The 55,008-nt window shown below is 40.0% G+C and carries 43 protein-coding genes; 28 read left to right on the forward strand and 15 right to left on the reverse strand.

Going from position 1 to position 55,008, the window contains the following annotated elements; genetic code table 11:
- Nucleotides 1-29: 29 nt before the first annotated feature.
- The 4 genes from ORQ98_RS21590 to ORQ98_RS21605 are packed head-to-tail and all read right to left on the reverse strand — an operon-like array spanning nucleotide 30 to nucleotide 4,161.
- Complete coding sequence (locus ORQ98_RS21590; RefSeq protein ID WP_274690902.1) at nucleotides 30-497, reverse strand: DUF2878 domain-containing protein; 468 nt, start codon at nucleotides 495-497, stop codon at nucleotides 30-32.
- A gap of 16 nt (nucleotides 498-513) precedes the next feature.
- A complete protein-coding gene (locus tag ORQ98_RS21595) occupies nucleotides 514-957 on the reverse strand; it encodes a nuclear transport factor 2 family protein (protein ID WP_274690903.1) in 444 nt (147 codons plus the stop codon).
- Nucleotides 945-2,396 (reverse strand): deoxyribodipyrimidine photo-lyase, encoded by a 1,452-nt coding sequence (gene phrB, locus ORQ98_RS21600; RefSeq protein ID WP_274690904.1) that lies wholly within the window; start codon nucleotides 2,394-2,396, stop codon nucleotides 945-947. Before phrB ends, ORQ98_RS21595 begins: the two co-directional genes overlap by 13 nt.
- A complete protein-coding gene (locus tag ORQ98_RS21605; RefSeq protein WP_274690905.1) occupies nucleotides 2,386-4,161 on the reverse strand; it encodes an acyl-CoA dehydrogenase C-terminal domain-containing protein in 1,776 nt (591 codons plus the stop codon). Before ORQ98_RS21605 ends, phrB begins: the two co-directional genes overlap by 11 nt.
- A gap of 203 nt (nucleotides 4,162-4,364) precedes the next feature.
- On the opposite strand from ORQ98_RS21605, the gene ORQ98_RS21610 reads away from it, so the two are divergent.
- Nucleotides 4,365-5,267 carry a TIGR01777 family oxidoreductase gene (locus tag ORQ98_RS21610; protein ID WP_274690906.1) on the forward strand — a complete coding sequence of 301 codons (903 nt, stop codon included), beginning with the start codon at nucleotides 4,365-4,367 and terminating at the stop codon, nucleotides 5,265-5,267.
- 52 nt (nucleotides 5,268-5,319) lie between these two features.
- Here the strand turns inward: ORQ98_RS21610 and ORQ98_RS21615 are convergent, their stop codons facing one another.
- Nucleotides 5,320-5,751 carry a phasin family protein gene (locus tag ORQ98_RS21615; protein WP_274690907.1) on the reverse strand — a complete coding sequence of 144 codons (432 nt, stop codon included), beginning with the start codon at nucleotides 5,749-5,751 and terminating at the stop codon, nucleotides 5,320-5,322.
- Between the two features lie 330 nt (nucleotides 5,752-6,081).
- On the opposite strand from ORQ98_RS21615, the gene ORQ98_RS21620 reads away from it, so the two are divergent.
- Together ORQ98_RS21620 and ORQ98_RS21625 are read left to right on the forward strand one after the other, a co-directional pair.
- The gene (locus ORQ98_RS21620; protein WP_274690908.1) at nucleotides 6,082-7,884 is read left to right on the forward strand and encodes an alpha/beta fold hydrolase; all 1,803 of its coding nucleotides are present in this window, start codon (nucleotides 6,082-6,084) and stop codon (nucleotides 7,882-7,884) included.
- A 27-nt stretch (nucleotides 7,885-7,911) separates the two neighbouring features.
- The gene (locus ORQ98_RS21625; RefSeq protein WP_274690909.1) at nucleotides 7,912-8,742 is read left to right on the forward strand and encodes an alpha/beta fold hydrolase; all 831 of its coding nucleotides are present in this window, start codon (nucleotides 7,912-7,914) and stop codon (nucleotides 8,740-8,742) included.
- 49 nt (nucleotides 8,743-8,791) lie between these two features.
- On the opposite strand, the gene ORQ98_RS21630 is transcribed toward ORQ98_RS21625, so the two are convergent.
- Nucleotides 8,792-9,196: a PA2817 family protein gene (locus ORQ98_RS21630; protein ID WP_274690910.1), complete on the reverse strand. Its 405-nt coding sequence runs from the start codon at nucleotides 9,194-9,196 to the stop codon at nucleotides 8,792-8,794.
- A gap of 239 nt (nucleotides 9,197-9,435) precedes the next feature.
- Between ORQ98_RS21630 and ORQ98_RS21635 the strand changes: the two genes are divergently transcribed.
- Nucleotides 9,436-10,371 (forward strand): ABC transporter ATP-binding protein, encoded by a 936-nt coding sequence (locus tag ORQ98_RS21635; protein ID WP_274690911.1) that lies wholly within the window; start codon nucleotides 9,436-9,438, stop codon nucleotides 10,369-10,371.
- Nucleotides 10,372-10,384: 13 nt separating this feature from the next.
- Nucleotides 10,385-11,161, forward strand: coding sequence for an ABC transporter permease (locus ORQ98_RS21640; RefSeq protein WP_274690912.1), 777 nt, complete (start codon nucleotides 10,385-10,387; stop codon nucleotides 11,159-11,161).
- Between the two features lie 56 nt (nucleotides 11,162-11,217).
- Here ORQ98_RS21640 and ORQ98_RS21645 read toward each other — a convergent pair whose 3' ends face one another.
- Both ORQ98_RS21645 and ORQ98_RS21650 read right to left on the reverse strand, forming a co-directional pair.
- Entirely contained in the window at nucleotides 11,218-12,585 is a 1,368-nt protein-coding gene (locus ORQ98_RS21645; protein ID WP_274690913.1) for an adenylate/guanylate cyclase domain-containing protein, read from the reverse strand.
- A gap of 365 nt (nucleotides 12,586-12,950) precedes the next feature.
- On the reverse strand, nucleotides 12,951-13,691 hold the full coding sequence (locus ORQ98_RS21650; RefSeq protein ID WP_274690914.1) for an endonuclease V: 741 nt from the start codon (nucleotides 13,689-13,691) through the stop codon (nucleotides 12,951-12,953).
- A 143-nt stretch (nucleotides 13,692-13,834) separates the two neighbouring features.
- Between ORQ98_RS21650 and ORQ98_RS21655 the strand changes: the two genes are divergently transcribed.
- The 4 genes from ORQ98_RS21655 to prsT all read left to right on the forward strand — a co-directional run bounded on the left by ORQ98_RS21655 (nucleotide 13,835) and on the right by prsT (nucleotide 21,137).
- Complete coding sequence (locus ORQ98_RS21655; protein WP_274690915.1) at nucleotides 13,835-14,404, forward strand: nitroreductase family protein; 570 nt, start codon at nucleotides 13,835-13,837, stop codon at nucleotides 14,402-14,404.
- Nucleotides 14,405-14,882: 478 nt separating this feature from the next.
- Nucleotides 14,883-16,988: an XrtA/PEP-CTERM system histidine kinase PrsK gene (gene prsK, locus ORQ98_RS21660; protein WP_274690916.1), complete on the forward strand. Its 2,106-nt coding sequence runs from the start codon at nucleotides 14,883-14,885 to the stop codon at nucleotides 16,986-16,988.
- The gene (gene prsR, locus ORQ98_RS21665) at nucleotides 16,976-18,331 is read left to right on the forward strand and encodes a PEP-CTERM-box response regulator transcription factor (protein ID WP_274690917.1); all 1,356 of its coding nucleotides are present in this window, start codon (nucleotides 16,976-16,978) and stop codon (nucleotides 18,329-18,331) included. The genes prsK and prsR overlap by 13 nt, the downstream gene beginning before the upstream one ends.
- A gap of 4 nt (nucleotides 18,332-18,335) precedes the next feature.
- Nucleotides 18,336-21,137: an XrtA/PEP-CTERM system TPR-repeat protein PrsT gene (prsT, locus tag ORQ98_RS21670; protein WP_274690918.1), complete on the forward strand. Its 2,802-nt coding sequence runs from the start codon at nucleotides 18,336-18,338 to the stop codon at nucleotides 21,135-21,137.
- Between the two features lie 94 nt (nucleotides 21,138-21,231).
- Here prsT and ORQ98_RS21675 read toward each other — a convergent pair whose 3' ends face one another.
- Nucleotides 21,232-22,110 carry a ThiF family adenylyltransferase gene (locus ORQ98_RS21675; RefSeq protein ID WP_274690919.1) on the reverse strand — a complete coding sequence of 293 codons (879 nt, stop codon included), beginning with the start codon at nucleotides 22,108-22,110 and terminating at the stop codon, nucleotides 21,232-21,234.
- A gap of 1 nt (nucleotide 22,111) precedes the next feature.
- Nucleotides 22,112-22,903, reverse strand: a complete 792-nt coding sequence (locus ORQ98_RS21680) for a PEP-CTERM/exosortase system-associated acyltransferase (RefSeq protein ID WP_274690920.1) — start codon at nucleotides 22,901-22,903, stop codon at nucleotides 22,112-22,114.
- A gap of 298 nt (nucleotides 22,904-23,201) precedes the next feature.
- Here ORQ98_RS21680 and ORQ98_RS21685 point away from each other — a divergent pair, with 298 nt between their 5' ends.
- The 17 genes from ORQ98_RS21685 (at nucleotide 23,202) to ORQ98_RS21765 (ending at nucleotide 45,005) form a co-directional block, all read left to right on the forward strand.
- On the forward strand, nucleotides 23,202-24,023 hold the full coding sequence (locus ORQ98_RS21685) for an outer membrane lipoprotein-sorting protein (protein WP_274690921.1): 822 nt from the start codon (nucleotides 23,202-23,204) through the stop codon (nucleotides 24,021-24,023).
- Between the two features lie 68 nt (nucleotides 24,024-24,091).
- Nucleotides 24,092-25,546: a hypothetical protein gene (locus tag ORQ98_RS21690; RefSeq protein ID WP_274690922.1), complete on the forward strand. Its 1,455-nt coding sequence runs from the start codon at nucleotides 24,092-24,094 to the stop codon at nucleotides 25,544-25,546.
- The gene (locus ORQ98_RS21695) at nucleotides 25,546-27,783 is read left to right on the forward strand and encodes an efflux RND transporter permease subunit (RefSeq protein WP_274690923.1); all 2,238 of its coding nucleotides are present in this window, start codon (nucleotides 25,546-25,548) and stop codon (nucleotides 27,781-27,783) included. The genes ORQ98_RS21690 and ORQ98_RS21695 overlap by 1 nt, the downstream gene beginning before the upstream one ends.
- A gap of 174 nt (nucleotides 27,784-27,957) precedes the next feature.
- Complete coding sequence (locus ORQ98_RS21700; RefSeq protein WP_274690924.1) at nucleotides 27,958-28,590, forward strand: XrtA/PEP-CTERM system exopolysaccharide export protein; 633 nt, start codon at nucleotides 27,958-27,960, stop codon at nucleotides 28,588-28,590.
- Between the two features lie 24 nt (nucleotides 28,591-28,614).
- Nucleotides 28,615-30,153, forward strand: a complete 1,539-nt coding sequence (locus tag ORQ98_RS21705) for an XrtA system polysaccharide chain length determinant (RefSeq protein ID WP_274690925.1) — start codon at nucleotides 28,615-28,617, stop codon at nucleotides 30,151-30,153.
- Between the two features lie 10 nt (nucleotides 30,154-30,163).
- Nucleotides 30,164-31,075: an XrtA-associated tyrosine autokinase gene (locus ORQ98_RS21710; protein WP_274690926.1), complete on the forward strand. Its 912-nt coding sequence runs from the start codon at nucleotides 30,164-30,166 to the stop codon at nucleotides 31,073-31,075.
- Complete coding sequence (locus ORQ98_RS21715; protein WP_274690927.1) at nucleotides 31,047-32,561, forward strand: TIGR03016 family PEP-CTERM system-associated outer membrane protein; 1,515 nt, start codon at nucleotides 31,047-31,049, stop codon at nucleotides 32,559-32,561. The genes ORQ98_RS21710 and ORQ98_RS21715 overlap by 29 nt, the downstream gene beginning before the upstream one ends.
- 15 nt (nucleotides 32,562-32,576) lie before the next feature.
- The gene (locus ORQ98_RS21720) at nucleotides 32,577-33,656 is read left to right on the forward strand and encodes an XrtA/PEP-CTERM system-associated ATPase (protein ID WP_274690928.1); all 1,080 of its coding nucleotides are present in this window, start codon (nucleotides 32,577-32,579) and stop codon (nucleotides 33,654-33,656) included.
- A gap of 7 nt (nucleotides 33,657-33,663) precedes the next feature.
- Nucleotides 33,664-34,779 (forward strand): non-hydrolyzing UDP-N-acetylglucosamine 2-epimerase, encoded by a 1,116-nt coding sequence (gene wecB, locus ORQ98_RS21725; RefSeq protein ID WP_274690929.1) that lies wholly within the window; start codon nucleotides 33,664-33,666, stop codon nucleotides 34,777-34,779.
- Nucleotides 34,780-34,799: 20 nt separating this feature from the next.
- Nucleotides 34,800-35,657, forward strand: coding sequence for an XrtA system polysaccharide deacetylase (locus ORQ98_RS21730; protein WP_274690930.1), 858 nt, complete (start codon nucleotides 34,800-34,802; stop codon nucleotides 35,655-35,657).
- Nucleotides 35,650-36,690 carry a FemAB family XrtA/PEP-CTERM system-associated protein gene (locus ORQ98_RS21735; RefSeq protein ID WP_274690931.1) on the forward strand — a complete coding sequence of 347 codons (1,041 nt, stop codon included), beginning with the start codon at nucleotides 35,650-35,652 and terminating at the stop codon, nucleotides 36,688-36,690. Before ORQ98_RS21730 ends, ORQ98_RS21735 begins: the two co-directional genes overlap by 8 nt.
- A complete protein-coding gene (locus ORQ98_RS21740) occupies nucleotides 36,691-37,890 on the forward strand; it encodes a TIGR03087 family PEP-CTERM/XrtA system glycosyltransferase (protein ID WP_274690932.1) in 1,200 nt (399 codons plus the stop codon).
- 15 nt (nucleotides 37,891-37,905) lie between these two features.
- The gene (gene xrtA / locus ORQ98_RS21745; RefSeq protein ID WP_274690933.1) at nucleotides 37,906-39,411 is read left to right on the forward strand and encodes an exosortase A; all 1,506 of its coding nucleotides are present in this window, start codon (nucleotides 37,906-37,908) and stop codon (nucleotides 39,409-39,411) included.
- 23 nt (nucleotides 39,412-39,434) lie between these two features.
- The gene (locus tag ORQ98_RS21750; RefSeq protein ID WP_274690934.1) at nucleotides 39,435-40,574 is read left to right on the forward strand and encodes a TIGR03088 family PEP-CTERM/XrtA system glycosyltransferase; all 1,140 of its coding nucleotides are present in this window, start codon (nucleotides 39,435-39,437) and stop codon (nucleotides 40,572-40,574) included.
- 17 nt (nucleotides 40,575-40,591) lie between these two features.
- A complete protein-coding gene (locus ORQ98_RS21755; protein WP_274690935.1) occupies nucleotides 40,592-42,514 on the forward strand; it encodes an XrtA/PEP-CTERM system amidotransferase in 1,923 nt (640 codons plus the stop codon).
- Between the two features lie 2 nt (nucleotides 42,515-42,516).
- Nucleotides 42,517-43,731, forward strand: a complete 1,215-nt coding sequence (locus tag ORQ98_RS21760) for a TIGR04063 family PEP-CTERM/XrtA system glycosyltransferase (RefSeq protein WP_274690936.1) — start codon at nucleotides 42,517-42,519, stop codon at nucleotides 43,729-43,731.
- 86 nt (nucleotides 43,732-43,817) lie between these two features.
- Nucleotides 43,818-45,005, forward strand: coding sequence for a glycosyltransferase family 4 protein (locus tag ORQ98_RS21765; protein WP_274690937.1), 1,188 nt, complete (start codon nucleotides 43,818-43,820; stop codon nucleotides 45,003-45,005).
- Here ORQ98_RS21765 and ORQ98_RS21770 read toward each other — a convergent pair whose 3' ends face one another.
- Together ORQ98_RS21770 and ORQ98_RS21775 are read right to left on the reverse strand one after the other, a co-directional pair.
- Nucleotides 45,006-46,094, reverse strand: a complete 1,089-nt coding sequence (locus ORQ98_RS21770) for a polysaccharide deacetylase family protein (protein ID WP_274690938.1) — start codon at nucleotides 46,092-46,094, stop codon at nucleotides 45,006-45,008.
- Nucleotides 46,087-47,826, reverse strand: a complete 1,740-nt coding sequence (locus ORQ98_RS21775; RefSeq protein ID WP_274690939.1) for a GNAT family N-acetyltransferase — start codon at nucleotides 47,824-47,826, stop codon at nucleotides 46,087-46,089. Before ORQ98_RS21775 ends, ORQ98_RS21770 begins: the two co-directional genes overlap by 8 nt.
- Nucleotides 47,827-48,325: 499 nt before the next feature.
- Between ORQ98_RS21775 and ORQ98_RS21780 the strand changes: the two genes are divergently transcribed.
- Together ORQ98_RS21780 and ORQ98_RS21785 are read left to right on the forward strand one after the other, a co-directional pair.
- Nucleotides 48,326-49,675 carry a putative O-glycosylation ligase, exosortase A system-associated gene (locus tag ORQ98_RS21780; protein ID WP_274690940.1) on the forward strand — a complete coding sequence of 450 codons (1,350 nt, stop codon included), beginning with the start codon at nucleotides 48,326-48,328 and terminating at the stop codon, nucleotides 49,673-49,675.
- A gap of 4 nt (nucleotides 49,676-49,679) precedes the next feature.
- Nucleotides 49,680-50,675: a polysaccharide deacetylase family protein gene (locus ORQ98_RS21785; RefSeq protein WP_274690941.1), complete on the forward strand. Its 996-nt coding sequence runs from the start codon at nucleotides 49,680-49,682 to the stop codon at nucleotides 50,673-50,675.
- Between the two features lie 7 nt (nucleotides 50,676-50,682).
- Here ORQ98_RS21785 and ORQ98_RS21790 read toward each other — a convergent pair whose 3' ends face one another.
- The 3 genes from ORQ98_RS21790 to ORQ98_RS21800 form a co-directional block, all read right to left on the reverse strand.
- Nucleotides 50,683-52,515 (reverse strand): asparagine synthetase B family protein, encoded by a 1,833-nt coding sequence (locus ORQ98_RS21790; RefSeq protein ID WP_274690942.1) that lies wholly within the window; start codon nucleotides 52,513-52,515, stop codon nucleotides 50,683-50,685.
- A 109-nt stretch (nucleotides 52,516-52,624) separates the two neighbouring features.
- Nucleotides 52,625-53,233 carry a tetratricopeptide repeat protein gene (locus ORQ98_RS21795; protein WP_274690943.1) on the reverse strand — a complete coding sequence of 203 codons (609 nt, stop codon included), beginning with the start codon at nucleotides 53,231-53,233 and terminating at the stop codon, nucleotides 52,625-52,627.
- A gap of 287 nt (nucleotides 53,234-53,520) precedes the next feature.
- A complete protein-coding gene (locus ORQ98_RS21800) occupies nucleotides 53,521-54,633 on the reverse strand; it encodes a hypothetical protein (RefSeq protein WP_274690944.1) in 1,113 nt (370 codons plus the stop codon).
- Nucleotides 54,634-55,008 lie beyond the last annotated feature (375 nt).

The following is a 55,008-nucleotide window of genomic DNA, read 5'->3' on the forward strand; positions in this document are numbered from 1 at the left end:
AAGGATAAATAACGGTATTCCTAGCCTGTTCACTTATAAAACAGATTGGTTGTTTTATCACCTTGAATGGGCTGGCCATTGGGACTTAAACTAAGCTCAGTCAGTTGTATTCCTGCCGCATAGCAGGCACAACCGGCAATGCCTCCAACAGGTATGGCAATAAGCTTATGGGATTTGAACCAGGCCAGGCTATGATTGAGGGTGGTAGCAAAAATTACCCACAAGCAGGCTAGCCATAATGGAACTAATGCTGTTTGAGTACCTGGTTTGATAATAACCCCTAGCTGTATCCAAAAACTGTCGATACTTGCTCCAACTAATAAAACTGTTGCTAAAAGCTCGCGCTCTTGTTGCCAATTACCAATCCAATAAAAATGAATGGCTAGTATAGTGGCCAGACAAACCACTGCAATGTAATTGCCTCCTAATATACAACTGAACCAGCCCAGTTGAAATAATAGAGCGTTGATAATAAGTGCATGGGTTTTATTTTTCATCTATATAAAACCGTTTTTAGATATTGTGCTTTAGCTTCTTTACTAAATAGCCAAGCACAGGAATATGTTCATAAAGCATGCTACCTAGATCAAAATAATCTTGATGGTAAAAAGCTTTGCCATTTTCTAAAAATTTAACCAGGCTAATGCCATTTAATTGAATGGGTTGGTTGCCGTTCAGCTTTAAATGGCTGTAAGTCAGTTGCCAGGGGATAGTAGCAACACCTTGTGGATTTATATAGGTCTCCTCTTCAAACTTAAATGTACAGGAGGTTAAGTTCTGATATAAGGCTTCAAAATAGTTTTGTAGAGAGGCTACATTGGTAAACTTATTGACCGGGTCAATAAACACAACATTATCGGTATACATAATGCTGAGTTGATTTAAATTGTGCGAATTCAGTGAAAGGTAGCGAGCTTTAAAGGTGGTTAATATTTCTTCATAATTTACTGCAGGCATGACTTGACCTCCTTGAGTTGCTTGAAGGCGGTTAGCACCTGTTCCCTTGCCAAGCTATGGTCTACTATTGGCTCGGGATAAGTCTGGTGGAGCTGGTTTTGCTGTAAATACGCTTGGGGTTGATGAATATACTTTGCAGGGATTGGCTGTAGTTCAGGAACAAACGCTTTAATAAACTGGCCTTGTGGGTCAAATCGCTTTGATTGGCTGGTGGGGTTAAATATTCGAAAATAGGGGGCAGCATCAGTGCCAGTTGATGCTGACCATTGCCAGCCACCATTATTGGCCGCTAAATCACCGTCTATCAAATGTTGCATAAAAAACTTTTCGCCTAGCCGCCAATCTAGCATCAAATCCTTGGTTAAAAACATGGCGACGATCATTCTCAATCGATTATGCATCCAACCAGTTGCTACCAGTTGTCGCATGGCTGCATCGACGATTGGAAATCCAGTTTTGCCTTGCTGCCAAGCTTTTAGCAGATCACTGTCATGAGACCAGGGAATAAGTTGAGTTTCCGCTAAAAAAGGCTGGTGTTTAGATACTTGAGGGAATCCGACTAGAATATGTTTATAAAATTCTCGCCAGATAAGCTCATTTATCCAACAAGTAATTCCAGGATTGCCTGAAGCGAATTCCCCTTGATTGGCGCTCCGTGCTGCATGTAAGCATTGTCGAATGGAAATCATCCCGGCAGTTAAATAGGGTGAAAGCTGGCTAGTCGCTGGTTGAGCGGGAAAGTCACGGTTTTCCTGGTAATCTACCACTTTATGGTTGATAAACTGCTGTAACCGTTGTTGGGCTGTCGCTTCTCCTATAGGCCAATGATCAAACAATTTGGTAATGGCTTTATTGCAAAAATCTATGTCAAGATTGTCTTGAACTAATTTTATATTAAGGCTTTTTTGTTTGACTGGGGTCGGAAGGGGCAACCGATTAATCCCTGCTAATTTTTCATAAAGCTTTCGTTTAAATTGAGAAAAGACTTTATAAAAATTACCCGACTGATTTTTTATAGTGCCAGGAGTAAATAACAGCTGGTCGGTAAAGCTTTGGCAAGTTAATTGCGCCTGATGAAAAGACTGATGAACTTGCCGGTCTCGATTGATTTCATTAACCCCGTATTCTTCATTAAAAAACAAACCACGGCATTGATACTGTTTGGCGGTGCTTATCAGAAAATCTGCAGCTTCATTAAAGTGATTAAGCTTTTTGATCAATAATGGAATATTAAGTTTATTCAGCGCTTGTTGTAAATTACTGATCTGAGCAAGCTGAAACTTGACTTTGTTTGGTGAGTCATCATGTTGTTGCCATTGTTCAGGAAATAGTAAATAAACAGCAATGATTTGGCCTGTGCTACAAGCCTCATATAAAGCGGTATTATCGCTGACGCGTAAGTCGCTACGAAACCACATTAAATAGGTGCTAGAACTCATCTAACTCAAAATCCATTAAACTGGTTTTACCGGAATGAATATCAGTACAAAGAAATTCAACTTCCGGTAAAACTTTACTAAAAAAGAAATGGGCGGATTTAATTTTGGCTTGATAAAAGTCTTTCTGAAAGGTGTCTTGCCGTAATGACTGCTTAGCCAGTGCTGCCATTTTGAGCCATAGGGCGCCTAAGCAGACCAAGGCAACCAGCCTTAAATAAGGGGTAGCCACAGCTGCGGCTTGTTCTGGGTCTTTACTGCCATTGATGGCTAACCACTGAGTTGTTTCTTTTAGCTGGTTGATTGTTTGTTGTTGTTGAGCAAAGTGAGGGCTATCAGTATAGGGCTCAATTAATTGATTTATTTTGGTTAATAATACAGCAAACAAACGTCCCTGGTAGAGCGGCAGTTTTCTACCTACTAAATCTAATGCTTGAATACCATTAGTGCCTTCATAAATACGGGTTATTCTTACATCGCGGACTAGCTGTTCAATCCCCCAGTCTTTGGTATAACCGGCTCCCCCTAACGTTTGTAAAGCAAGGTTGCAGCAGAGGCTGCCTTCATCTGTTAAAAAAGCTTTTACCACGGGTGTCATTAGCTGGATAAAATCGTTTGCTTGTTGACGCTCTGCTTTATCTGGATGATATTCACTGATATCAATTTCTACGCCTACCCAATAGGCTAAGGCTCGGTTACCTTCATTCATCACCTTTTGTCTTAACAGCATCCGTCGTACATCAGGGTGGACAATAATTGGGTCGGCAGGTAATTCAGGAAACTTGGCGCCGGTGATTGCTCGGCTTTGCAGGCGTTCTTTGGCAAAGGTGAGTGCGGTTTGGTAAGCGGTTTCAGCAAGCCCTAACCCTTGCAAACCCACCATCAGTCGTGCGTTATTCATCATGGTAAACATGCAACGCAAGCCGCCATGTGGTGGGCCGACTAACCAGCCAATAGCATCTTCAAAATTCATTACACAGGTGGCGGAGCCATTAAGTCCCATTTTATGCTCCACCCCACCACAAGAAACCCCATTACGGCTGCCGTCGGGTAATTGTTTGGGTACCAGAAATAAGGAAATACCTTTTGTGCTGGCAGGGGCATTGGGCAGTTTAGCAAGCACCAGATGGATAATATTATCGGTTAAATCATGTTCTCCAGAGGTGATCCAGATTTTAGTGCCGGTAATACGAAACTGGTCGCTATCATTAGAGGGAGTCGCTTTGGTTTTGATTAACCCTAAGTCAGTGCCACATTGTGGCTCAGTCAAACACATGGTGCCAGACCATTTACCTTCGGCCATTGGGGGTAAATAATGTTGTTTTAACGTTTCGCTGGCATGGGCACTGATACAGTTAATGGCTCCACCAGTTAAGCCAGGGTAAGCACTAAAGGCTAAATTAGTCGCGCAGGAAAGCTCCTCCATCACAAAACCAACTAGGTGGGGCAGCGCTTGGCCACCATAGGCTTCATCAAGGGTTACGCCATTCCAGCCCGCAGTGACATAGCGCTGGTAAGCCTGCTTAAAGCTGGGTGGTGTTTCAACACTTTTATCGCCGGGGTTATACAAACAGCCAACCTGGTCTCCTTCGGCATAGCATAGGAAAAGCTCTTGTTCACAAAGTTTGGCTCCCTCACTGATCATAGCCATGACAAGATCTGGGGTTACTTCTGCAAAACGAGGGAGTTGGTCTAGTTTGGCGTTATTCAATAACTCACTAAAGATAAACTCAATGTCTTGGAGAGGTGCTTGGTAATGCAAAGTCATAGGTAATATCCTTAACTTATACATGTTTGTTTTATTGTATAAGATATTTATTGTTTTGTATAATTTTTTGATGAACATGATCAATCAAGCTTGATCATCTAAGTATTTGGCATGCCATACTAAGGATCATCCAAGTTATTTCTCAAGCGCTTCAGGGCCCAGACAACAGGCCATACATTACTAAGGGCAACTTAGCAGAAACAATGAAAATTTTAATGACAGGTGGAACAGGGTTTATTGGTCAAGCACTGGTTAAACGATGGCTGAAAAGTGACTATAAACTCACTGTATTAACTCGAAAGCCTGAACAGTGGACAAGTCATTGGAATAACCAAGCGGCTTGTATCAGTCAATTTGACCAGTTGGGACAAGCCGCTGAATTTGATGTTGTCATTAATTTGGCAGGCGAACCTATCGTTGATAAACGCTGGACTGATGATAGAAAACAACGGCTGAGATCCAGTAGAATCGGTTTGACAGAGCAGTTGATTAATTTTTTAAAGCAGTTGGCCACTCCACCAAAAGCATTACTCAATGCATCCGCCATCGGCTTTTATGGGTATCACCCAGCCGATAAATCGATTGATGAGAATTGCCCGGCTGCTGATGATTTTGCTGCAACACTTTGTAACGACTGGGAACAAACAGCAAAAACAGCTGAGCCGCTAGGTATGCGCGTATGTTTGATGCGTTTTGGAGTAGTGCTTGGGCAGGGCGGTGGTGCATTACAAAAAATGTTGCTGCCATTTCGGCTTGGCTTAGGGGGGCGAATTAGTACTGGCGAACAAATGATGTCTTGGGTTTGTCTGGAAGATTTGCTCAATGCCATTGATTTTCTTATAAATCAGGAAGAGTTATCTGGCGCATTTAATATTACCAGCCCAAGCCCAGTGTCAAATGCGCAGTTTAGTAAAACGCTGGCTGCTCAGCTAAGCCGTCCTGCAATATTTCCAGTCCCGGCTTTTGTGTTAAAACTAATGTTAGGTGAAGCAGCAGATTTATTAATTAAAGGGCAGCGAGTGTTGCCTAACCGGTTACTGAAGGGCGGGTTTGCATTTCAGTTTGCTGAGTTACCAGCTGCCTTGGCTGCTATTTTGCCAAAGTGAAGTCATATTGGAGTTGTTATTAAGACTCCCCGTATTGGATATATGCTCACTTTTAGTGACGATTTTTTCTTTTATGATTGGATGAATGAGAAGAGGCCGAGCGGGGTTTGTTTTGTTCTGCGGTTTGACGGTCATTTTGCAATGATTTAACAATAGTGGTTAAATGAGAAAGCTCTGTAGAAAGCTGGTTTAATAGGGTACGAAGGTCTGGCTCTTGATTGGCCGCATCTTCAGAGTGCTTGTGCTTACTCGACAAAGAGTCTGGTACAGATTGTGCCGACTTTTCCTGGTTTGTTTTATCATGTTGCTCGTGAAGGCGCTGTTCTAACTTTTCTCCTTCCTCAACTAAATGATCAAACAAACGATGACTTTCTTGACCAGCTTTTTCCAACTGAACAAATGCACCTAAACCTGCCAGCCAAATCTTATGGGCTGCATTTTTGAGTGGGCCTAATGGGAGGCCATTATCTTTGACAAGTTCCATACAACAGACCAATTGATTAAGAATATATTAAAGTTAAGTGGCAAACGTCACTCATTTAAGTACTATTATTTTAGTCTAGTATTAGTTGGGCTACTGAATAAAAAGCTAGGAATCTTTCAGTGACTTCATTAAACTGACACTTAAAACTGTCATAACCGAAGGGAAATAGATTCAGTTGATTAGTCATGCAGTTAAATTGAGCTTTAAAGGCTGTACTTTTAAGGTTAGTGACGAGTTAACTCATAGATCTGGCTTTATTAATTATTTAGCAATTACTGACTGCTAAGAATTAATTGTCCAGTACAAGCTGCTCGGTATAAAAGGTTATTCATGGAAACAGTTGCTGCTAAGGATATTTCGCAACGAATTAAAGAAATCGGCTTAGCCATTGAACAATTGGAAGAAGAAGATGTAGCAGCCGCACGCCGATGCCGTAAACAGCTGGCAAAGATTATTGGCAGAGATGTGGATGGCACTGCTGATGCCTATATTGATTTTGAAAATATGGCAGGGCCCAATCCCATTATTGGTATTCATACCAAAGATATTACCGATACGTTAATGGTTATGGGTAAACAGGTTGTTAAAAACCCACAACTAGCCTTATATCAAAGTTGGCAATTATTAGGTGATGCTGTACAGGTGTTGCTAGGTAATTCTGACTTAAAGCCAACTAAGCAAGACAAACGTTTTAATGACCCCACCTGGTTTGATAACCCATTTTATAAACGGTATATGCAGCTTTATTTTGCCTGGTGTAATCGACTGTTTGAATGGACTGAGCAAGTTGGATTTGAAGATGCGGAGCAACGTCGCTCTCGATTTATTTTATCATTGATAACAGAGGCGTTGGCACCGACTAATTCGTTATTAAACCCTGCCGCTATTAAACGACTTTTTGAAACAGCTGGAGAGAGTGTGCAACAGGGGCTAGTCAATTTGTTGGACGACTGGTTGCATAATGGTGGGATGCCTGCACAGGTAAACAAACGGGCTTTTAGTGTAGGAGAAAATCTTGCGACTACACCCGGTTCAGTGGTATTTCGTAATGAAGTACTGGAACTAATTCAATATAAGCCTATTACCCCGCAAGTTTATAGCAGACCTTTATTTATTATTCCTCCTCAAATTAACAAATTTTATATTTTTGACTTAACGCCAGATAAAAGCTTTATTCATTATGCGTTGAGTTTAGGTATTCAGGTTTTTGTGTGTAGCTGGCGTAATCCAAATATCGAGCATCGTGACTGGGGATTGGAAACTTATATTATTGCTTTGGAAGATGCCATTGATGCTACCTGCGAAATTACCAGTGCTAACAATGTTAATGTGCTAGGTGCTTGCTCTGGCGGTATTACTGCTGCCACGCTGGTGGGGTATTTACAGGCAGCGGCAAAAACCAAGGTAAATGTATTAACCTTGATGGTTAGTGTGCTGGATATGAATATTGACTCAGATGTCGCTTTATTTGCTACGGAGCGTTCACTGGCACAGGCTAAAAGTTACTCTCATCGAAAAGGGGTTTTAGAAGGGCGAGATTTAGCGAAGGTGTTTGCCTGGATGCGCCCCAATGATTTGGTTTGGAACTACTGGGTCAATAATTACTTATTAGGTTATCCTCCACCAGCCTATGATGTACTTTATTGGAATAATGATACAACCAGGCTTCCTGCAGAACTGCATGGACAGTTTCTTGATATGTATGAAGAAAATCCATTTCATCATCCTGGGCTGTTAAAAATTTGTAATGAGCCGATTGATTTAAGCCAGGTGGAGTGTGATTTATATGCAGTGGCTGGGCTGAATGATCATATTACTGCGTGGGAAGCCTGCTATCGATCAACGTTACTTTTTGAAGGGCATTGTGACTTCATATTAAGTAATAGTGGTCATGTGCAGTGTATTTTAAATCCACCAGGCAACCCCAAATCATTTTATTATACTAACAACAGCCATCCCCAACGGGCTGAAGAGTGGCGTAAAACAGCTTCTAAAAACCGTGGTAGTTGGTGGGACCATTGGGCAGGTTGGATCAAAGCAAGAGCGGGTGAGCAGTTAGAAGCACCCAAAAAAATCGGTAGTAGTTTATACCCTCCAACGGATATTGCTCCCGGCACTTATGTTCATGAATGAAATAAGATGCATGAGTAACCAGGCTTCATGAGTATACAGTTAATGAGTAAAGCAGCTGAAAAAAAATGGGCCAGATATCCTGACTTTGATATTCAATACCAGGAAGTTGCTGGACAACAATTGCGGGTGGCCATTCGCCCTGGCAGCCTTCAAAATAAACCCCCTTTGCTTCTATTAAATGGTATTGGTGGCAGTGTAGAGTTTTTACAGCCTTTAGCTGATGAGTTAACCGGTGTAGAGATTATTGCCTTTGATGTGCCTGGGTCTGGAGGGTCTCCATCTCCACTGGTGCCTTATCGGTTTTCTGGTTTATCAGAGTTAACCGTAAAGCTTCTTAACAAACTTAATTATGGACAAGTCAATGTCATGGGGTACTCATGGGGGGGAGCATTGGCGCAACAGTTTGTTCATGATTTTAGTCGACGTTGTCGTAAACTGGTTTTAGCAGCCACCACGATGGGGGTAGTCGCTGTGCCAGGCCATGTTTCTGAGTTATTGAGAATGGCTTGGCAGCCTAAAAAATATTTTCGCCAGGCAATCAGAGGAGCCTTAATTAATAACTACAGCCGCCATGAGAGTTTGCCTGAAAAGCCTCCTTCACAGGGCCTTCGGGGCTTTTCGTACCAGCTACTGACAGGCTATGGTTGGACCAGTTTTTTATGGTTAAGTAAAGTGAGAAATGACACTTTGTTATTAGCAGGTGACAACGATATGATAGTGCCTGCCATCAATATGAAACTGATGGCAAGGCTAATGGCTAACGCTGACTTAAAATTATTGGCGGGTGACCATTTTTTTCCAATAATTCAGCCAAAGCAGACGGCGGAATTAGTACTTAATTTTTGTGACTATAACTAGCTCTACAGGTTAGTGTATGGGGAAGTCTGCTGATACTGTATATGTCGTACTAATGAAACTGTTTGCTGGTTGTTATTTGGGCACTTAATAGTTGTTTGGTTGTCTGCCAATCAAATCGCTGGTTAGTTGCTTCCGCTGAAGCCTGCTGTTCCTCCAGCTGTTGATAAACAGAGATTTCTTCTTCTGGCATAAAGTGTAAACATTCTCCACCAAGTAGCCATAATAGGTCTCTGGGAATTATCGGTGTCAGCTGTGGCCAGTAACTAATCAGCTGACAAACAGTATCTTGTCCTTGTTGATAGGCGGCCTCATCACCTTGTTTGAAACGCTCAGCCAGTTCTTGGCAGCGGTTTATCCAATTAATCAATGTTTCTTGGTTGACTTCGGAACTGGCTTGTTTAATCCCATTAGCAAGTTGATTAAATAGGGCTTCTAATGATGGTGTTGTTGACATAGGCTTGGATTTCTAATGATGAACCTCAATTAAAAGGGAAAGGGTAGCCGATTTAGAGTTTGTTATCACTATTAAAATTTATCATTTATCAGAACCTCTTACCTATCCTGTTGGTTGGTCAGCTGCTAATAAGTAGTTGATTACGCCTTACTCTGATGTTGATTTTTCTAGGCTCAGTATTCGTGTCTAAGAAAGTATCTACATCAAGTCTAGTCAGACTTACTTATGGGTTACATTGCATGAAGTCATTAGCACTTGAAATAAGCAACTTACATAAAACCTATGACAACGGCCATGAGGCTTTAAAAGGTATTAGTTTAGCGGTTGAGCAAGGTGACTTCTTTGCCTTGTTAGGGCCGAATGGAGCAGGCAAATCCACTACTATCGGTATAATTTCCTCATTGATCAATAAAACGGCAGGTGATGTTTCAATCTTTGGTTACAACTTAGCTCAGCAACGTTTTCTGGCAAAAAAGCAATTAGGCGTTGTACCACAAGAGTTTAACTTTAATCAGTTTGAAAAAACCAAGGATATTTTGGTGACTCAAGGTGGCTACTATGGCATGCGGCCACAACAGGCCAAAGCCCAGGCTGATCACTATTTAAAGCAGCTAGGTATTTGGGATAAACGTGATGTGCCAGCAAGAATGCTATCGGGAGGAATGAAGCGGCGGTTAATGATTGCACGAGCGTTAATCCACGAGCCTAATCTGTTGATTCTGGATGAGCCTACGGCGGGGGTGGATATAGAGTTGCGCCGCTCCATGTGGGAGTTTTTAACGGATATCAATAAGAATAAGGGGATTACTATTATTTTAACCACTCATTACTTAGAAGAGGCAGAACAACTTTGTCGAAATATTGCCATTATTGACAAAGGGAGTCTGGTTGAAAATACCAGTATGAAATCACTATTGAGACAACTTCATTTAGAAACCTTTATTCTGGACACTCGCCAAGCGATTAATGAACCACCAGTGGTTAATGGTTACCTTATGAAATTAGTCGATGATCATACACTGGAAGTGCAGGTTGAAAAAAGCCAGGGGCTTAATCCGTTATTTTCCCAGTTATCTCAGCAGCAAATTGATGTGACCAGTATGCGAAATAAAGCCAACCGGTTAGAAGAATTGTTTGTGTCTCTGGTAGAAGCTGGCAACAACAGCAGTAAATAAGGAATAATGCGTTATGTATTGGCAGCATATTTGGATTGCATTTCAAACTATTTATTATAAAGAGGTACGTCGTTTCCTCCGAATTTGGCCGCAAACTTTATTACCACCAGCGATTACGATGGTGCTGTATTTTGTTATTTTTGGCAGCATTATTGGCTCCCGAGTAGGGGAGATGGGTGGTTTTTCCTATATGGAATATGTTGTGCCAGGTTTAGTGATGATGTCGGTTATTACTAATGCATACAGCAATGTATCTTCATCGTTTTTTAGTAATAAATTTCAAAAAAGTGTTGAGGAAATGTTGGTAGCACCGATTCCAAACTGGGTCATACTAGCTGGCTTTGTTGCAGGGGGTGTGACCAGAAGCTTGTTAGTAGGCTTAGTTGTTACCCTGTTATCACTAGGCTTTGCCGATTTGCATATAGTGAATATTGGAGTGACGGTGATCGCTGTGCTATTAACTGCCATTGTTTTTTCACTCGGCGGCTTTATTAATGCAATTTACGCTGATAAGTTTGATGATATTTCGATTATCCCTACATTTGTGTTAACTCCACTAACTTATTTAGGTGGTGTATTTTATTCGGTGGAGGTGTTGCCTGAACTCTGGCGTCATTTATCTCATGCTAATCCCATACTTTATATGGTAAATACTTTTCGCTATGGCCTATTGGGGTATGCGGATGGCATTAATATCCTGTTTTCCATTGGTATGTTGGTTTTCTTTAGTATACTGCTGACTTTGTATAGCTTAAGACTGCTGAACAAAGGCAAGGGACTGTTACATTAAAGAGAATCCAGCCTGAAGACTGCTGTAGTGTAGAGGGTATCCAGGCTGGCTTGGTACTAAATAATGACTTTATCTCGTAGCTTCTTGGCTGCATCCTGTAAGGCGGCAATAATTTTTTCTTTGTCATAACGCTGAACATTAGCTGTATCCAGATACATTGAGAAACCTTCAAGCTCATGTTCAATAAAGCTTTGGGTAGCTCCTAGATCACGACGAAAATCTACAACCTGATAAATAGCAATAGGCCGGGAAAATCCTTTAACACTAATATTGCCTTTATCTCGGCACATGATGATATCTTTGATTAACGAATAGGTTTCGTAAGAAATTAATATCTCATTAGGCTCAGCGCTGCTTTCTAAACGGCTGGCAAGGTTAACCTCTTTACCAATGATGGTGTAGTCCATTCTAGACTCGGCACCAAAGTTGCCCACTGTACAATAGCCGGTATTAACCCCCATTCTGATTTCCAGTGGTTTGCTAATGCCTTGGCTACGCCACTGCTGACGTAACACTTTCATATGCTTACGCATGGCAATGGCCATTGATACCGCTGACATGGCATCTTTTTTGGCTCCCTGACTGGTTGGGTCGCCAAAAAATACCATGATGCTATCACCCACAAATTTATCAATAGTGCCACCATATTTGAGGGCAATGTTGGACATTTCGGTCAGGTAGTTATTGAGCAAGTCGGTGAGTGCCTCAGCTTCCATTTCTTCCGTCAATTCGGTAAAGCCTTTTATGTCGGAAAAAAATACGGAAAGCTTTTTACGTTGCGTTTCTAGTCTGACCTTATGTCTGCCAGCAAAGATCATCTCATATACTTGAGGTGATACGTATTTACATAAGTTATTGGCCAGTTGTAGTGACTTTTCTTTTTGCAGTTGTATTTCTTTTTTGCTTGTTTTGAGTTGTTCTCCGGTATGATGAAATTGGTAAGCAATATATAAAATATAAACACCACTACTGATACCTGCTGCGACAGCCATGAGTGTTGGTGTTGGCCCTGCCAGTTGGCCCCCGCCTAGTATATAACCCGCCATGGCACTGGCAATGAGAAATAAGTTAGTTGTCGACAATGTCTGCCTACCACTAAATGCAATGGTGCTAAACTCCAGCATTAAAATAAACAAGATGGTGGGGACTGCTGAAAACCCCACAAGCCCAATGACTATGCCAGTATTAATCGTATCTAAATAATGAAGGGTGCGCCGGCTGGCTTTGTTTGCGTATTGGAAAAAGCGCTGGCAAACCAAATATGTAATGTGAGGGTAAAGTAAAGCATAAGGAATTACCCAGAGAATGCTATGAGCTAAGTGCCCGGTGTAGGAGCCAGATGCGATGGTTACAGCACCTGCAAGATAAGCCAGGATGCGAACATTGTAGTCCCTGATCAAGGGGTTATTAGTTACTGCACTCATCTACGTTAATGGCCTGTTCTTCAATATCGACAACAAGCAATGGGTGTGGCTGTTATCAATTATGCTTTTAATTCAAGAGGTTAGGAGTTAATCTTAACCTTTGCCACTACCTTTCTGCAATATACTCTGTGAAATAGGTGATAGTATTTTTTAGTTTTTGCTCAATATTTTATTTTGTGTTGACCCTTCTCGGCTGCATAGCAACATAAGGGGTAACCCTAATTACCCCTGGATTATTACAAGAATAGCGGAAGGCGGCTGGATTATGGATTGTAAGCGTCAGTTATATTAATAAATGTTGAGATCTTTAGCTGGGATAGCTTTAGCACACAATGATTAGGGGGCTGGTCGCTATAGGTTGACCATTATATGATAGTGAGATGCTGCTCGTTATGAATATTAGTAATAACAGGCTTGGGTTTGCGACTGGTTTCATTGGCTAGCTCCCCAAATGGTTCTGGAGAAACCAAACTGAATAACTTTGGATCATTTAAATCACGGGGCAGGGTTAGTAAGGTGTATTTTAAAGCAGTCTCTAAGTTCAGTCTGTGCCCCACTGAGATATAAACGGGTGGGTAATCTTCATGTAAACGTAAAATTGCACTATGAGCCTGTTGGTGAGTTTTTAGAGGTATCCAGGTTCCTCTTTTACGTGAAAGCTTGTGATGCACTGGCATATGAGGGATTGAGCGGATGCCAATAGAAGGGGTATTTGTTAATAGCCCGATATGGCTGGCAAGACCAAATCGGTCGGGGGGAATTAAACCTCGGCCATCACATAGAATCAGGTCTGGGTTCACTTTTAAGCTTGCTAAGGCATTGAGTAACACTGGTGCTTTTCTAAACGAGATTAAGCCATTTTGATTAGGAAAAGTCAGCTTTTCTGTGGCACTGTGTTGCTCAATTACCCTATGATCAGGGAGTCTTAGCAAGGTGATATGAGCAGTGGAATAGTCTTGGTCTAAGTTGATTTCTACTTGTGCTCTGGCCACATACTGGATGTGAGTAAACTGGTCATCAGTAACAATCCAGGCACGCAGACACTTTTGAATAGACTCAGCCTGAGCGGGTGAGATATTCCATGGATGCAGCTGATGTATCTTCATATGTTAATAATTGGTTAAAGATATATGTTCGAACTATTTAATACCAGTCTCTTCTAATCGTAACCTGAGTATAGAACTAATGGAAGCGTGTTTATAAAATTCCTTTCCTGTGAATCTATTTTATTGTTGATAAGTGAATATTAATGGAAATCTTAACTGCATTACATAATCGAGTCTCAAAGCCTAGATTAGTTGAGCCTGGGCCTTCAGACGAACAGTTAGCGGGTATTTTTCAGGCAGCTTTAAGAGCGCCTGATCACGCCATGCTAAAACCATGGCGTTTTTTAACGATAGCGGGGACAGGGCTAGAGAAGTTAGGGCAACTGTTTGCTGAAGCTGCGAAACAAGATCAGCCTGACTTAAGTCAAGAGGCGTTGAACAAATACTTAGGTATGCCATTGCGTGCACCCATGATTATTGTAGTGATTTGCAGCCCAAAGCCACACCTAAAAGTACCCGAAGTGGAACAAATCCTGTCAACTGGTGCAGCCACTCAAAATATGTTGCTGGCTTGTCATGGCATGGAACTGGGTGCTATGTGGCGAACAGGTGCGATGGCATATCATACTCATGTTAAAGCTGGACTGGGTATTGGCACAGATGAGTTGCTCGCGGGCTTTTTATATGTGGGTACACCACAAGGCTCAACTAAACGAATACCTGAATTAAATTTGACAGATTTTGTACAAAACTGGCCTTTAAACAAAAAATAATACAACAATAAGGATTATTTGATAGTCCTGCTTCTTGGTAATGATAGGGCTAGCTTTTTACACTTGATTGACTGTGGATATTATTCGTGCAAAGGACTGCTGTGAGTTAACCGACATAAAAATATTGCTCTTGTTGGGTTTTCATAACTTTTTTCATAAGACAATCACAGAAATTCATATACTCCATTGTTAGACTAAATAATATTAGTTATTTCAATAAGATAGCTTAAACCTGTAAATTTTGTCGACAGTTTAACTATTAGCTCATACACTTGTGAATAAGGAGCTTAATCACAGTTTGGCAGAATAATAACGACACAACTGATTAACTGCCGCTGTTTAAGCAAGGGGAGAGAATTTAGCTTGTATTTCACTTCTACGGTAAGACCTGCATATACAAATTTCACTACACTGATCGCTATTAAGGAATCACACATGAAAAGTGGTGTTTGCCACTTGATTACAACAGGAAGTAGCTATGGATTCAGTCGGCTTAGTCAGCTATAGCATTGCCGCCACTGCCTACCTTGCCCTCACTTTCTTGCTTTGTACCCGGCTAAAAGAAGGAACGGTTGGTGGCTGGTTGGTACTGGCTACAGCGGGTATGTCGATATGGGCTGGTATTGTTGCCTATGCCAGTTGGGATGAAACTGTCTTTCTTGCTGATGTGCTTCCTGTAGAAGCCGTGAGGACATTACTTTGGTGTTGGTTTTTATTAAAGCTGTTAGGTTATACAGCCTTAGCAGGCAGTAAATTTATTGCGGTAGGACGACCTGCTCTGCTAGTGGCTGTTGCTTTATTGGTTTGGCTAGAGTTGGACTCAGACTTCTTGTCGTTAGTACAGCAACAAAGTGCTTCAGATTTACGTATTATTAGCCATTTGTTATTGGCTATTGTTAGCTTATTTCTGATTGAACAACTGTACCGAAATACGCAAGTTGATAAGCGCTGGGCAGTTAAACACTTATATCTCGGATTAACGGTTGCCTTTGCCTTTGACTTTATTCTTTATGCGGAAGCATTACTTTACAGTCATATTAACCTGGTAATGTGGAATGCCAGAGGTTTGGTTGACGCTTTGATTGTGCCACTTATTGCGCTGTCTGCCACCCGTAATCCAAAATGGGCTGTGGATGTATTTGTTTCCCGACGAGTTATTTATCGAACATCTGTCTTAGTGATTACAGGTGGTTACCTGTTGGTAATGGCGATTGCGGGTTATTACATCAGGGATTTTGGAGGGGAATGGAGTGAAGTTTTTTTAGCTGTTTTTATCACTTCTGCTCTTGTTGGCTTTTTTGTTCTGTTATTTTCGGCGCAAATTCGTGCAAAAATTAAAGTCTTAATAAATAAACACTTCTTTCATTTTAAATATGACTATCGTGATGAATGGATGCGTTTAAATAATGCGCTGGTTTCTATTGATGCCACAGAGCCATTACAACAACGTTGCATTAAAGTAATGGCAGATACTGTAGATAGCCCAGCGGGTGTGCTGTGGTGTAAAGATAAAAAGTCTGTATTTCAGCCAGTTTATGGCTGGAATATGCGTTTTTCTGATCACTGGCAGGAAACCCGAGAGTCCGAGTTAGTCCGTTTTCTTATGGTTAAAAAATGGGTGATTAACAAATCTGAGTATGATGCTAATCAGTCGCTTTATGATGGGGTAGCATTTCCTGATTGGTTTACCCAAAACGATGATAATTGGCTAATAGTACCGTTAATCAATCATGATGATTTATTTGGCTTTATTGTATTAGCTAGGCCACGAGCAAAGCGAACAATAAACTGGGAAGAGCATGACTTATTAAAAATGATTGGCTATCAACTAACGAATTATTTAGCGTTAATTAATGCGAGTGAAGAGCTGGCGAATGCCCGACAGTTTGAAGCCTATAACCGGCTTTCTGCTTTTGTAGTGCATGATTTAAAAAATGTAGTCGCTCAACTGTCATTGATTGTCACTAATGCGTCTAAACACAAGCATAACCCTGAATTTATAGATGATGCCTTAGAAACCTTAACTAATGCTGTGGCTAAAATGAATCGGATGCTAGAGCAGTTACGTAAAGGTAAAATACCCACTAAAAATAAGTCAATGGTTGACTTAAATACAGTTATCGCGGAAGTAGCTAGACAACAGTCAGGGTATGCTCCACATGTGACGCTGGTTAACTCAGACCAAACGATTCCATTAAATATTGATCGAGCTAAGCTGGTATCGGTGCTTGGTCATCTAGTCCAAAATGCGCAGGATGCAACGGAAGATAGCGGCTGGGTGAAGTTAACAGCAGGGCAAGACAATGATAATGCCATTATTAACATTGTTGATAATGGTGTAGGAATGGATGCTGAGTTTATTAAAACACGACTTTTTAAACCTTTTGATACAACTAAAGGAAATGCAGGCATGGGCATTGGTGTATTTGATGCCAAAGAATTTATTGAGTCTCAAGATGGCACAATTTCAGTTAACAGCGAACCTGGCAAAGGAACCGAATTTATGATTCGTTTACCGTTGTACCAGGGGTTGCCCAATGAAGCAACAAAAAGCACTGAAGGAGAACAAGCATGTCAGATATAAAACGGACATTGCTTATTGTTGAGGATGATCCGGGATTACAAAAGCAACTTAAGTGGTGCTTTGAGGGTTATGAAACCATTATTTGTGGTACGCGTGAAGAAGCGATTAAGCATCTCAGGCGCACTGAACCGCAAGTAGTGACAGTTGATTTGGGGCTGCCTCCTGACCCAGCTAATGCCAGTGAAGGTTTAAAAACTGTTGAGCAGATTTTATCTTTGTCGCCTCAAACAAAGGTAATTGTGGTGACTGGTAATGATGATCGTGAAAATGCCATTCGCTCTATAGCATTGGGTGCTTATGATTTTTATCAAAAACCCATTGATACTGATGTGTTAGGACTCATCATTGAAAGAGCATTTCATGTCCATGCTTTAGAACAAGAAAATCAACGCTTACAGCAAAAATATAATGCAGAGCCTCTGTCGGGTATTATTGCTTGTAGTGAGAGTATGCAAAAAATTACTCGAAGTATTGAAAAAATTGCACCGACTGATGTGGGGGTGCTGTTGTTGGGAGAAAGTGGCACAGGTAAAGAAGTGTTAGCTCGGGCCATTCATAATTTAAGTGAGAGAAAGAAAAATAACTTTGTAGCGGTTAACTGTGCAGCTATTCCGGAGAATCTTTTAGAAAGTGAGCTTTTTGGTTATGAGAAGGGTGCATTTACTGGTGCAGTTAAGCAAACGAAAGGAAAAATTGAGTACGCAGTAGATGGCACTTTCTTTTTAGATGAGGTGGGAGATTTGCCCATGTCATTGCAAGCAAAGCTATTACGTTTTTTACAGGAAAGGACTATTGAACGGGTCGGTGGTCGCGAAGAGATTCCAGTTGATGTAAGAGTGATTTGTGCAACTCATCAAAACTTGCCCAAACTTATTGATGATGGTCGGTTTAGAGAAGATTTATATTATAGAATCAGTGAAATTACCTTGAAAATACCCCCGCTTCGAGAACGGCATGGTGATGCAGTGGTGATTGCTCGTAATTTATTGCAGCGTTTTAATGAGCAACATAAACGCAACTTAAAAGGCTTCAGCAATGATGCGCTAGATGCCATTTCCAGCTACCACTGGCCAGGCAATATTCGCGAACTGGAAAACCGGCTAAAACGAGCAGTGGTTATGGCTGATGGTAAAATGATCAATGCTGAGGATCTAGAGTTAGAAAATGTTGAACTGAATGAATTCCCGTTTAATTTAAAAGAAGTAAGGGAGAAAGCGGAAAAAGAAGTAATTAACCGAGCTATTGGCTATACCAATAAAAATATTTCTAAAACAGCAGATCTACTAGGCGTAACAAGGCCTACTTTATACTCACTCATGCATAAATATGGAATAATGGAATAAGACAATGTTAAACCGCACGAAACAGGATAAACCAAATAAAAACCACGCTAGCTACTTTAAAAAATCGCTATTAGCGATTTGTTTAGGTGTTTCTTTACCATTACAAACGTTGTTTGCTGCTGATCTTTATCAGGAAGCTGAAAAATACTATAAAGATGGTGAATACAAAACAGCGATTATTCAATTAAAAAATTTACTAAAAGAAAGTCCTAAGGATGGCAAAGCAAGAGCGTTATTGGGGCGTGTCTATGTAAAGGACGGTAACTTTTCATCTGCTATTAAAGAGTGGGAAAGAGCAAATAAACTAGGTGCTTTATCTGGTCAAGATAAGCTAGATCTTGCAGAATTGTATTTATTGCAGCGCAAATATGCAGAAGCTATTTCTTTAATTGAGCTGGACACTATAAATAATGAGCAGAAGCCAGAAGCATTAGCTATTCATGGGTTTGCTTATTTAGGGCAAGGTATGCTAGCTGATGCAAAGGATGCATTTAATCAGGCAATTGCAATTAAGCCTCATGTTTCTGCCCAAATGGGACTTGCACGAGCTGCGTTTGCTGAAGCGGATATAGTGACAGCCTATGGCTATATTGGTAAAGTGCTGAAAGAAAAGCCAGACCATGCAGATGCACTTACTTTACAGGCTCAGCTTAAGTTAAAAGAAGCTAAAGCTGAGGAAGCTATTGCAATACTGAACAAAGTACTAGATAAAAACAGTAAAAATTTTAATGCTTTATTAAAGCGTGCAGAAGGACTGGTCACTTTAAATAAGCTTGCAGAAGCTAAAGCTGATGTTGAAGCTGTTGCGAAAGAAGTGCCTAACCACCCTGAAGCAAATTTTGTTTTAACTAAAATTCTATTAAAGGAAAATAAATTTAAGGAAGCAAAAGAGGCTTCTGAAAAAGTATTGCGTATTCAGCCAGGGTTCTTACCTGTTATTTACTTACATGCGATAGCTAATTATGGACTCGAAAACTATAAGCAAGCAGCGGAAAGTCTAGAAAAATATGTATCTAGCGTTAAAGGTAATGAAGGAGCTAATATTTTATTGGCTCAAATCTATTTAAAAGAAGATAACCCAAAAGCAGCAATCAAAGTACTATCACCTCTAACGGGTCGAGATAGCCAGCACCAAGCCAAAGTATTTGCTTTACTTGGTAATGCTTATATGAAGCAAAACAACTATGTCAAAGGGACTGAGTATCTTGATAAGGCGCTAGAGCTAGAGCCTGATATATCTAGACTGAGAGCACAAGCAGCGGTTGGTCACTTATTTTCAGGTGATGTAGATACTGCAGTAAAAGAGTTAAAAACCTTATCTGATAAAGCTACTACACCTAATGATGCAGATCTGTTATTGGTCAGGACTTGGGTTCAACAGAAAAAGTATGATGAAGCCTTGCAGCTTGTTGATCAGCGAATTAAAAAATGGCCTGACAACCCTGTCTATTATAATTTAAAAGGAATTATAATGCAGGTGCAGGAAAAAGAAGCAGAAGCCGAAAAGTTGTTTAAAACGGCTCTTGAAAAAGATAGTAAGTATGTTCCCTCAATTATGGCATTAGCCGCGTTAGCAGCAGAGAAAGGAGAAAAAGCTAAAGCCAAAGAACATTATCAAAGTATAATCAAGGTTAATAATAGCTATTTACCAGCTTACTACGCATTGAGTGCTTTAGCATCGGGTGAACAGGAGAGTGCAGAAGCTATTGAATGGCTGAAGAAAGCAAATGAGGTGAACCCTGGTCATACTAGAACCAGTACCTTGCTGGTAGAAGCCTATATGAGGTCTCAGCAACCACTTAAAGCAGAAAAAACGATTAGTGAAGCGTTGAGTCAGAACCCTAATAGTTTAGGGTTATTAGATTTAGCTTATCAGGTTTATTTAAATCAAGATAAAAAAGATAAAGCACAGTTTTATCTGGAAAAACTCTATGGTAAACAGCCTGAAAATAAAAATTTATTGGGGCAGTTGGTTAACTTGCGCATGAGTAATAACAATGCGACTGGTGCTATTAAACTGGTTGATACGGCGATTTTGTCGAGCCCAGAAGATATGGATTTATTACTCATGAAGTATCAGATTTTAATGGCTGATAAGCAACATGATAAAGCGATGTCTGTGGCTGAGCTGATTGTTAAGAAAAATCCTGATAAGCCTGCATTGGAAACATTTATTGCTAGTGTGGAGGTGGCAAAAGGAAATAAGGAAAAAGCTGACCTAATCTATCAAAAGCTTTTCGATGATCTTGCAGCACCTGAAGTCTTTTTGCCTGTTTATCAATACTACCTAAGTAGCAACGATACAAAAAAGGTTGAAGAACTGTTTGCTAAAGCAATTAAAAAGTTTGATAAAAACCCCTCAATTAAAGCAAGGTATGCAGGTCATCTTCATCAACAAGGTAAAGTTGACGAAGCGATAAAAGTATATGAAGAGGTATTAACCTTACAGCCAGAGCATATAGAATCACTTAATAACCTTGCCTGGTTTTACATGAGTAGTAATAAGGAAAAGGCCCTAGATTACGCAAAAAAAGCGTATAATTTGATGCCACAACAACCAGAGATTGCTGATACTTATGGCTGGATCTTATTAGGTAATAATCAAGTAGATAAGGCTTTAAAACTATTGCAACAGGCTTTGCAGGGAGCACCAAACAATGGTGATATTATTTACCATTATGCTGCTGCACTTGCCAAGAAAGGCAAAACTAAGCAAGCAAAAGAGAAATTACAGGCATTGTTAGCTAAAAATGTTAACTTTTCTGAAAAAACAGAAGCTGAAAAATTGCTATCTGAGCTTAACTAAAAAGTTACATTGAGTTAATAAAAAAAGCTGGCGTTATTTTAGATGCGCCAGCTTTTTTTTGTTCTGAGGATTAGTAAAAATTTTAAAAATGTAATTAGACCTGTTGTTGGTGTTTAAGGATTATATTTTTGATGACCCAGATCATACCTTTTTGCAGCATGTTATCGTTGCCTCCTGGGCGATAAGTGATTTTTAGCTTGTTTCGATAGGCATCAAAATGCAAGCCCCAAGGAGCAGCTAAAATAGGCCCTCGATGTAGAAGAATTTTTAAAACATTAGTAGCTGCCACTCCAGCACATAAGTCGCAGCCCATAATAGTTGATGGACCTTTTTTGTTATTTAAATTGACCCGTTTTTTATCCATCAAATAAGGTCTTTGCAACATCGCAGGGGAGAGTCCAACAAGAAATTTAAGTGCTTGATCTTCTTCAGAAGAACCTTCTAATTTAAAATACTCCTCGAAAGACATTTTTCCTGGCATGAAGTTAAGAACAGCTGTTCCCATTCCTAGCGGGGCAGCAGTTGTTGCAGGAATGTCTCGTTTATGGCATTCAGCAAAAACTATTCGACGGGCTTCCAGGGCAAAGAAATCTAATGAATCTACATAAAGATCAACCCCTTCTACAAAGTCTTTAGCATTTTCTTCATTAATGCCTTCTGGAAACTCTCTTACCGTTAATTCTGGGTTAATATCTTTGGCCATTTGCACTAATGTTGATAGTTTAGGTTGGCCAACAGATGACATTTTAGCGCCCGCTTGACGATTAAAATTTTCTACTTCAAAACTATCAAAGTCAGACAGATGAAAGTGTCCAATACCCAGCCTGGCTAATGTCACTAAATGCGCTCCTCCGACACCACCCATGCCTGCTATGGCAATTGTTTTCTTACGTAATTCATGTTGCTCTTCTTCAGTCACCCAACCGATATTACGTGAGAATGCAAGATCATAATCAAAGTTAGCCTGTTCCATGTTATTTCTTCACTGTTAGAGTTCGTTGATGAGACATATTATGTATAGATAGCTCAGGAGAAAATTGATCTGCTAGATCGCTATATACACGTTCAAAAAATGGTTTTGCTAAATGGGGAAGATTTTTATGAAAAATGCCTTCATTAATATAATAAGGTGCTCTACGGCCATGGTAGTCAACAACAGGACCTATTTGTTGAAAAGTAATACCCATCATTCCTAAATGTTTGGCTAGCCTAGGCTCCATCATGACGAAGACATGCTCAATTTCGTTTAGTTTGGCAATAGCTGTGACAGATAAGTACAAACTTACTGCGATAAAAGGAAAGTTACGGCGCTCTTCAGCTTGATTGGTTTGTTTAACCTCAGGTGCCCCTGTCGGTGTTTTGGAATCGCCAGATCGTCTTCTAAACTGACTTTTAACTGCCAAGCGAGAAATTTCACCAAAAGTACCACGTTCAAAACTATCAATATCCACAATTGATTTATCAAGTGCCTCATAGCAGTATTTTTCTAACGGTAGTTGTGCATCTCGATTATTTTTAGGAGGAACAACCAAACGGACACAGCCTGCATGGCTTTGACTTGATAAATGCTCAATCAGTACATGTTGGGCATAGTGATCGAAGTCATCGGTTTCAAAATCTGATGTTGTATCGGGTTCAAATTTGAGTTCTTTACAATACACATCACAACGAATCCGATAGGCATGCTGCACCAACGATAGGTTGCTAGCAAGCACTGGCTTAAAGTATTGATAAAAATGATCAACAATAGCATTGGGGTTGAGCATAAAAATTACAACCTGATACAACTGACTTAATGATTAACTATAGGTAAAACAAGTTTAGTTGAGGTAATTAAACTGAAGGGTATTTTTTATATTAATATACTTTTTTATTGTAATAATACCTTCTTATTTTTCTAAATGTACTAATGACGCTTGTGAGAGTAGCAATGAAGGCTTTTTTATAGCTTGCCAAATCTTATTGACAAAAGTTTGTGATGAACAGATATCGTAACATTCACCACAGTGACTATTCTCTATCTATACTGATCCGTTAATGTTGTACCACTTTAAGAGAAAGATCATGAAACCGACTCAATGGTTATCCCGCTTTTTTTTGCTTGGGTGGTTTATCTCCCTTCCTGTTTTTGCTACGAGTGATGCTGAAGCGCTAGCTAAACGAGTATATGAGCGCCCAGATGGTGATGACCGAGCTAGTTTTGGCTATATGGTTTTGGTAGAAGAAGGTCATAAACCCAGGGTTAGGGGAATGTTTAGTTATGGTAAAGATAAATCTTATAGTGATGTTTGGTCGTTAATTCGTTTTACTTCCCCTAAGGATATAGCAAATACTGGTTTGTTAACCTTAGATTCTGAAGCGAAAGACAGTGAGCAGTGGGTATACTTACCTGGTCTTGACCGAGTACGGCGAATTTCTTCCAGTCGAAAAGGTGGGCGGTTTGTTGGTTCTGATATTTTTTATGAAGATTTGCAAAACCGTTTATATACAAAAGATAACCACAAAATCCTTGGCAAGGCAAAAGTGAATAAACTGGATGCCATTATTTTAGAAAGTACCCCTAAAAAAGCTGATGATTCGGCTTATTCCAAAAAAGTTAGTTGGATTCATGAAAGCTCATTAATTGCACTTAAAGTTGAGTATTATCAGGATGGTGCAGCCAAGCCAATGAAACGACTGTTAGTTAATAAAATAAATAAAACTCAAGGCTATTGGACTGTTTTAGAGTCAACGGTTACTGATCTTGACTCCGGCCATAAAACCATTATGAAAGTGAAAAACGTTTTATACGACCAGGGCTTGGCGGACGACATGTTTACGGTACAGGTATTGGAAGACCCTTCTCGAGAAACAAAATATAGGCCAAAACAACTAGAACAAAAATAAATTATATCCATTTTATTATGAAAAAAATAATGTCAATACAGCTTCCAAAGAGGCATGCTTTTTTATGGATGAGCGTTTGTTGGGCTGGAATTAGTTATGAGCATGCTTTAGCTGCTGAACCTTCTGCGCAGGATGAGTCAGATGAAGACGAAATAATAATTATTACAGATGATATTGACACTGGAGATGAAACCAGTGATGAAGAAATTTTACTGGATACAGGGACTGGTGATGGTTCCTTAGATATTGAAGCATTGGAAGAGTTGGCAGCTGGAGAGTCGACAGATAGTACATTAAGCTACGGCTTGAGTACAAATATTACTGGCTCATGGTTAAGTCGTTCTGCTAGTAATGTCAGCCATTATGAATATGGTCAGCTAAATGCTTTTCTTCAATACCAGCCGAGTGACAAATGGGAGTGGCATTTAGGTATACGAGCTGATTATGATAAGCAAGTAGGTAGCCCAGATTTTGAAGCATTAAAGTTTGATTATGATGAATTCTTTTTACGATATCGAACAGAACAATTTAGCTTTACGATTGGTAGCCAAATAGTACTTTGGGGAGTGGCTGATGAAGTTGCTCCTACTGACCAGGTAAGTGTTCAGGATTTAACACGCGGCTTAATTCCTGATTGGGAAGATCGGCACCGCGCTTATCCCATGTTGCGTTTTGAGTATTTTATGGATAACAGAAAACTGGACGCAATTTGGTTACCTGACTTTAGAGCTGCGGAGTTGCCTAATGATGATAGTATTTGGGCGCCCATTAAGAGAGATACTGGACAAATATTTGCCCCATTACGTTCATTTCAAGTATCTCAAATTACCATTGGAGAAGACGATGATGGTTCTGGTGGTGGAGGGTTACGTTATAGTGTCACTGCTGAAGGTTTTGATTATGCAGTGACTTTGTTACGGGTAAGGCGCTCTTTACCTTATTATAAATTAAGTAATGAAACGTTGGATATATTAAGAACTAACCCAAACCCCTTAGCAATTTTAACGGCTAGTGATGACAATTTAATAGAAACACACCCTTATAGTTGGGTTGTAGGTGGAGACCTTACTTTTCAGTTATGGGATGTAACCTGGCGGCTGGAAGGTGCTTTTTCCAGTGAAAAGCCTGCTACTAAGCAAACACTCGATTATACCACTTATGATGGGTTTGACTGGGTATTCAGCGGCGAGTTTTATCCAGGTGATGGCGATGATCGTTTAAATCTTCAGTTGGTAGGGAGCACTATTAATTCGAGTGACAAACTGATTGATCGAAAAAGAATTTATTCGTTAAATGGCCAATTTGAAGGACTTTATAGTAATGAACGTTGGCGACTACGTATTCGATTTAATCATGGCTTAAATTTACATGATGACTTTATAGGGACTGAAATTGCTTTTCTTGGTTGGGAGCCTCATGAGTTTTATTTGGCTTCATACTTTTTTGATGGTAGCCCAAGAAGTGTTGGCGGTTTTTTTAAAAATAATAATATGTTGACTATTGGTTGGCGGGGAGAGTTCTAATGCCAGGCCGAGGGAAAGCAATTGCTTGTTTAATTACTTTATTAATAATGAATTGTATTCCTTCATTATTATTCTTAACAATCAATAATGCGCCTGAGCAATATTTACCTAAAAGTCAGCCAAGTGTTCAGTTTAGTGATGAACTAAGAAAAGAGTTTCCTGAAGATCAAGTATTGATGGTGTTATTTGAAGGAGAAGGATTATTCAGTAATGAAGTTTTAACAAAACTTGAAAAAGCCACTAAAGCGATAAAAAAGCATCCTAAAATTGATCGGGTTATTAGTGTGTCTGCTGTTGATCATATTGCGGGCACTGCAGATGGGTTCGAAGTATTACCATTAATGAATAGTAAGCGGTTGCGTCAAGTAAAAGAATCAGACCGTATCGCATATATTAGGGACGACCGATTTGCATTGGGGGCATTAATTGGCAGACAGGATGATGTGCTGGCGATGGTGGTGAGACCTGAATTATTAGATGACACGAAGCAGCGTCAAGAAATATTAGGCTTTGCTTTACAGGAGCTAGATAAAGCAAGTTTGACCAGCCTAATTACTGCAGTAGCAGGTCCTGTTCCTCTGGAAACCTACCAGCTGGCTTCCATGTTGCGTGATACTTTTACGTTTGTTCCTGTCACGGTATTGCTGGGACTAGTATTAATTGCGTTACTGTTTCGGCGCTTATTGGCCGTCGTGATGACTCTTCTGACCATTGGAGGTGTGGTTAATGTTACCTTGCTATGGTTTATACCCTTTGGACAGCCTTACACTCTTATTTCAAGCATGATTCCGTCATTGCTTGCGGCATTGACAATGGCTGTGTTGATTCACTTTTATAATGGACTACGACTTGCGTCAGGTTTTAAGCTTGAAGGAAAGAAACGTGTTGACTGGGCATTGGCAGAAATTAAAAAGCCAGCCACTTATACCGTAGCAACAACAGCTGCAGGTTTGTTATCTTTAGCAGCGAGTGAAATTCCGCCTATCCGTTACTTTGGCATTATTTCAGCACTAGGTATCCTACTTGGTTTTGCTATTGTTATCTTACTATTGCCACCCATTTTCACTTATTGGGATAAAGCGAGTTGGCCATCTGATAATCCGCTAATGAAGGGGCTCACCCGAACTGTAAAAAAACTCACCATTATTGCCATTCGTTATCCTGTCCATGTATTGGTTATCTTTGTGATTGGGCTAGTTATAGGTATCCCACAAATCTTTAATGTCAAAGCAGAAACCAACTTACTGGCTTTTTTTGCTGATGATCATCCAATAACTATCGCAACTAAAAAAGTGGAAGAAAAATTGACAGGTGTAACGCCATTAGAAATTGTCATTGATGGAGATAAGCGTGATGCAATTAAGCAGCTTGAAAACTTACAGTTGATTAAAAAAATACAAACACACGCAACTGAAATGCCTGAAGTTGAAAAGGCTCAGTCAGTTGTTGACTTTATTGAAGATATGCACTGGGGATTTCATGAGGAAGACCCTAGTTATCGTGTAATTCCTGATAAACAAAACTTAGTTAACCAGTATTTACTGCTATACGATGGTAATGACCTATATGAAATTGTAAACAAAGAGTTTAAGCGAACCCGCATTTTATTGAACTTAAATGTTCATAGTTCTCGTGATATTAGGAAAGTGGTAAAAAAACTGACAGAATATTTAAATGCTAATATTACACCTGACTTGAAGTGGACTATTTCAGGTTATGGTAAACTGTTTGAAGATCAAGAAATATTGTTAGTGCAAGGGCAGGTTAACAGCTTAATTGGCGCTGTTATATTGATATTTGTCATGATGTTCTTGCTATGGCGTAAACTAAGTACAGCTTTACTTACTTTGTTTCTTAATTTGGCGCCAGTTGTAGTGATGTTTATTTTGATGGGGTTGTTTTCAATCTGGCTTGATATGGCAACGGCAATGATTGCAGGTGTTATAGTGGGAATTGCAGTGGACGACACAATACACCTATTTCATGGTTTTCAACATAGTGTTAAACATGGTGCAAACCCACTTCGAGCATTATTAAAAAGTTATTATCAATCAGGTAGTGCAGTAACTGTAACAACGATTATCTTAGGTTTTCAATTTTCTGTGTTATGCTTCTCATTATTTCAGCCGACTGTTCACTTTGGTTTTCTTACGGCAGCTGGTTTAATCACAGCGCTTATATTTGATCTGATTCTAATGCCTGCTTTAATTGTCATGACGTTTTCTTTTAACAAGTGACGCCGAAGTTGTGAACTACTATATTTATCAAAGTAGTTATCAATGCTAATGTTTACTCGCTTTTAGAATAGATACTTAAATGTAAGTATTTGTTAACTTAATAAAAATTCATGCGTTACAGGTTGCAAGGTTTATAATGATTGCATCCCATCACTTAGGTTTGGAGCGAAACTGATGATCAAGGATGTGAAGAAAGCAGCATTCTTTCTCTCTATCTTAACGTTGGCGGCTGGTTGTGCAAATAATGAATACCCACCTTTAGGGGCAACGACAACCAAACAGCCTTTAACAACAAATCCCAGTAATTACAATTACCGAATAGGTCCTGGTGATCAGCTACAAGTATTTGTTTGGCGAAACCCAGAGTTATCTACCAATGTGTCAGTGCGACCTGATGGTAAAGTCACTTCACCTTTAATCGAAGATATCAGTGTTAGTGGCAAGACAGCGACTGAGGTAGCACGAGCCTTCGAAAAAGAACTGGCTAAATATATTCGAGATCCTATTGTCACCGTTTTAGTTGAAGGATTTACAGGCCCTTATAGTGAACAAGTACGAATTGTGGGTGAAGCCAGTCAGCCTCAAGCTATTGCTTATCGTGAAGATATGACTTTATTGGATGTAATGATTGCAGTGGGAGGCTTAACTGAGTTTGCTGCAGGTAATAAAGCAACCTTGGTTCGAGTTGAAGATGGGGGACAGAAGCAATACTCCATTAGGCTGGAAGATTTAATCGAAGGGGATATCTCTGCTAATGGTGATGTCTTGCCAGGTGATGTTATCATCGTTCCAGAAGCTATCTTTTAATTACGATAGGACAGGAAGTCATCCATGCAAGATATTATCGGGTTGGTTGTAGGCTACCTACGCGAAGTATGGTTAAGACGCTGGCTAGTAGTACTGGTTGCAGTAGCTGTTTCACTGATGGGCTGGTTTGTTGTTATCAAATTGCCAGATCAGTACCAGGCCTCGGCTCGCTTTTATGTTGACACTCAAACCCTGTTAAGGCCACTGCTGCGTGGTTTAACAGTGCAAACTAACATTGACAATCAAGTTAACTTGATTGTCAAAACCTTGCTAAGTCGACCTAATACCAAAAAGATTGCCTTAATGGCTGACTTGGATTATGGGGTTGATGAAAGTAATCCTGAAGAGTTTGAAGAGTTGATGACCAAGCTGCGCAAGGACATCAAATTGAAAGGCTCTAAGCGGGAAAATGTTTATACAGTAGAATATACCAGTGCAAATTCCGCGACTGCAAAAAATGTAGTGCAGTCAGTGTTAACAGTACTGGTTGAAAGCTCTTTAGGGGAAAGTCGTGAAGAGACTGTCAGTGCACAGCGCTTTATAGACCAGCAACTTCGAGAGTATGAAAAACGTCTAGAAGAAGATGAAAATAAACTCAAGGAATTTAAGCGTAAGCACGCAGGCATCATGCCTTCTTCTGAGGGGGATTACTACCAGAGGCTAGAAGCTGCAAGAGCTAAGTATGACTCAGCTAAACTAGAGTTGATGGAGCTTGATAGAAAACACCAAGCACTACAAAGGCAGCTTAAAGGAGAAGAGCCCAGCTTTGGCTTTACAGAAAAACCTGCTGTGTCGTCAATATCAACCAGCTACGATACTCGAATTGCGAGCCTGGAAGAGCAGCTGGATAGTTTATTATTAAAATATACAGCTCAACATCCAGATGTAAAAGCCTCTCGTGAACAGTTAGGATTACTAAAGCGTGCACGGAATAAAGAGTTAGCTGAGCTTAAACAAAAAAGTCCATCAAACTCGAGTAGCTTGGATCAAAACCCTGTCTATCAACAGCTGAAAGTCAACCTCAGTGAGGTTGAAGCTGAGAAGTCTTCAATGCAGGTTCGCGTACAATCTTTTAAAGAGAAAGTTGATGAACTTGAAAAAATGGTTAATACCATTCCAGAAATTGAAGCTCAGCTAATTGCATTGAATCGTGGTTATCAGGTGACAAAGCGAAAATATGAAGATTTACTATCAAGACGTGAATCTGCTCAAATTTCTAGAAAAGCCTCACAAGCGACTGATGATATTCAATTTAAAGTGATAGACCCTCCCCACGTGCCAAATGAACCTGTTGGCCCTCATCGGCCATTGTTAATGTCTGTGGTATTTATTTTCTCAATTATTTTGGGGTTAGGAGTTGCTTTGCTAATTGCACTATTGAAGCCAAGTTTCACCAGTAAAAAGATTCTTTCTGACGTCACTGGTTTACCAGTGCTAGGGGCTGTTAATGCGGTAGTGAATGATCATTACCGGCATCGGCAACGGTTGTTTAATCTAACTTTTACATTAACTTGTATTGCTTTTACTGCAAGTTATGCATCAGTTATGGTTCTATTCTATTAAGGTGGCTGGTATGGACACCATAGAAAAAGCTCTGCAAAAACATCAGCAGAAATTTAATGAAGAATTTATTGCTCATGATAAACAGCTAAATGATGAATTACCGGCACCTGATCTCTCTGATATTGAACAGGCACTTGCTGGTGATGCCTCTCCGGGGCAGACAAAAGAGTCAGGTCCTACTTCCTCTGAGGAGGACAGGGAAGGACGGCGAGTTGAAATTCAGTTTGATCGACTAGCAAAGCTAGGAGTCATTGTTCCCAGTGAAGACCGTTCTTTAACAAAAGAGCAGTTTCGCCAAATTAAACGCCCATTACTGAATAAAGCGTTTGGTAAGCATGCTGAAAAAGTGCCTAATGGCAACCTGATCATGGTAACCAGTAGCTCTCCTGGTGAAGGCAAAACATATAATGCTGTAAATTTGGCAATGAGTATTGCGCTGGAAAAAGAGCGGAATGTGTTATTGGTTGATGCAGATGTGCTCAATCCTTCGGTCAATAATTTATTAGGCATTAAAACGGAAGAGGGCCTAATTGATTATTTATCAGACGATATTAATGATGTCGCTGATATTCTTTATAAGTCCAACATAGAAAATCTAAGTATTATCCCTACCGGTAAACGACACCATTTAACCAATGAATTGTTAGCCAGTGATAATATGTCTAATTTGATGCATGAAATGGCTAACAGATATCAGGATAGAATCATTATAGTTGACACACCACCTTTACTTCATACGACAGAAGCTTCTATTCTAGCCAGGCTGGCAGGGCAAATCGTGTTGATTGTAGAAGAGGGTAAAACGCGTCAACAAACGGTTAAAGATGCTCTGTCGTTACTGGATCCTTCAATGCATATTGGCCTGGTTTTAAATAAGAGTAAGTATAATCAAGATGGCAACTATTATGGGTATTACGGATAATGGCCCCCGTAACCTCTTGCAAAGCAGATGTGTTCTTACACTTTCACTTTTTCTTATTAGTTCAGTAACTGCCTATGGAGCACAGTGGACAATTACTCCATCAGTTACTGCCAAAGATACCTACTCAGATAATATTAATTTATCAAATAATGATAAGCAAAGTGATCAAGTACTAGAAATAGTACCTGCAATAAGAATTCAAGGGGAAGGGCGGCGCTTACGATTAAATTTTGATTATAATGCACAGGGTTTACATTATTTTGAAAATACAAATGATGATGAAGTAAATCATCGCTTACGATCAGGATTAAATAGTGAACTTGTTGAAGGTCACTTATTTTTAAACGCTACCGCAAATATTACACAACAGTTAATTGATGAACGCAGAGGTGGCTCAGATGATAATATTAGTGGCTCAGATAACCTCTCAGATGTTTTTACCTATGAAATAAACCCCTATTGGCAACAAAAGCTAGGTTCGGAAGCCGAAACCTTGTTAGGGATTCGCTATAATGAAGTGAATTATAGCGGCAATAATGGTAGTGGTACTGATAGCAGTGGTCAGTCCCTGTATTGGTCAGTAAATAGTGCTCCAGGGGTTGGGCCAGTCTTTTGGCGCTTTGATTATAATTATGATGAAGTAGACTATGAATCACAAAACGATACAGAGCGTCAATCAGAGTCTATCTTAGTAGGTTATCAATGGACCCCAAAGTTTAATACCTCGTTAACAGTCGGTTATGAAAGTCAGGATAATGATGCTGATAATATTCGTAATGACACGGATGGCGCCTTTTGGTTGGCAGGAGTGGAATGGGCATTAAGTCGGAAAACCTCCTTATCTGCTCAATATGGTAAGCGTTACTATGGGGATACTTATGGCTTTAATCTAAGCCATCAGCGTAAACGATCTGTTTTTACTTTAAGTTATAGTGAGCAGCAGCAAACTATTAGGGATCAGATATTATCAGGTAAATTTCTTGTTTGCCCTGAAGGAGTAGTTAACCCTGTAGAATGTAATATAGAGGATTTACGGGTTGGTGAAAATCCTGAGTCTGGCAAAGAGGTTATAGGGCCGCCGCTTGATGTTACTGCTAGCCAAGTTGATGACTATTTTATTAGTAAAAATACAAACCTAGGCTGGTATCATGTAAGAAAACGTGATTCATTTAATGTAAATGCTTACCGGCAGGAAAGAGAATTCCAAACCCGTAACAATAATGAGCTGGTTCATGGTATAAATGTTGGCTGGAACCGCCGCTTAAGTCGTAAAGTGACTTCAAATGTTAATTTGGGTTGGGCGACCAATGATTTTGAGGATAATTCTGACAGCAAAACCTGGACGGCAACATTTCAGCTGCAACGACAGCTCAGTCGAGATATGAGTGGTGCTTTGGAATTTGCGACCCAAAAGCGCACAAGTGATATAGAAACTAATGAATATACAGAAAATCGCATTAGTGTCAGTATAAGGAAAACTTTTTAGTAAATTGGTACAACGATGTACGAGACTTTCTATAACCTAACCGGTAAGCCTTTTCAGCTCAGCCCTGATCCACGTTTCTTTTTTAATAGTCGTGGCCATAGTCGGGCGATGTCCTATTTACGTTATGGTCTTGGCCAGTGTGAAGGTTTTATTATTATTACCGGTGATATTGGTACAGGTAAAACCACACTAATTCGCAATTTATTTGCAGAGCTAGATCAAACTCGTATCATCGCAGCTAATATTGTTACGACCCGGCTGGGGGCTGATGACTTAATTAAGATGATCACTTCTGCCTTTAATCTACCCTATGAAGGCATGAGTAAAACGGCTTTATTACGACAGTTTGAAGAGTTCCTAAGGGAATGTGACCGGCGAGGTAAGCGAGTATTACTGGTAGTGGATGAAGTGCAGAACTTACCGGCTGCTTCTGTTGAAGAACTGCGGATGCTCTCAAACTTTCAAATCAACAACCAGCCATTACTACAAAGCTTCTTATTAGGACAACAGGAATTTAGACAAACCATCCAGTCGCAAGGAATGGAGCAACTAAGGCAGCGGGTGATTGCTTCCTGTCATTTAAGTGGGCTCGATGAAAGTGAGACTCGGGAATATATTATTCACCGAATGAAGCATGTGGGATGGGATAACGATCCAATTATACCTGAACAAAGTTTTATTGATATTCATCAGTTAACTGATGGTGTGCCCCGTCGAATTAATGTCTTTTGTGACCGTTTGTTATTATTCGGCTACTTAGAAGAAACTCACGAATTAACGCCTGAAGTAGTTAAGTTAGTGGCAGAAGAAATGAAAGAAGAGGTTTCTTCGCCTTTTAACTCGGTGAAAGAAGTGCGTGCTTCAATGGAGCATGATATTGCTCAAGAAGTTCAAAAGTTACAGCAAATTGCTCAACAGGTGACAAGTGCTTCTGAAAATTCGGAACAAAAACCTGCTGACGTGTATTCAGAAGGTTTGGAAGTCGCGGATCCAAATAAAATTCAAAATATTCGCTACACTATCGAGTCTTTAGAAATAGCTATTGCCAGTCGCCTTAATACCCTTAAACAGTTAGTTGATAGTATAGAAAAATAGAGATCCAATGACGGTAACAAAAACTTTAATCTGTGTGGTTGGAGCAAGACCAAATTTTATGAAAATTGCTCCAATTGTTAGGGCGTTGAAAGCAAAAGCAACAAAGTTGAATTTGGTACTTATTCATACTGGTCAACATTATGACCAAACGATGAAGGCTCAATTTTTCGATCAGCTCGGTATTCCAGAGCCTGATAAAGATTTAGAGGTAGGTGCTGGCTCCTTATCTGTACAAACAGCAGAAATTATGAAGCGGTTTGAGCCTGAAGTCGATTATTATAAACCAGATGCTGTACTAGTAGTTGGAGATGTGAATTCAACAATTGCTTGTGCTTTAGTGTCTGCTCAGAAAAAAATACGTGTCGTTCATGTTGAGGCTGGGTTAAGAAGCCGAGACCGAACAATGCCAGAAGAAATTAACCGAGTTTTAACGGACCAGCTTTCTGATAGGCTTTATACTACAGAAAAACTGGCCGAAGATAATTTGGCTGCTGAAGGTCTTTACCGAGATAAAGTTGTTTTTGCAGGCAATGTGATGATTGATACATTAAAATACAATCTTGCTCAAGCAAAACATCCTTCTGAGTTATTGACAGATAATTACTCAATTATTGAAAAGGCGGGACACTATTCACTACTGACATTACATCGTCCTTCAAATGTAGATAATCCTGAAATATTACAAAAACTGTTAGCTTTTATTAAAGAGGCTGCAGATAAAATACCTGTTGTTTTTCCTATTCATCCTCGTACGCAAAAAAATATTCAAAAGTTTAAACTGTCGTCTTTTCTTGAGCATCCACAAATTATCAGGTTGTCTCCTGTTGGCTACCTTGAGATGTTAGGTTTAATGAATAATGCAAAGCTGGTGCTAACTGACTCTGGTGGTATCCAAGAAGAAACAACGGCTTTGGGTATTCCTTGTTTGACATTACGAGAAAATACTGAGCGACCTATTACTGTATCGGAAGGGACTAATACAATAGTAGGCTCTGATATTACATTAATAAGTAAAGAGCTGGATCAGATTTTACAAACCGGTGGCAAGGCAGGCAGAACTCCAGCGTTATGGGATGGACATGCTGCAGAACGTATTGCTGATGACCTGTTAGCTTGGCTTTAATTTGGAATTAGGTGATCGTTATGCAGTCGATTGTCAATGCTATGAGTGTTGATGTAGAAGATTACTTTCAGGTTTCAGCTTTTGAAAAGACTATTCAACGAGCTGACTGGGATAGTCTGCCTAAACGAGTCGAGTTAAATACCCAGCGTATTCTGGAACTATTTGCACAACACCAAGTAAAAGCCACTTTTTTTACCTTAGGGTGGGTTGCTGAGCGCTTTCCACAACTTGTTCGCACTATTGTTGCTGAAGGCCATGAGTTAGCAAGCCATGGTTATGGGCATTTACGTGCAACCAGCCAAACACCTGAGGAGTTTCGAGAGGATATTCGCAAAGCTAAGCAGCTATTGGAAGATATTGGTGGTAAGGCAATTGTGGGTTATCGGGCGCCAAGTTATTCCATTAGTAAAGATAACTTATGGGTGCATGATGAGCTATTAGAGTCAGGTCATCAATATAGCTCCAGTATTTATCCAATTAACCATGATCTTTACGGTATACCTGATGCCCCTCGCTTTAAATACCAGTGTGATAATGGGTTATGGGAAATTCCTATTACAACGGTGAAAGTGAATCGAAAAAATTTACCATTCGGTGGTGGTGGGTATTTTCGTTTATATCCTTATTGGCTATCAAGGTGGGGTATAAAACAGTTGAATAAAAAAGAAGGTGAATCAGCAGTTTTTTATTTTCATCCTTGGGAAATTGATGTTAACCAACCAAAACAAAGTAATATTAGTTTTAAATCTAAATTTCGCCACTATCTTTGTTTAAATCGGATGGAAACGAGGCTAACCAGTTTATTAAAAGATTTTAAATGGGATACAGTACAAAACGTATTTTTACCTCAGGCGGCTACAGGTAATCATCGTGAATGACTTGGTGATTGAAACACTTTCAAATGAAAGTGATATAACAGCATGGAATGCTTATGTTGAGCAATCAGCACAAGCCACTTTTTTTCATCGTGCAGAGTGGCGAGATGTTATCAAGAAGTCATTTGGACATAGCAGTTATTATTTATTTGCCAAACAAAATAATCAAATTGTAGGAGTCTTACCTCTAGGGCATGTGTCTAGCTGGTTATTTGGCCATGCTTTAATTTCGGTGCCTTTTTGTGTTTATGGTGGTGTAGTTGCGGATAATGACATTATTCAACAGGCATTGATTAATAAAGCAGTTGAGCTTGCTAAACAGCTACAGGTAGATTATCTAGAGTTAAGAAACCAGCAGGAAATTGAGCTAGATGGTTGGCAAGAAAAGTCACTTTATGTCACTTTTTGCAAAAAAATTAGTGATAATGATGACGAAAATTTAAAGGCGATTCCGCGAAAGCAGCGGGCGATGGTAAGAAAAGGTATTAAGTCAGAACTAACAACAATAGTTGAGCATTCTGTTGAGGATTTTTTTACGGCTTATTCAACCAGTGTCCGTAATTTAGGAACACCAGTATTTCCTAAAAAATACTTTAAAGTATTGATGGAAACTTTTGCTGAGGATGCTGACATTATCACTATTAATGATAAAGCTGGTAACTTAGTGGCAAGTGTATTGAGTTTTTACTTTAAAGATCAAGTATTACCCTATTATGGTGGGGGAACAGAGCTAGCCAGGCAAGCGGCAGGAAATGACTTTATGTACTGGCAGCTAATGTGCCATGCAGTTAAAAAAGGCAAGCGCGTTTTTGATTTTGGCCGTAGTAAGCAGAATACGGGTGCTTATAGCTTTAAGAAAAACTGGGGGTTCACTGCTGAACCGTTGAGTTATCAGTATTACTTAGTAAAAGCCAAATCATTACCAAATGTCAGCCCAACCAACCCTAAATATCAGCTATTTATCAAGTTATGGCAGAAACTGCCACTTGCTATAAGTCAACTGCTAGGGCCAATAATTGCCAAGAATTTGGGGTAAATGATGACAGCAGTTTTATATTTAGCCCATCGACTTCCCTATCCCCCTAATAAGGGAGATAAGATCCGCTCATATCATTTATTGAAACATTTAGCTTCTCACTATCAGGTTTTTCTCGGCACGTTTATTGATGATCCTCATGATTGGCAGTATGTAGAGCAGATTAAACCTTTGTGTACAGAAGTGTTTATTAGGCCAATCAATCCTCTTTGGGCCAAATGTAAGGCATTGTCTGGGTTTGTTACTGGTCAGCCGTTAACTTTACCTTACTACACTGATAGTAAAATGAAGCACTGGGTTAAAACAGTATTGGCAAACCAAGGGATTAATAACGTATTAGTTTTTTCATCAGCAATGGGGCAGTTTGTAGATGGTAATGGCCAAGCAGCCTTTCGAAAAATTATTGACTTTGTTGATGTGGACTCTGATAAATGGCGCCAGTATAGTGAAAAAAAATCTGGGTTAGCCGCTTGGGTTTATCGTCGTGAAGCACGACAGTTACAAATCTATGAAAAACAGCTCGCTCGTTCAGCGGCAGCGTCGCTCTTTGTATCTGAACAGGAAGCTAAGTTATTTAAACAATTGGCGAAGGATCAAGCTGATCAGATCTATGCTATGCGTAATGGAGTAGATCTGAATTATTTTAATCCCCAAGTAGCTTTTAATCCAATTCCCCCTTTATCTGGTTCTGCACGGATTGTATTTACTGGAGCGATGGATTATTGGGCAAATGTTGAAGCAGTTACCTGGTTTGCCAAAGAAGTTTTGCCGTTGTTAACTCAAGTACAGCCTGACCTTCATTTTTATATCGTAGGGGGTAACCCAACCAGTGAAGTACAACAGTTAGCTTCACCACATGTGACTGTCACTGGCCGAGTGGATGATGTTCGCCCTTATATTGATGCAGCCGATTTGGTAGTAGCTCCACTACGAATTGCCAGAGGGATTCAAAATAAAGTGCTTGAAGCAATGGCCATGGCGAAATGGGTAGTTGCTACTGAGCAAGCAATGGAGGGGATTAATCCACCCAAAGAAATTGCTGACACTTTGCCTGCAATGGCACAGCCAATGGCTGACACCATCCTGGCCAGACTTAATGTAACAGATAGGCAAACCAGCCACCAAGCAGCTCGTCAATGGGTTGCTCAGCATTTTAGCTGGGAGTCTAGTCTACAACAGCTAAATCAATGGTTTGGCTAATCCTAGGGAAAGATCATGCAAGTCTCTGTTATGACAACATCAACAGATAGTAAACGTCCATTATATTGGCTAGTGGTGGCTTTGTTAGTTTGGTTAGCTGCTTATTTTCCTACCCTTCATGCGATGGTGACCGTTTGGCTGAATTCAGAAACTTACGCTCACGGCTTGTTAATCGTGCCTATGTCACTGTTTCTGTTGTGGCAAAAAAGAAAGCAGTTGAACTGGCAATTGATACGTCCCAGCTGGCTGCCGCTATTACCTTTATTATTTCTCTCGGCTATTTGGTTTATTGCCAATGTTTCAGGTATTAATGTTATTCAGCAATTTGCTGTTGTATTAATGATTCCCTTATTGGTTTGGAGCTGCTTGGGTACGGCAATTACTCGTCAAATAGTATTTCCCTTAGGCTATTTATTATTTGCAGTACCTATGGGATCAGGAATAGTGCCTTACCTACAGGAAATAACTGCCTGGTTTTGTGTATGGGGACTAAAGCTAATTGGTATTCCAGTGTTTTGGGAAGGCTTATATATTTCTATTCCTTCAGGCGACTTTTTGGTTGCGGAAGCTTGTAGTGGTATTCGGTATTTAATTGCATCTATGGCACTCGGTACTTTTTATGCTTACATCAGCTACACCAGTTTAAGTAAGCGACTTGCTGTATTTGGACTCAGTATCATTATTCCAATAGTGGCTAACGGTATCCGTGCATTTGGCATAATTTTAATTGCCTATTACTCCAATATGGAGTACGCCACAGGAGCAGACCATTTATTATATGGCTGGATTTTCTTTGGCATTGTGATGATGCTGTTATTTTGGTTAGGCTCTAAATTTGCTGATGACATGAGTAGTGCTAATACAGCTGATCAGCAAACAGTAAAACATGATAATGAAGCTACCACCAATCCCCTAACTATTTTGGCAGTATTGGCTGTGGTGGCAGTGCTCCCACTTTGGGCTGCGATCAAGCCAACACCCACAGCGCAGCAAGTATCATTAAAAGTGGATACCCCTGTTAACTGGCAATCAGCTAAGCCTAGCTCAACATGGGCACCTACTTTTAGTACTTCGCAGCAGTTAAGACAAGCCTGGCAGGAAGGTAATCAAGAGGTAGAGCTATTTATTGCTCACTACCCAAAAGAGCAAGCTGGTAGTGAGTTAGTGAGCTTTGCTAATAAAGTGTATAACGAGGACGCATGGAAACTGTTGGGCACTCATTCAACTCAGCTTCAGCTGGGCGATATAACAATTTATGTAAAAGAATACCGGATGGAATCTTTCCTGCAACAACGCCTTATTTGGAGTTGGTACTTTGTTAATAACACCACTCAAAGTGACCAGTATCGAGCTAAATTTCAACAAACGTTAGCAAAAATACTAAATCGTCCTGCTGGGGGAAGTTTTGTTGCATTGTCTACTGAATATGAGTTTAAACCAGATGAAGCAAGAGCTGTTTTAACAAAATTTTTACAGGCAACGTATCCATCAATTGTTGCAGCTGTTACGCCAAATCAGTGATTTTATATGTGGTTTAAATCAGTATGACCAAATCGTCGTATCAGCAACCTCCATTAATTGCTCACTTAATCTATAAGTTAGATGTAGGTGGATTGGAAAATGGCCTGGTAAACCTTATAAATCATATGCCAGTCAATGGTTTTCGCCATGTTATTATTTGTTTAACTGATTTTACAGACTTTGCTAAGCGGATTTCCAGGTCTGATGTTGAAATTGTTTCTTTAAATAAGCAGCCAGGGCAGGACTGGCGATGGTTTATTCGTTTATATGAAATATTACGGCAGTTACGTCCCTGCATATTTCATACACGTAATTTGGCTACAATTGAAGGTCACTGGGTTGCCTGGTTGGCTGGGGTGCCGGTCAGAATTCATGGTGAACATGGATGGGATATGAGTGACCTGGGGGGTGTTAATAAAAAATACCAGTGGTTAAGAAGACTAATCCGACCATTTGTGAAGTTTTTTATTGCTTTATCTGAAGAAAGTAAAAACTACTTAATTAATAAAATTAACGTTAAACCAGCAAATATCGCATTATTATGTAATGGTGTTGATACAAACCGATTTACACCGGGTTGTCAGCGATCTGCCTATCCGAAAGCATTTCAAGGTGATGATGCATTTATTATTGGTACAGTGGGGCGTTTAACTCCAGTAAAAAGTCAGCTATGTCTATTACCTGTGTTAGCTGAACTAATGAAAAAGAATAACCATCATAAAATAAAACTAGTTATTGTTGGTGATGGTCCAGAACGTGCGGCTCTTGAGCAGCAAGCAGCGTTGTTAGGTGTAACTGAGCAGCTATGGATTACTGGGGCAAGACAGGATGTACCACAGTTGTTGAGCGGCTTTGATGTCTTTGTATTGCCTTCATTAGCTGAAGGTATTTCCAACACGGTTTTAGAAGCAATGGCAGCTGGCAAACCGGTGATAGCAACAAATGTTGGCGGTAATGTTGAATTGGTTGTTGATCAGCAAACAGGTGTCTTAGTTCACCCCAAAAATCAGCAACAATTACAGGTTGCACTGCAGAGTTACCTCGATGATCCAACACTATGTCATCGTCATGGGGAGGCAGCCAGGCAGCGAGTAATGGATAAATTTAGCTTGGCAGTTATGGTGCAGCGGTATTTGGAAATATACCAGCGGTTAACTGCTTAGTAACAGGTGATGTAACTATGTGTGGGATTGCAGGAATATTTAATGTTAGAGAGCCAGAGGCTGTTATCAGTGAAGCATTGCTTCATCAGATGAATGAAAGCCAGTTTCATCGTGGCCCTGATGAAGGAGGCTTGCATATTGAGCCTGGTATTGGGCTTGCTCATCGGCGGTTATCAATTATTGATATTTCCACTGGGCAGCAGCCATTATTCAGTGAAGATGGTAATGTAGCCATTGTATTTAATGGTGAAATTTATAACTTTCAGTCACTCAGAACAGAACTAATTGCTAAAGGCTATCATTTTAAAACCCACTCAGATACAGAGACGATTGTCTATGCCTGGATGGAATGGGGGCCTGATTGTGTAAAGCACCTACGGGGTATGTTTGCATTCGCGATTTGGGACCGGCGTCAGCAAAGCCTGTTTTTGGCGCGTGACCGGCTAGGTATTAAGCCCTTATTTTATAGTACTTTAGCTAATGGTGAGTTGATTTTTGGCTCTGAGCTAAAAGTACTACTTGCCCATCCACAGTTAGCTCGCACAATTTATACGCCTTCCCTTGAAGATTACTTTACATTTGGTTATGTCCCAGAGCCAGCCACTATTTTTGACGGTGTTTATAAGTTACCCCCAGGGCATACTTTGTTAATTAGTCGTAATAAGCCAAATGCAACACCTGTCCAGTATTGGGATGTAACCTTTGACCCTTCAGCAATTATGTTGCCAGAAGATGTTAATGAACAACTGATTGCAACATTGAAAGAAGCTGTTGATATTCGCATGGTGGCAGAAGTGCCATTAGGGGCTTTTTTATCAGGTGGTGTTGACTCTAGTGCAATAGTCGCAATGATGGCTGGACTGCAGAATGATCCTGTCCATACCTGTTCCATAGCTTTTAATGAGGCAAGTTATGATGAGTCAACGTTTGCAAAGGAAGTTGCCAAGCGTTACAACACTGATCATTTTGAAAAAACTGTAGCAGTCGACGACTTTGAGCTGCTGGATGTGCTGGCTACTTTATACGATGAGCCCTATGCTGACAGTTCTGCTATGCCGACATATCGGGTTTGTCAATTAGCCAAAGAAAAAGTGACAGTAGTTCTCTCTGGCGATGGCGGTGATGAAGTATTTGCTGGTTACCGACGTTATCGCTGGCACATGAATGAAGAAAAGGTCAGAAGCCGCTTTCCTTTAGGCTTTCGCAAACATGTTTTTGGCTTGTTAGGTGAACTTTATCCTAAGGCTGATTGGGCACCAAGGGTCTTAAGAGCAAAAACCACTTTTCAATCGTTAGCGCGAACACCACTAGAGGCGTATTTGCATTCAGTTTCCTTGCTCAATCACCAGCAGCGTAGAGAATTATTTAGTAGTAATCTGAAGCGGGAGCTACAAGGATATCACTCACTTGAAGTATTTAAACGACATGCAGCCAATTGCCAAACTGAGGATATGCTGTCGTTAATCCAGTACCTAGATATGAAAACCTATTTGGTTGGGGATATTTTAACCAAAGTTGATCGGGCTAGTATGGCGCACTCTTTAGAGGTGAGAGTGCCTCTGCTCGATCATAAATTAATTGAGTGGTCTAGCCATCTTCCATCTTCTATTAAATTAAAAGGGCAGGAAGGAAAATATATTCTGAAAAAAGCGTTAGAGCCTTACTTGTCGGATAATATTTTATACCGGGATAAAAAGGGGTTTGCTGTGCCATTAGCTAAGTGGTTTAGAGGGCCTCTAAAAGATAAGCTTAAACATGCCTTGCTGGGTGAACGCATGTTGGATAGTGGTTATTTCGATCCAGATTATTTAACTCGCTTAGTCAGCCAGCACCAAAGTGGATTACGTGATCACAGTGCATCATTATGGGCGCTACTCATGTTTGAAGCCTTTTTAAGGCAAGTAGTTGATGAGTCTAAGGCTGTGGCTCAGGTGGCATAACAATGCGTGTATTACATATTCTTGATCATTCAATACCATTGCATAGTGGTTATACTTTTCGTACACGTTCTATTTTATTACATCAGCGACAGTTGGGTTGGGAAACCTTTCATTTAACTAGTCCTAAGCAAGGGACAGTGTCATTATTGCAGGAGACAGTTGACGGATTAGACTTTTACCGTACCCCACCATTATCTCATTGGCTAAGTAAAATCCCTGTGGTTAGTCAACTAGCAATTATTCCAATATTAGCTAAACGAATTCAGCAAGTAGCACAGGAAATAAAGCCAGACTTAATCCATGCCCACTCGCCAGCGTTAAATGGTGCGGCAGCCTGGCTGGCGGGTAAAAAGTTAAATATTCCTGTTGTGTATGAAGTGAGAGCTTTTTGGGAAGATGCGGCGGTTGATCATGGCACCTCTGTAGAAGGGGGAATACGATATAAATTGACCCGGGCACTAGAGACATTTGTGTTAAAGCGAGTACAAGGATTAACTACCATTTGTGAAGGACTGAAGTTGGAAATGACTGGACGAAGCCAAGACCTAGTGCCTGTTACAGTCATCCCCAATGCAGTGGATACTGAACGGTTTCAACCATTACTCGAAAAACAGCACGCTATTTTAACTAAACACCAGTTGCAGGATAAGTTGGTATTGGGCTTTATTGGCTCTTTTTATGCCTATGAAGGCTTGGACACCCTCATTAAAGCCATGCCTGAACTGGTTGCTGCAATACCCAACAGTTGTTTGCTATTGGTGGGAGGTGGCCCTGAAGAAGCAAAATTAAAGGAAATGGCTGCCAATAGCCCCGTCGAAGATAAAATAATTATGGTTGATCGGGTGCCCCATAACCAGGTGCAAGATTATTACAGTGTAGTAGATTTGTTTGTTTACCCTCGTAAGTCAATGCGGTTAACGGAGTTGGTTACGCCTTTGAAGCCACTTGAAGCAATGGCGCAGCATAAGTTAGTTGTTGCATCTGATGTGGGTGGGCATCGTGAACTGATTCAACATGGTCATAATGGACTGTTGTTTAAAAAAGATGATACAAGTGACCTGGTTGCGAAAATTAAAGCGATTCAAACTAATCGTGAACAATGGCAACAAATATTACAAAATGGGCGTCACTATGTAGAAACGGAGCGTACCTGGGAACGTAGTGTCAGTCATTATCAGAATGTTTATCAGCAAGCATTAGCCCAAATGGCCAGTTAACATTATAAATGAAAACAGTCAATCAGCTGTTAATTCAACATTTACAAGACCCATAAGTTTTCACATCTGCTTATATGAGAGTACTAGTGTTTACTGCCCTGTATCCTAATGCTTTGCAGCATCGCCATGGGGTTTTTATTGAAAACCGTACTCGACAATATGTCGCTAACACAGGTAATCAAGCAACTGTAGTGGCTCCTGTGCCTTGGTTTCCTCTTTCCCATTCGTGTTTTGGCCAATACGCTGTCTACAATAAGATACCTACTGAAGAAAACCGCCATGGAATTCAGGTTTATCATCCTCGGTATGTCAATATTCCGAAAATAGGCATGAATATTCAGCCTAAACTGATGTTTGAAGCTGCTAAGCGATTTATAAAACAGTTAATAAACCATGGTTTGGAGTTTGATGTCATTGATGGCCATTACTTTTATCCTGATGGTGTGGTGGCTGCTTGGTTAGGACAATATTTTAATAAACCAGTTGTTATTTCAGCTCGAGGCCAAGATATTAGTTTTATACCTCAATATGAAAAGCCACGGAAGTTAATACAGCAGGCAGCGAAACAAGCGAGCCATTTAATTGCTGTATGTGATGCATTAAAACAACAAATGTTATCACTGGCTATTGATACCCCAATTGATGTGTTGTTGAATGGGGTTGATTTGCAGTTGTTTCAGCAACTTGAAAACCGTCAGCAACTTCGCCAACAGTTAGGGCTAAATCGATTTACGTTGCTATCTGTGGGGAATATGATTGAGTTAAAGGGGCATCATTTAGTAATAGAAGCACTAACAAAGCTGCCTGACGTGGAACTAGTGTTGATTGGCGAAGGGCCTGAAAAAGCAAAATACCAGAAGCTTGCTGATACACTAGGAGTCTCTGAACGGATAACGTTTTTGGGGAATATACAGCAAAAGCAGCTGGTAGATTACTATAATGCAGCTGATGTATTAACCTTAATATCCCGAAGAGAAGGGTGTCCTAACGTACTATTGGAATCGATGGCCTGTGGTAACCCTGTTATTGCCAATAATGTGGGAGGGGTGAGTGAGTTAGTCACAAGTCCGGTAGCCGGAACGTTATTGGCAGAGCGTTCTATTACCGCTATTGTTAAAGCTGTAAACGACCAGCAATTGTCTCCAGCACCAAGAGCGTCAGTGAGAGCTTATGCAGAGCAGTTTAGCTGGCCACAAGTGAGTGCAGCACAACAGGCGATTTTTGAGCAGGTTGTTAATGCGTTTGATAATAGCCAGACTTGTTCAGTTAGCTAATCATCTGTTGCTGATTGCTTCACTACCGATTGGGCGACGGCCATGCATTAAATATTTAATGTTTTGGGTATAATTAGCCAGTTTTTTTATTTTTCTGGCCAGTTCACCAACGCCATGTAATTCAGCTTCAAACTGAATTTCTGCTAAATTTTCGCCATCTAAAATTCGGTCAAGTGCCAATAGTTGGCTGCGACTATTCACAAACCCAGATTGACAAGTTGTAGCACTGGTAATACCTGCTTGTTGTAACCAAGACCAATGTTGCAGATCCCACTCACCGCTTGGGTAACAAAAATGATTGAGATGCCCTGACTTAATTCGAGTTAATGCTTGTCTGTTTTCGTTTATTTCTCTTATGGTTCCTTCCTCTGAAAGTGGGAGTTGGTGACGATGGGTATGCAGCTGTATATCAATTAAGCCATCAAGAGGGTCAGAGAGCTGATCGTCTGTCATTAATGTAAATAACTTTTCGTCTCTAATTCGTTGATAATCTTCTCCAAGCATATGACCAATAGCTTCTGCTAATGCTTCTCTAAATTCATTATGCTCAGCTTCATTACCTAGCTTAATGAGTTGTTGCATTAATTCATAACGGTTATTGCTAAAACTAATGGTGTTATCACCTACTAGGCTTTGAATGATGCTTAAATCAAGTGTCGAATGTTTGCTTCGCCAAAACATATATTGTACTGCTAGTTGAAATACTGGGGTTTGTTTTGTTTGGAAGTAACTGGTGATATAAACAGTAGCAGGTAATTTAAAGAATTTTAGCACTGGATAAGCAAGCTGGTAGACGCTTTGAAAACCATCATCAATGGTAATAACTGCATTTAAGCCTCTAAGTTGATTAGCTTTTAGCTGGCTAATGGCATCATCAAGTGATAATACGCGATAACCTGTTGATAGCAGCATCTCCAAGCGTTTACGAAAAGTAGCTTGTTTTTGAAAGAGTGATGGACGAAACTGGCATTCATCCTTTAATTCAAAAGCATGGTAGCATAAAATTAATAGCTTATTTTTAGCAAATGGTTTAGTTAGCTGAAATGCCCCCATTCGCTTTAATGCTTGTAAATAATCTAACTTATTCATTGCTGGCTGCTGTTAAATAATCGGGTAACTGTTGAGATTTTGTTTCGTTATTAAAATGATGCTTGTAATGCAAGGAACCAATATACTCAAAGTTGTTTTTTTCAATTAACTGCTGAAGAGAGAGGTTATCTGCTCTTACGACAGTAAATAACTGTTTGGCTTTATATATGGAAAAAGCATCATTAATCTGCTGTTGGATGCAGTGGTGGTATAACGTTTGATCTTGAACTGTAGGGGGAGTGTAAAAACTATGTATTATAGCGCTATTGGCAGGGAAAGTTATTTTTTGTTTTACTTCATTAAAGTAAGCTTGGCTGGTATTGGGTGTTAGCCATGCGCATGCCATTAATTTATAGCTATTGACATAGCTATAAGGGATTTCCCCTTCCTCTAGCCTTTGGCTACATTCAGTTAAAAACTGTTGTCGACTTTGCCAGTCAAACTCCGGGCTGAACTTGGTTAAGTTATGTAAGCTAAATGTATTAAAAGTAACTGTCGTATTATTGTTATCAGGGTTTACATCTGGATTTTTAGTGTTAGTATTTGACTCATTTTTGAATTGATAAACTCTTAGTTCGACGTCGCAATAATATTGCTCGACTATTGCCTTTAATGCTTTAGTTGAGGTGAGCTTATGAGGTAGTGATAGGATGCTGTGATAACGTTTAGAAGTGAATCCAATTTGTGTGCTTGAACGTTTAATAGTATTGGCTGTATGTTGCACTTTTTCATATCTTTGCTTGTGTTTAATGTTACTAAAATAAACAAGCTCTACCATGTTGTCGTATTCATTAGTAAACTGCTTTTTCCATGGGTCGTTACCGGGGGTTAAATCCAGGTATTCATAACCTTCTTCTAGTAAATGCTCTGCTAGCCATAACAGGTGAAGTTCACTGGGTGAGTACTGTGTGTATTGAGGAGCAAAGCATAATATGCCTAAATGAAGCGTATTTTTACTGATAAAGCCAAGCTGAGCTGAGACTAACTGTTCATTCAGCCATAATCCGGTTAAATGGAGCTGATTGGTTAGTGTTTGGCAAAGTGTTGTGAAAAATTGAAATTTAGCTGTGTCCTGGCTAAAAGGAAGAAAGTTATTTATTGCTCCTTGATGAAAGTCGTAAAGAGGAACCAACTGTTTAAACAAGCTTATTTTGGCTTGAGGCTCAGTTACATGAGCAAATTTAAGTTCACCTAAGTTTTTTAAATGATTGGTGTTATTTTTATTACTTTCTTTTGCTAATGCTTGCTTAATATCATTGGCATTTAGCTTCATGAGAGGGCGCTGGTAATTATTGATTATTAGATGTTCAGTAAGGCCAGTATCTTTTTCTAGTGTATGAGTAAGTATTGATTTTGGGAGATGCTTTAAGCTTAACTGGCTGTCAGGGAATACTTGTTGTATGTCAGTAACCAGGGCAGAGAAAAAATCATACTGTTTTTCTGGTGTTGTTAGCCAGGCTTGATATTCTGCTTGGTGATTACCTGCCGCTGTAATCTGGTTGCCCCTAATACAGAGTGGTAAACAAGCTACCAGCTGATTGTTATCATACCCTAATGAAAAGGCTAAGTCATAATTATGGTGATAAGCTTGCCACCAACTGTTCACATAAGGCTGAGACTGAAAAGAATAGGCTATAGAAGATTGATTATATAATTGTTGCCACTGGTTAATAAATTGTTGGTTTGTCAGTAGTTGCTCTGCAGCAAGGCCAGTAACGAGCGATGTATCCATGATGATTAATTGCCTGGTTTGTTATTATTAAGGATATTAATTTTGTGGCGTTAAGTACGAGTTGGGTCTTATCCTATTTTCTTGACTCAATATTTCAAAGGGATAAATACAGTATACTGCACGACGAAATAAAAATCATAGTGGTCAGCGGTATTATCGTTTTACTGAAATATAAGCCTTTAATGTGAATATTTACATTTGTATTGCAAACTTTAAAGCTAGGGCTAAAGATTGGTTTGTAAGTGGTTGCATTGTCTGGGCGATTTAATAGCTCTATATTTTTGAAAGAAACCTTTAATTGAAAAATAATGACTATAAATAGTTAGGGGTGTTTGGTGTGAGTTTTTACAACACCTAAAATGGTTGGTAATTGATGAGTTTGAAAATGGCTTTATAAGCTACTATTAACTAGTAAACTTTTAAAAGGGCTATGAGAAGTTAGTAAGTCTAATGCATTATATTGTGCTTGTTTAAATGACGGTTAAAGATCGATTGCTTTATGCGTGACTTATTGGTTTCAGCTATTATATTTGCTGCCATTCCTTATATTCTCATGAACCCACATGTGGGCATTTATTTTTCAGCGTGGATTGGTTACATGAATCCACACCGATTAGGGTGGGGGTTTGCTTATAATTTTCCATTTGCATTTGTTGTTGCTATTGTTACCATCCTTGCCTTTTTATTTTCTAAAGAGAATAAAAAGTTACCATTAACTTCAGTGACAGTAGTATTAATTCTATTCATTTTTTGGATGGGAGTCAGTACGGCGCTGTCTATTTACCCTGATTTGGCATGGAAAAGTTATACTGATGTACTAAAAATTCAATTCCTGATTTGTCTTTCCATGATTCTGATTCAGAGCAAAAAGAGAATTCAGACTCTGGTATGGATTATTGCGTTTTCTATTGGTTTTTTTGGTATTAAAGGTGGCCTTTTTTCAATACTCTCGGGTATGCAATATCGTGTGTGGGGCCCCCCTGGGTCTGTAATTACAGGTAATAATGAACTAGGTATTGCACTGTTAATGGTAATCCCATTATTTGTGTATCTTTTTTCGACCAGCAGTAATAAATGGGTAAAACAGTTGCTGCTGGGATCTATTCTACTTTGTATCGTATCAGTGATCAGTACTTTCTCCAGAGGTGCTTTTCTAGCCTCTCTATGTATGTTTGCATTCTTATGGACAAAAAGTAAATATAAGTTGCCAATCGCTATGGCTGGTTTGCTTGGATTATTCGTATTGGTGCCTCTGGTTCCAGATCACTGGGTTGAGCGGATGGGTTCAATTCCTTTTGTAGGACAATATATTACCCAGTCAGAAGAAACGACGGAGATAGATGAGTCTGGCAAAGGGCGGCTCAGTGCTTGGACTATGGCCTATAATATTGCTAAAGCAAGGGTGACTGGAGGAGGGTTTAATTGCTGGACACCAGAAAACTTCTTACTTTATTCAGACCCTACACGGGTATTTGATGCCCATAGTATTTATTTTGAAGTGTTGGGAGAGCAAGGATTTCCAGGGTTATTTTTGTTCTTATTGTTGTATTTGCTTGCCTGGCGAACAGGAAGTTGGATCATTCGTCACACAAATGATCAAACCAACATGCTATGGGCGAATCAGTTGGCTAAAATGATTCAAGTGAGCTTTGTGGCTTATGCAACGGGTGGTGCATTTTTAGGTTTAGGCTATTTTGACTTACCCTACCATTTGGTTTGTTTGTTGGTTGTAACGCAACTGTGGGTGAAGAAAGAGTTGGCTAAGCCAGTTGAGGTGAACCAGGCATCAATAGCAAAGTTTTCCACGGAACCACCAATATCAACGCAAAAATGGCCTTGGGAAAAGTAGTTACATGAAGTTGAAATCGTCTCCAGTCATGCGTCGCTCCCTTCAGTGGGTAGCTCAAGGGTTAAGTCAATTTGCTAGTCAGAAGAGGCTAGCGATCTTGATTTATCATCGGGTTTTAGCTGAGCCTACAGGAAGAGGAGCTAGTATTATTGATGCGAGCACCTTCCGATGGCAGATGGACTTGATCAGAGAGCACTTTAATGTGCTGCCTTTTAGCGAGGCGCTAGAGTTGTTGCAGCATAACAATCTACCACCCAGAGCTGTTGCGGTGACCTTTGATGATGGTTATGCAGATAATGCGACAGTAGCACTGCCTATCTTGCAGGAGCTACAAATACCAGCCACTTTCTTTATTGCTACAGGTTTTCTGAATGGTGGCTGTATGTGGAATGATCAGGTTTCAGAGTCTATCTATCACACAGACCAAACGGATATCTCATTAACTGATTTAAGGCTGCAAAATCTCTCTCTACACTCCATGGCTGATCGAGATCAAGCCACGCAATATTTATTAAAACAACTAAAATATCGATCGTTTGAACAACGCCAACAATTGGTGGCAGAAGTTGTAAAACGGTCCGGTGTAGTGTTGCCAAAAGACTTGATGATGACTTCAAGTCAGGTCAAACAGTTACATCAAGCTGGCATGGAAGTGGGAGCACACACTTGTAATCACCCGATACTTCAAAAGGTGAATAAACAGCAGGCAGAAAAAGAGATTGCTGATAGTAAACAACAGTTAGAGGCTATTATTGGTGAGCCTGTTACATTATTTGCTTACCCTAATGGCAGACCTAAACAAGACTATGGTATTGAGCATGTGAAAATGATGCGACGGTTGGGGTTTAAGGCGGCTGTAACAACCGCCTGGGGTGTGGCAACTGCTCATAGTGACATATATCAGCTACCTCGCTTTATGCCTTGGGATAAACAGCCTGATAAGTTTATGGCGAGGCTAGTGTTTCAATATCGCAGGACTCATCCAGAGCTAGCAGCTTAGCAGTTGCTTAATCTATATGGGTTTTTAACCAGCTACCTAAAGTCATTAACAACCAAATCAGTTCACCATAATAAGCACTATGACCTTGTTGATGCATGGCTTTAGCGTTAACTAAAAAGTCAGGGTTAAAATAGGGCTGATCTGCCAGGTAGTCGATAGCTTCATAAGCCATTGATTGTAAGGGCTGATGATCTTTGGTCCACACTCCAAAAGGTAAGCCAAAGCCATGTTTAGATTTATTGATAATCGCATCGGGTAAAAAGCCTTTAACCGCCTGTTTATAAATACCTCGTAGTTGAGTTAAGTTCACTTTAAGGTTTGAGGGAATAGTACACGACAGATCAACCAGTTCGTCATCTAGCATGGGGTAGCGTACGTCGATACCTGCCAAATAACACATACGATTGACTTTAGGTAAATCATTATCAGCCAGGGTGCGTTTCCAGTCTAAAAACAACATTCGACTGATGTAGTCAGCTTGATCTGGTTGCTGGTAGGTCTGTTGGATCTCACGTAAAGGCAGTTGAATATCAATGTCTTGTAAGAATGTTGAGCTAAATATTTCTGTTGGGCTATGGCGGTGTAGGAAGTTGTATGTTTCCAGGCGATCAGGTAATGGAATATTAGCCTGATCAATATAGCTGTGTGCTTTGCCTCCTAGCGGCAATCTACTAAACCAAGGCTGACGAACCACAGGTTCTAATGCACGCTGACGCAGTAAGCCTGGAATATGCTGGTATAGCTCAAAAATGATTTGTTTTTGGTAGCGAGTATTACCGGCAAAAAGTTCGTCACCGCCATCACCTGCCAGCATTATATCAACTCCATGTTGTTTAGCCAGTTTGGCGCAAAAATAAGCAGGCAAAGCAGAAGAGTTACCAAATGGTTCATCAAAGCCAGTGATCACCTGCTGGTAATGACTAAGAATATCTTCTGGTTGAATAAAGTATTCGTGTTGCTCCGTGTTAAAGTGCTTTGCTGCAAGACGGGCGTATTCAATTTCGTTATATTTTTCGACAGGAAAGCCGATGGAAAAGGTTTTTGCAGGTTGGCTGCTTAACTCACTCAGTAAGCCTGATACTGTTGAGCTATCCAACCCCCCGCTTAGAAAACTGCCGACGGTGCCTTGTTGGCTTGCACGGGAAACAGCGCTTTTCAGGGTACTAAGAATAAGTCCTGCAAGTTCGCTATCAGTTAATTGATTTTTGTCAGTAAACAGAGGAGACCAGTAATAACCTTTATTGAACTGCCCTGATTGATAGCAAATATACTGTGCTGGCTCTAGTTTATATAAACTGTCGTAAATGGTGCCAGGGCTGGGAATCATATGGAAATAAAGGTAGTTGTAGATTGCCTGGTTACACAGTGCTGTATGGCTATCTGGGTGGTTTTTTATAACTGAAGCAAAACTACCAAAAAAAAGTTGATTGTTGTGTAACTGATAATAAACAGGCTGAGTCGCCATTCGGTCTGTAGCTAAGATAAAAGTATCTTGTTGGTGATCGTATAAAAATAGACTGAACTGGCCATGTAGTTTACTTAAGCAATTTAAACCAATGGCCTGATAAGCTGTGATGGCAGCAATAGCTGGGTTTTGCTTGTTGCTGATGTGATTGTAGGGGGCTTCTACCCACTGGGGGCAGCCATTAATCAATACTGTAATGCTATCTTGTTGAGCTACGTGACTGGTATTATCAGCTGTGTTAATGAGAGCAAGATTGGTGTTAACAAACGTCTCTAGAGCGTGGTGTTTGGGACAAGGTAGTATAGCCTTTAGTGTTTCGACAGCACTACCTTCATTAAGTGGATGAGGGGTTAGCCAACCACCAAATGGAATCATGGGACATCCTTTATGACAAGCAATAAAAGTATTAATTTTTCAAGCAAGTAAACCGGTTCAATGGCCAAGCATGTCAATATTAATATCTGCCAGCATTATAATAGCTGGGTTACCAGACGCCGGCATCACTCAATTTTTGCTTAAGCCCAGCAAGTGGGTATCCTTGCTGGTAAGCTTTTTGAGCATGGTTTTTGGCTTCTTGCAGTTTCTTCATGTCAATGTAAAGCAAGCCCAGATTATAATGAAGCTCAGCAAAATTAGGAGAGAGTTGTAGGCCTCTTTGGTATTTTTTTAGTGCTTCATCATGTTTTTGCTTTTTATGTAAGTAAATACCATACAACATGTGAACTACAGCATCACTTGGCTTGAACCGTAAAGCTCGGTCAAAAAAGCACTCGGCTGACATATGGTTCTTACTGTATTCAGTATCAGGTCGAGTGTAATACCTGACAACGGCAAATAGGGCTCGATGGTGGTTAGGAAATGCGCGTAAAGTATAAGTAATATCACCCAATACGTGACCAGTCATACCTTTGTTTAAAGATTCGACATCTCGGTTAAAGTGAAACTGTTCGACAATAGGTAGTCTGTATTTAAAATGCTCTGGGTTGGTGTAGTCATATGGGCCATATTGGTTTGTTAAACTGCCGCATTCAAATTCACCTGCCCAGCTGTTAGTTAAAAAGAGTGCTGTAAATACTAACCATTTAGCTTGCATAAATAATCCCTCAAAGTGAATACCCACATAATCTTATGCAAAAAATTTTCCATGGTTTTACCGTAAGAGTGGTTAACTCAAAATTTTAGTATTTAAGAGTTAGTATATAAGAACTCGAATAGTAGCTAAAGATGATACATAAAAAATAGGTTGGGTGTTAGCTCTGAATACGACAGTTCAACTATGCCTGAGAAATTATTTTTTAGTAAAATAGAAAAAAAAGATAAATAAAATACTGGGTATATTTTGTGATGTACAGATGCATAAAACAGAGGGAATAATGTAAATCAGTTAATACTTACGTTGTATCGCTGAAATAGTAATTCAAGTGTACACACTCGGTTAAACTGTTTATTGTCTTTGACTTTATCAATTTTCACATAATGGGCAAGGTAAGGAAACTCAATATTAAGAAGTTGGCTTAAATATTCTGAAGTTAAATAGTAAGGTCGTTGTAATGGCATACGTTGATGTTTTATTCGATATGTTAGTTGCCTTAGTTTAGGGGGGCGCATAGTCATAAGTGAATCTTTAAGCTTGCGTTTTAATGGTGGTGGAGCTGCGAAATGATGACCATAATCTGACGGGTAGCTAGCTAGTATGGGGTCAACGTTAAAAATCATTTTTGCTGCTAAAATACCATACTTTTTCCACTTGATGGGGACATTAACAGCTGTTACTACACTGTTCATTTCCATAAATGGAGTGAGTGTCAACCCAAAACGATTGTTAAGACTGTTATTGCGACCAGCCCAAAATCGGCAGCAAAAAGCAGGATATAAATATTCGATGGATGTGCGGTTTAATCGGTTACTGGTTTGGTTGAGGGAGGCTTTTATTTTGTCTGCAAGCTGGCGGTGATATTCTTGAAGCTGAAATACAGATTGGCACATGGCAGGATCAAGCTGATTAAAAAAACTCCATAAAAACTGCTGAACGGTGTAGGACCGATCAGGTAGATAAAAGTAGTTACGGTAGATTTCACCACCATCACCATTGAGTGTTAGTCGTCCCCCTTCGCTACGGTGCTTGCGGGTAACTAAGTCCTGGCCGTTTCCCCATACCCCATCAATAGGGTAGCCATCGAATAGGTAAAATGCTTGATTAACCTGCTCGGCGAGATCGGCGGGTGAAAGTGGTGGTGGCTGCTGTTTATCTATTTGCTGTAAAGGCAAGCCTTCTTGGTCGCAAATTGTTCTTGCAATTTGAGTATGCAAGTCTGTGCTTTTTCCATAAACATACAAATGCGGGGTAGTGCCTTGTTCTCTTAGTAAAGCCAATATTAACCGGGAGTCATAGCCCCCTGCCAAGGCAGTGTCAATTTCGTTACCAAAGCATTGGTTAATCACAGAAAACTGCTCCCTAAGATTAGCAACACTATCTTCAACCAAAATATCCAATGGTCCATAAGCTGCTTTAAATCGGGGGTGGCAAGCTCGGTAGTCGGTTTTATTGGTTGGTATCAGTTGATAAAGCCAGTGAGGCTCTAAAGTGGCTATTTGGTTAATGACTGTTTCTGTGCCATAAGTGGCCCCTTGAAAGATATATTCATATACTCCTTGTTTGTTGATGGTGGGTTGCTCGGTGGTGGTAAGTAGGGTCAGGAACGAGGATGATAAGATGGATTGCTCTGGATTATGGTAGACCTTATATAAACCTAGGCTGTCAGTAAAACAAAATAACTGACCTGCTTTATATCAATACTGTAGACAGTTTTTGGTCTTAAAGTGGTAGGATTGAACCAAAAATAGAAACTGTGAGAATGCGGTTGTCGA

This window comes from Spartinivicinus poritis (genome assembly GCF_028858535.1).
Classification (GTDB): Bacteria; Pseudomonadota; Gammaproteobacteria; order Pseudomonadales; family Zooshikellaceae; genus Spartinivicinus; species Spartinivicinus poritis.

What these genes read in the sequence shown, in the direction of transcription:
- ORQ98_RS21590 (WP_274690902.1), bottom strand. Translation starts at nt 497, where the DNA reads ATGAAAAATAAAACCCATGCACTTATTATCAACGCTCTATTATTTCAA.
- ORQ98_RS21595 (WP_274690903.1), bottom strand. Translation starts at nt 957, where the DNA reads ATGCCTGCAGTAAATTATGAAGAAATATTAACCACCTTTAAAGCTCGC.
- phrB (WP_274690904.1), bottom strand. Translation starts at nt 2,396, where the DNA reads ATGAGTTCTAGCACCTATTTAATGTGGTTTCGTAGCGACTTACGCGTC.
- ORQ98_RS21605 (WP_274690905.1), bottom strand. Translation starts at nt 4,161, where the DNA reads ATGACTTTGCATTACCAAGCACCTCTCCAAGACATTGAGTTTATCTTT.
- ORQ98_RS21610 (WP_274690906.1), top strand. Translation starts at nt 4,365, where the DNA reads ATGAAAATTTTAATGACAGGTGGAACAGGGTTTATTGGTCAAGCACTG.
- ORQ98_RS21615 (WP_274690907.1), bottom strand. Translation starts at nt 5,751, where the DNA reads ATGGAACTTGTCAAAGATAATGGCCTCCCATTAGGCCCACTCAAAAAT.
- ORQ98_RS21620 (WP_274690908.1), top strand. Translation starts at nt 6,082, where the DNA reads ATGGAAACAGTTGCTGCTAAGGATATTTCGCAACGAATTAAAGAAATC.
- ORQ98_RS21625 (WP_274690909.1), top strand. Translation starts at nt 7,912, where the DNA reads ATGAGTATACAGTTAATGAGTAAAGCAGCTGAAAAAAAATGGGCCAGA.
- ORQ98_RS21630 (WP_274690910.1), bottom strand. Translation starts at nt 9,196, where the DNA reads ATGTCAACAACACCATCATTAGAAGCCCTATTTAATCAACTTGCTAAT.
- ORQ98_RS21635 (WP_274690911.1), top strand. Translation starts at nt 9,436, where the DNA reads ATGAAGTCATTAGCACTTGAAATAAGCAACTTACATAAAACCTATGAC.
- ORQ98_RS21640 (WP_274690912.1), top strand. Translation starts at nt 10,385, where the DNA reads ATGTATTGGCAGCATATTTGGATTGCATTTCAAACTATTTATTATAAA.
- ORQ98_RS21645 (WP_274690913.1), bottom strand. Translation starts at nt 12,585, where the DNA reads ATGAGTGCAGTAACTAATAACCCCTTGATCAGGGACTACAATGTTCGC.
- ORQ98_RS21650 (WP_274690914.1), bottom strand. Translation starts at nt 13,691, where the DNA reads ATGAAGATACATCAGCTGCATCCATGGAATATCTCACCCGCTCAGGCT.
- ORQ98_RS21655 (WP_274690915.1), top strand. Translation starts at nt 13,835, where the DNA reads ATGGAAATCTTAACTGCATTACATAATCGAGTCTCAAAGCCTAGATTA.
- prsK (WP_274690916.1), top strand. Translation starts at nt 14,883, where the DNA reads ATGGATTCAGTCGGCTTAGTCAGCTATAGCATTGCCGCCACTGCCTAC.
- prsR (WP_274690917.1), top strand. Translation starts at nt 16,976, where the DNA reads ATGTCAGATATAAAACGGACATTGCTTATTGTTGAGGATGATCCGGGA.
- prsT (WP_274690918.1), top strand. Translation starts at nt 18,336, where the DNA reads ATGTTAAACCGCACGAAACAGGATAAACCAAATAAAAACCACGCTAGC.
- ORQ98_RS21675 (WP_274690919.1), bottom strand. Translation starts at nt 22,110, where the DNA reads ATGGAACAGGCTAACTTTGATTATGATCTTGCATTCTCACGTAATATC.
- ORQ98_RS21680 (WP_274690920.1), bottom strand. Translation starts at nt 22,903, where the DNA reads ATGCTCAACCCCAATGCTATTGTTGATCATTTTTATCAATACTTTAAG.
- ORQ98_RS21685 (WP_274690921.1), top strand. Translation starts at nt 23,202, where the DNA reads ATGAAACCGACTCAATGGTTATCCCGCTTTTTTTTGCTTGGGTGGTTT.
- ORQ98_RS21690 (WP_274690922.1), top strand. Translation starts at nt 24,092, where the DNA reads ATGAGCGTTTGTTGGGCTGGAATTAGTTATGAGCATGCTTTAGCTGCT.
- ORQ98_RS21695 (WP_274690923.1), top strand. Translation starts at nt 25,546, where the DNA reads ATGCCAGGCCGAGGGAAAGCAATTGCTTGTTTAATTACTTTATTAATA.
- ORQ98_RS21700 (WP_274690924.1), top strand. Translation starts at nt 27,958, where the DNA reads ATGATCAAGGATGTGAAGAAAGCAGCATTCTTTCTCTCTATCTTAACG.
- ORQ98_RS21705 (WP_274690925.1), top strand. Translation starts at nt 28,615, where the DNA reads ATGCAAGATATTATCGGGTTGGTTGTAGGCTACCTACGCGAAGTATGG.
- ORQ98_RS21710 (WP_274690926.1), top strand. Translation starts at nt 30,164, where the DNA reads ATGGACACCATAGAAAAAGCTCTGCAAAAACATCAGCAGAAATTTAAT.
- ORQ98_RS21715 (WP_274690927.1), top strand. Translation starts at nt 31,047, where the DNA reads ATGGCAACTATTATGGGTATTACGGATAATGGCCCCCGTAACCTCTTG.
- ORQ98_RS21720 (WP_274690928.1), top strand. Translation starts at nt 32,577, where the DNA reads ATGTACGAGACTTTCTATAACCTAACCGGTAAGCCTTTTCAGCTCAGC.
- wecB (WP_274690929.1), top strand. Translation starts at nt 33,664, where the DNA reads ATGACGGTAACAAAAACTTTAATCTGTGTGGTTGGAGCAAGACCAAAT.
- ORQ98_RS21730 (WP_274690930.1), top strand. Translation starts at nt 34,800, where the DNA reads ATGCAGTCGATTGTCAATGCTATGAGTGTTGATGTAGAAGATTACTTT.
- ORQ98_RS21740 (WP_274690932.1), top strand. Translation starts at nt 36,691, where the DNA reads ATGATGACAGCAGTTTTATATTTAGCCCATCGACTTCCCTATCCCCCT.
- xrtA (WP_274690933.1), top strand. Translation starts at nt 37,906, where the DNA reads ATGCAAGTCTCTGTTATGACAACATCAACAGATAGTAAACGTCCATTA.
- ORQ98_RS21750 (WP_274690934.1), top strand. Translation starts at nt 39,435, where the DNA reads ATGACCAAATCGTCGTATCAGCAACCTCCATTAATTGCTCACTTAATC.
- ORQ98_RS21755 (WP_274690935.1), top strand. Translation starts at nt 40,592, where the DNA reads ATGTGTGGGATTGCAGGAATATTTAATGTTAGAGAGCCAGAGGCTGTT.
- ORQ98_RS21760 (WP_274690936.1), top strand. Translation starts at nt 42,517, where the DNA reads ATGCGTGTATTACATATTCTTGATCATTCAATACCATTGCATAGTGGT.
- ORQ98_RS21770 (WP_274690938.1), bottom strand. Translation starts at nt 46,094, where the DNA reads ATGAATAAGTTAGATTATTTACAAGCATTAAAGCGAATGGGGGCATTT.
- ORQ98_RS21775 (WP_274690939.1), bottom strand. Translation starts at nt 47,826, where the DNA reads ATGGATACATCGCTCGTTACTGGCCTTGCTGCAGAGCAACTACTGACA.
- ORQ98_RS21780 (WP_274690940.1), top strand. Translation starts at nt 48,326, where the DNA reads ATGCGTGACTTATTGGTTTCAGCTATTATATTTGCTGCCATTCCTTAT.
- ORQ98_RS21785 (WP_274690941.1), top strand. Translation starts at nt 49,680, where the DNA reads ATGAAGTTGAAATCGTCTCCAGTCATGCGTCGCTCCCTTCAGTGGGTA.
- ORQ98_RS21790 (WP_274690942.1), bottom strand. Translation starts at nt 52,515, where the DNA reads ATGATTCCATTTGGTGGTTGGCTAACCCCTCATCCACTTAATGAAGGT.
- ORQ98_RS21795 (WP_274690943.1), bottom strand. Translation starts at nt 53,233, where the DNA reads ATGCAAGCTAAATGGTTAGTATTTACAGCACTCTTTTTAACTAACAGC.